General features: G+C 61.3%; 56 protein-coding genes, 1 tRNA gene and 5 pseudogenes (1 of these 62 cut by a window edge). 31 read left to right on the top strand and 31 right to left on the bottom strand.

What is annotated here, in order from left to right; translation table 11 throughout:
• Both MA07_RS28850 and MA07_RS10045 read right to left on the bottom strand, forming a co-directional pair.
• A partial coding sequence (locus MA07_RS28850; RefSeq protein WP_152568708.1) for a L,D-transpeptidase occupies positions 1-188 on the bottom strand: 188 nt, incomplete at its 3' end.
• A 123-nt stretch (positions 189-311) separates the two neighbouring features.
• Entirely contained in the window at positions 312-1586 is a 1275-nt protein-coding gene (locus MA07_RS10045; protein WP_036347154.1) for a phosphatase domain-containing protein, read from the bottom strand.
• A gap of 601 nt (positions 1587-2187) precedes the next feature.
• Here MA07_RS10045 and MA07_RS30105 point away from each other — a divergent pair.
• Complete coding sequence (locus MA07_RS30105) at positions 2188-2475, top strand: DUF3303 family protein (RefSeq protein WP_160195418.1); 288 nt, start codon at positions 2188-2190, stop codon at positions 2473-2475.
• Positions 2476-2940: 465 nt separating this feature from the next.
• On the opposite strand, the gene MA07_RS10055 is transcribed toward MA07_RS30105, so the two are convergent.
• The 4 genes and pseudogenes from MA07_RS10055 to MA07_RS10070 all read right to left on the bottom strand — a co-directional run bounded on the left by MA07_RS10055 (position 2941) and on the right by MA07_RS10070 (position 6843).
• Positions 2941-3951: a zinc-binding alcohol dehydrogenase family protein gene (locus MA07_RS10055; RefSeq protein WP_036350112.1), complete on the bottom strand. Its 1011-nt coding sequence runs from the start codon at positions 3949-3951 to the stop codon at positions 2941-2943.
• Between the two features lie 309 nt (positions 3952-4260).
• Positions 4261-5277 (bottom strand): trypsin-like peptidase domain-containing protein, encoded by a 1017-nt coding sequence (locus MA07_RS10060; RefSeq protein ID WP_036350113.1) that lies wholly within the window; start codon positions 5275-5277, stop codon positions 4261-4263.
• An 83-nt stretch (positions 5278-5360) separates the two neighbouring features.
• Positions 5361-5552, bottom strand: a pseudogene (locus MA07_RS29585) (LuxR C-terminal-related transcriptional regulator); the annotation flags it as partial.
• A gap of 367 nt (positions 5553-5919) precedes the next feature.
• Complete coding sequence (locus tag MA07_RS10070) at positions 5920-6843, bottom strand: S1C family serine protease (protein ID WP_036350114.1); 924 nt, start codon at positions 6841-6843, stop codon at positions 5920-5922.
• A gap of 156 nt (positions 6844-6999) precedes the next feature.
• On the opposite strand from MA07_RS10070, the gene MA07_RS10075 reads away from it, so the two are divergent.
• The gene (locus MA07_RS10075) at positions 7000-7488 is read left to right on the top strand and encodes an IS110 family transposase (RefSeq protein WP_036350115.1); all 489 of its coding nucleotides are present in this window, start codon (positions 7000-7002) and stop codon (positions 7486-7488) included.
• A 444-nt stretch (positions 7489-7932) separates the two neighbouring features.
• Here the strand turns inward: MA07_RS10075 and MA07_RS30820 are convergent, their stop codons facing one another.
• Positions 7933-8061 (bottom strand): NAD(P)(+) transhydrogenase (Re/Si-specific) subunit beta, encoded by a 129-nt coding sequence (locus tag MA07_RS30820; RefSeq protein WP_160195419.1) that lies wholly within the window; start codon positions 8059-8061, stop codon positions 7933-7935.
• A 455-nt stretch (positions 8062-8516) separates the two neighbouring features.
• Here MA07_RS30820 and MA07_RS10080 point away from each other — a divergent pair, with 455 nt between their 5' ends.
• The 6 genes from MA07_RS10080 (at position 8517) to MA07_RS10105 (ending at position 15879) form a co-directional block, all read left to right on the top strand.
• Positions 8517-9722, top strand: coding sequence for a sugar ABC transporter substrate-binding protein (locus MA07_RS10080; protein ID WP_244445217.1), 1206 nt, complete (start codon positions 8517-8519; stop codon positions 9720-9722).
• Between the two features lie 69 nt (positions 9723-9791).
• Positions 9792-10715, top strand: coding sequence for a sugar ABC transporter permease (locus tag MA07_RS10085; protein WP_036350117.1), 924 nt, complete (start codon positions 9792-9794; stop codon positions 10713-10715).
• A gap of 9 nt (positions 10716-10724) precedes the next feature.
• The gene (locus tag MA07_RS10090) at positions 10725-11546 is read left to right on the top strand and encodes a carbohydrate ABC transporter permease (RefSeq protein ID WP_036350118.1); all 822 of its coding nucleotides are present in this window, start codon (positions 10725-10727) and stop codon (positions 11544-11546) included.
• A gap of 14 nt (positions 11547-11560) precedes the next feature.
• Positions 11561-12694 (top strand): sn-glycerol-3-phosphate ABC transporter ATP-binding protein UgpC, encoded by a 1134-nt coding sequence (gene ugpC, locus MA07_RS10095; RefSeq protein ID WP_036350119.1) that lies wholly within the window; start codon positions 11561-11563, stop codon positions 12692-12694.
• 24 nt (positions 12695-12718) lie between these two features.
• Positions 12719-14401 (top strand): GMC family oxidoreductase N-terminal domain-containing protein, encoded by a 1683-nt coding sequence (locus tag MA07_RS10100; RefSeq protein WP_052003024.1) that lies wholly within the window; start codon positions 12719-12721, stop codon positions 14399-14401.
• On the top strand, positions 14398-15879 hold the full coding sequence (locus tag MA07_RS10105; RefSeq protein WP_036350120.1) for a mannitol dehydrogenase family protein: 1482 nt from the start codon (positions 14398-14400) through the stop codon (positions 15877-15879). Before MA07_RS10100 ends, MA07_RS10105 begins: the two co-directional genes overlap by 4 nt.
• A 2-nt stretch (positions 15880-15881) precedes the next feature.
• Here the strand turns inward: MA07_RS10105 and MA07_RS10110 are convergent, their stop codons facing one another.
• The 5 genes and pseudogenes from MA07_RS10110 to MA07_RS10130 form a co-directional block, all read right to left on the bottom strand.
• Complete coding sequence (locus MA07_RS10110) at positions 15882-16919, bottom strand: NAD(P)-dependent alcohol dehydrogenase (RefSeq protein ID WP_036350121.1); 1038 nt, start codon at positions 16917-16919, stop codon at positions 15882-15884.
• A 178-nt stretch (positions 16920-17097) separates the two neighbouring features.
• Positions 17098-17517: pseudogene (locus MA07_RS10115) on the bottom strand (DDE-type integrase/transposase/recombinase); the annotation flags it as partial.
• Positions 17518-18605: 1088 nt separating this feature from the next.
• Positions 18606-19661, bottom strand: coding sequence for an HWE histidine kinase domain-containing protein (locus MA07_RS10120; RefSeq protein ID WP_052003025.1), 1056 nt, complete (start codon positions 19659-19661; stop codon positions 18606-18608).
• A 129-nt stretch (positions 19662-19790) separates the two neighbouring features.
• Positions 19791-20624 carry a hypothetical protein gene (locus tag MA07_RS10125; protein ID WP_052003026.1) on the bottom strand — a complete coding sequence of 278 codons (834 nt, stop codon included), beginning with the start codon at positions 20622-20624 and terminating at the stop codon, positions 19791-19793.
• Positions 20621-21076 (bottom strand): ABA4-like family protein, encoded by a 456-nt coding sequence (locus MA07_RS10130; RefSeq protein ID WP_036350122.1) that lies wholly within the window; start codon positions 21074-21076, stop codon positions 20621-20623. Before MA07_RS10130 ends, MA07_RS10125 begins: the two co-directional genes overlap by 4 nt.
• Before the next feature lie 260 nt (positions 21077-21336).
• Between MA07_RS10130 and MA07_RS10135 the strand changes: the two genes are divergently transcribed.
• The 3 genes and pseudogenes from MA07_RS10135 to MA07_RS31180 all read left to right on the top strand — a co-directional run bounded on the left by MA07_RS10135 (position 21337) and on the right by MA07_RS31180 (position 22760).
• Complete coding sequence (locus MA07_RS10135; RefSeq protein ID WP_081928899.1) at positions 21337-21984, top strand: TetR/AcrR family transcriptional regulator; 648 nt, start codon at positions 21337-21339, stop codon at positions 21982-21984.
• 14 nt (positions 21985-21998) lie between these two features.
• A pseudogene (locus MA07_RS30115) lies at positions 21999-22234 on the top strand (IS5/IS1182 family transposase); the annotation flags it as partial.
• A 400-nt stretch (positions 22235-22634) separates the two neighbouring features.
• Positions 22635-22760: a hypothetical protein gene (locus MA07_RS31180; protein WP_280114234.1), complete on the top strand. Its 126-nt coding sequence runs from the start codon at positions 22635-22637 to the stop codon at positions 22758-22760.
• A gap of 30 nt (positions 22761-22790) precedes the next feature.
• Here MA07_RS31180 and MA07_RS10150 read toward each other — a convergent pair whose 3' ends face one another.
• Both MA07_RS10150 and MA07_RS10155 read right to left on the bottom strand, forming a co-directional pair.
• On the bottom strand, positions 22791-23039 hold the full coding sequence (locus tag MA07_RS10150; RefSeq protein ID WP_036350126.1) for a hypothetical protein: 249 nt from the start codon (positions 23037-23039) through the stop codon (positions 22791-22793).
• A gap of 208 nt (positions 23040-23247) precedes the next feature.
• Positions 23248-24441, bottom strand: coding sequence for a S8 family serine peptidase (locus tag MA07_RS10155; RefSeq protein WP_052003028.1), 1194 nt, complete (start codon positions 24439-24441; stop codon positions 23248-23250).
• Positions 24442-24834: 393 nt separating this feature from the next.
• Here MA07_RS10155 and MA07_RS29590 point away from each other — a divergent pair, with 393 nt between their 5' ends.
• Entirely contained in the window at positions 24835-25212 is a 378-nt protein-coding gene (locus MA07_RS29590) for a hypothetical protein (protein WP_036350128.1), read from the top strand.
• A 101-nt stretch (positions 25213-25313) separates the two neighbouring features.
• On the opposite strand, the gene MA07_RS27710 is transcribed toward MA07_RS29590, so the two are convergent.
• Positions 25314-25637, bottom strand: a complete 324-nt coding sequence (locus tag MA07_RS27710) for a hypothetical protein (RefSeq protein WP_152568814.1) — start codon at positions 25635-25637, stop codon at positions 25314-25316.
• 930 nt (positions 25638-26567) lie between these two features.
• Between MA07_RS27710 and MA07_RS10170 the strand changes: the two genes are divergently transcribed.
• Positions 26568-27704 (top strand): mandelate racemase/muconate lactonizing enzyme family protein, encoded by a 1137-nt coding sequence (locus MA07_RS10170; RefSeq protein WP_052003031.1) that lies wholly within the window; start codon positions 26568-26570, stop codon positions 27702-27704.
• A gap of 201 nt (positions 27705-27905) precedes the next feature.
• Here the strand turns inward: MA07_RS10170 and MA07_RS10175 are convergent, their stop codons facing one another.
• The 5 genes from MA07_RS10175 to MA07_RS10190 form a co-directional block, all read right to left on the bottom strand.
• A complete protein-coding gene (locus MA07_RS10175; protein WP_036350130.1) occupies positions 27906-28166 on the bottom strand; it encodes a hypothetical protein in 261 nt (86 codons plus the stop codon).
• Between the two features lie 503 nt (positions 28167-28669).
• The gene (locus MA07_RS28855) at positions 28670-28819 is read right to left on the bottom strand and encodes a DUF1127 domain-containing protein (RefSeq protein WP_081928900.1); all 150 of its coding nucleotides are present in this window, start codon (positions 28817-28819) and stop codon (positions 28670-28672) included.
• Between the two features lie 246 nt (positions 28820-29065).
• On the bottom strand, positions 29066-29347 hold the full coding sequence (locus tag MA07_RS10180) for a hypothetical protein (protein WP_036350132.1): 282 nt from the start codon (positions 29345-29347) through the stop codon (positions 29066-29068).
• Between the two features lie 274 nt (positions 29348-29621).
• The gene (locus tag MA07_RS10185) at positions 29622-29957 is read right to left on the bottom strand and encodes a hypothetical protein (RefSeq protein ID WP_152568815.1); all 336 of its coding nucleotides are present in this window, start codon (positions 29955-29957) and stop codon (positions 29622-29624) included.
• A gap of 12 nt (positions 29958-29969) precedes the next feature.
• Positions 29970-30284 (bottom strand): hypothetical protein, encoded by a 315-nt coding sequence (locus tag MA07_RS10190; RefSeq protein WP_244445218.1) that lies wholly within the window; start codon positions 30282-30284, stop codon positions 29970-29972.
• A 570-nt stretch (positions 30285-30854) separates the two neighbouring features.
• On the opposite strand from MA07_RS10190, the gene MA07_RS10195 reads away from it, so the two are divergent.
• From MA07_RS10195 to minD, 4 genes are all read left to right on the top strand, one after another.
• Positions 30855-31103, top strand: coding sequence for a hypothetical protein (locus tag MA07_RS10195; RefSeq protein ID WP_036350139.1), 249 nt, complete (start codon positions 30855-30857; stop codon positions 31101-31103).
• A gap of 2 nt (positions 31104-31105) precedes the next feature.
• A complete protein-coding gene (locus tag MA07_RS10200; protein WP_036350141.1) occupies positions 31106-31384 on the top strand; it encodes a hypothetical protein in 279 nt (92 codons plus the stop codon).
• A 179-nt stretch (positions 31385-31563) separates the two neighbouring features.
• Positions 31564-31932, top strand: a complete 369-nt coding sequence (locus MA07_RS10205; protein WP_244445219.1) for a hypothetical protein — start codon at positions 31564-31566, stop codon at positions 31930-31932.
• A 1052-nt stretch (positions 31933-32984) separates the two neighbouring features.
• Positions 32985-33848, top strand: coding sequence for a septum site-determining protein MinD (minD, locus tag MA07_RS10210; protein WP_052003032.1), 864 nt, complete (start codon positions 32985-32987; stop codon positions 33846-33848).
• Between the two features lie 814 nt (positions 33849-34662).
• Here minD and MA07_RS10220 read toward each other — a convergent pair.
• The 3 genes from MA07_RS10220 to MA07_RS10230 form a co-directional block, all read right to left on the bottom strand.
• Positions 34663-35127, bottom strand: a complete 465-nt coding sequence (locus MA07_RS10220; RefSeq protein ID WP_036350154.1) for a hypothetical protein — start codon at positions 35125-35127, stop codon at positions 34663-34665.
• 389 nt (positions 35128-35516) lie between these two features.
• On the bottom strand, positions 35517-36128 hold the full coding sequence (locus MA07_RS10225; protein ID WP_036350157.1) for a LysE family translocator: 612 nt from the start codon (positions 36126-36128) through the stop codon (positions 35517-35519).
• Between the two features lie 142 nt (positions 36129-36270).
• Positions 36271-37080, bottom strand: coding sequence for an AraC family transcriptional regulator (locus MA07_RS10230; protein ID WP_036350159.1), 810 nt, complete (start codon positions 37078-37080; stop codon positions 36271-36273).
• A gap of 536 nt (positions 37081-37616) precedes the next feature.
• On the opposite strand from MA07_RS10230, the gene MA07_RS10235 reads away from it, so the two are divergent.
• From MA07_RS10235 to MA07_RS10280, 10 genes and pseudogenes are all read left to right on the top strand, one after another.
• Entirely contained in the window at positions 37617-38207 is a 591-nt protein-coding gene (locus MA07_RS10235; RefSeq protein ID WP_036350161.1) for a cupin domain-containing protein, read from the top strand.
• A 169-nt stretch (positions 38208-38376) separates the two neighbouring features.
• Positions 38377-39226 (top strand): annotated as a pseudogene (locus MA07_RS28860) (adenylate/guanylate cyclase domain-containing protein); the annotation flags it as partial.
• A gap of 46 nt (positions 39227-39272) precedes the next feature.
• Entirely contained in the window at positions 39273-39473 is a 201-nt protein-coding gene (locus MA07_RS10245) for a hypothetical protein (protein ID WP_052003035.1), read from the top strand.
• Positions 39474-40294: 821 nt separating this feature from the next.
• Complete coding sequence (locus MA07_RS10250; protein WP_036350163.1) at positions 40295-40756, top strand: Hsp20 family protein; 462 nt, start codon at positions 40295-40297, stop codon at positions 40754-40756.
• Positions 40757-40846: 90 nt separating this feature from the next.
• The gene (locus MA07_RS10255; protein ID WP_036350165.1) at positions 40847-41362 is read left to right on the top strand and encodes an Hsp20/alpha crystallin family protein; all 516 of its coding nucleotides are present in this window, start codon (positions 40847-40849) and stop codon (positions 41360-41362) included.
• A gap of 74 nt (positions 41363-41436) precedes the next feature.
• Positions 41437-41745 carry a hypothetical protein gene (locus MA07_RS31320; protein ID WP_052003036.1) on the top strand — a complete coding sequence of 103 codons (309 nt, stop codon included), beginning with the start codon at positions 41437-41439 and terminating at the stop codon, positions 41743-41745.
• Between the two features lie 14 nt (positions 41746-41759).
• Complete coding sequence (locus MA07_RS10265; protein WP_052003037.1) at positions 41760-42098, top strand: hypothetical protein; 339 nt, start codon at positions 41760-41762, stop codon at positions 42096-42098.
• 212 nt (positions 42099-42310) lie between these two features.
• Positions 42311-42664, top strand: coding sequence for a hypothetical protein (locus MA07_RS10270; RefSeq protein WP_052003038.1), 354 nt, complete (start codon positions 42311-42313; stop codon positions 42662-42664).
• 230 nt (positions 42665-42894) lie between these two features.
• Positions 42895-43167, top strand: coding sequence for a hypothetical protein (locus MA07_RS10275; protein WP_036350167.1), 273 nt, complete (start codon positions 42895-42897; stop codon positions 43165-43167).
• Positions 43168-43310: 143 nt separating this feature from the next.
• Positions 43311-43380, top strand: a tRNA-Lys gene (locus tag MA07_RS10280).
• Positions 43381-43662: 282 nt separating this feature from the next.
• Here the strand turns inward: MA07_RS10280 and MA07_RS10285 are convergent.
• The 3 genes from MA07_RS10285 to MA07_RS10295 form a co-directional block, all read right to left on the bottom strand.
• A complete protein-coding gene (locus MA07_RS10285; RefSeq protein WP_052003039.1) occupies positions 43663-44787 on the bottom strand; it encodes an NAD(P)-binding domain-containing protein in 1125 nt (374 codons plus the stop codon).
• Between the two features lie 41 nt (positions 44788-44828).
• Positions 44829-45800 carry a zinc-binding dehydrogenase gene (locus MA07_RS10290; protein ID WP_036350470.1) on the bottom strand — a complete coding sequence of 324 codons (972 nt, stop codon included), beginning with the start codon at positions 45798-45800 and terminating at the stop codon, positions 44829-44831.
• A 187-nt stretch (positions 45801-45987) separates the two neighbouring features.
• Positions 45988-46902: a LysR family transcriptional regulator gene (locus MA07_RS10295; RefSeq protein WP_036350169.1), complete on the bottom strand. Its 915-nt coding sequence runs from the start codon at positions 46900-46902 to the stop codon at positions 45988-45990.
• Positions 46903-47022: 120 nt separating this feature from the next.
• On the opposite strand from MA07_RS10295, the pseudogene MA07_RS10300 reads away from it, so the two are divergent.
• Both MA07_RS10300 and MA07_RS10305 read left to right on the top strand, forming a co-directional pair.
• Positions 47023-48134: pseudogene (locus tag MA07_RS10300) on the top strand (FAD-dependent oxidoreductase).
• A 90-nt stretch (positions 48135-48224) separates the two neighbouring features.
• Complete coding sequence (locus tag MA07_RS10305) at positions 48225-48839, top strand: DUF938 domain-containing protein (RefSeq protein ID WP_036350171.1); 615 nt, start codon at positions 48225-48227, stop codon at positions 48837-48839.
• Positions 48840-48920: 81 nt separating this feature from the next.
• On the opposite strand, the gene MA07_RS10310 is transcribed toward MA07_RS10305, so the two are convergent.
• From MA07_RS10310 to MA07_RS10320, 3 genes are read right to left on the bottom strand one after another with little or no spacing between them, the layout of a single operon-like run.
• Positions 48921-50081 (bottom strand): M20 aminoacylase family protein, encoded by a 1161-nt coding sequence (locus MA07_RS10310; RefSeq protein ID WP_036350173.1) that lies wholly within the window; start codon positions 50079-50081, stop codon positions 48921-48923.
• Between the two features lie 10 nt (positions 50082-50091).
• Positions 50092-51327 (bottom strand): Zn-dependent hydrolase, encoded by a 1236-nt coding sequence (locus MA07_RS10315; RefSeq protein WP_036350175.1) that lies wholly within the window; start codon positions 51325-51327, stop codon positions 50092-50094.
• Entirely contained in the window at positions 51324-52532 is a 1209-nt protein-coding gene (locus MA07_RS10320) for a diaminopropionate ammonia-lyase (RefSeq protein WP_036350177.1), read from the bottom strand. Before MA07_RS10320 ends, MA07_RS10315 begins: the two co-directional genes overlap by 4 nt.
• A gap of 109 nt (positions 52533-52641) precedes the next feature.
• Here MA07_RS10320 and MA07_RS10325 point away from each other — a divergent pair, with 109 nt between their 5' ends.
• The gene (locus tag MA07_RS10325; protein WP_036350471.1) at positions 52642-53127 is read left to right on the top strand and encodes an Lrp/AsnC family transcriptional regulator; all 486 of its coding nucleotides are present in this window, start codon (positions 52642-52644) and stop codon (positions 53125-53127) included.
• A 303-nt stretch (positions 53128-53430) separates the two neighbouring features.
• Here the strand turns inward: MA07_RS10325 and MA07_RS10330 are convergent, their stop codons facing one another.
• Both MA07_RS10330 and MA07_RS10335 read right to left on the bottom strand, forming a co-directional pair.
• Complete coding sequence (locus MA07_RS10330; protein ID WP_152568816.1) at positions 53431-54336, bottom strand: hypothetical protein; 906 nt, start codon at positions 54334-54336, stop codon at positions 53431-53433.
• A 127-nt stretch (positions 54337-54463) separates the two neighbouring features.
• Entirely contained in the window at positions 54464-54694 is a 231-nt protein-coding gene (locus MA07_RS10335) for a hypothetical protein (RefSeq protein ID WP_036350179.1), read from the bottom strand.
• A 489-nt stretch (positions 54695-55183) separates the two neighbouring features.
• Between MA07_RS10335 and MA07_RS10340 the strand changes: the two genes are divergently transcribed.
• Positions 55184-55555, top strand: partial view of a phosphotransferase gene (locus MA07_RS10340; protein WP_036350473.1) — the 5' portion only. The gene runs 687 nt beyond the window's last position; the window shows 372 of its 1059 coding nt (coding positions 1-372); the start codon lies at positions 55184-55186; its stop codon lies beyond the right edge, outside the window.

Below are 55555 nucleotides of genomic sequence, written 5' to 3' on the forward strand. Positions count from 1 at the left end.
GCGCCGACTGGCGTGGAGTAATCGGCCGTGCCCGTTGACACCGGCCAGGAATAGCGCTGCTGCCCATCAACAGACACGGTCATGTGCTGGGTTGTCTTATCGACCACGATCGACACCTCAGCACCCGCAGGACCAGCAAGGACGATGCCGCCGAGCAGTGCAATCATGGATGAGATGGCTCTACGCATCGATCAGCCTCCAGTGTTGCTCCGGTCCGCGTTAGAGCACTGCACAAGGATGACTGCTGAGAACGGCTAAGGTTCCAATCACCTGAAGGTTGGCATCATGAGCCAGCGGACACTCCCATCCCATCAGGGTTCCTTGGACTTCTCCCGCGCCGCCTCAATGATTACATTGGGCGGCATCGGCTCGGACCCGCTCCCAACTAGATCCTGCAAGTCACCCTGCGCGACGGCCTCTGCCGTCCTCGTCGGTGTGGACCTCTGAACGCTGTAGGTCTGCGACTCAGGCTCAGCCGGATCGGTAGCCGTTCTCTCGTTCCGGACTTCAGAGACAGTCTCCGGGGAAACAAGACCAAGGTGCACCGCGTGCTCCGCAATTGCCACACTGTCGGCTGCCAGCACCAGACCGCTGCCTGCGCCGGCCACCACCTTGGCGAGGTCCTCAATCTCGCTGATCCTCGTGAGATCTCGGGAGACATTCCGGATGTACACCGCCAGCACCCGCCCGGGATGCTCCTCCACAATCTGACGGTAAATCTCGGGATCGTGCTGACCGCTGTCGCCGATGAGAACGAAGGGTAGGTCACTGTAGAGCGCCAGCATGTTGTGGATCAGCTCGCGCTTGTGGTCCTCGGCCCTGCGCGGCAGAGGGCTTCTCCAGGAGACACCCCATTCCCGCAGGAACAGGATTGGGCCAACCGGAATACCATGCCGATCGAAGAACTCTTCCAGCACCTCGTAGATGCCCCAGGGGGCTCGTGAGACATAGAGCATGGGGTTCTGCTGGTTGCCGGAGGCGCCGGCGTGCAGGGCCCGGTACAAGGCCCCGACGCCGGGGAAAGCCACCCGGCTCTGCGCGTCCTCGACGAACAGGCGCCAGAGCATCCGGAGCTTGTTGGCGACACCGGTGTGCATGACCGTGTCATCGATGTCGCTGATGACCACATACTGGCAACTGGCGGGTGGGATGAAGATCTGAGCCTGCGCCTGAACCGCCTGAGGCTGCAGCAGTGTCAGATCCATGGTGTGCCACGAACGGGTCGGCGGGGGCGGCAGGGCAGAGGAGAGATGGACCCGGAAATAGCCGTCCTTGTCGGTGGTGACGGTTTCCTCCGCTCCATAGAACTGGGCGGTCACCATGGCATCGGGAATTGCGCGGCGGGCAATGCGCCGACCGATGTCGCGTAAGTTAGTCAGGAGGGCTCCTCGTCCGAGCTCTGAGTTCGGGCTTGATTGCCGGAACACCCGACCAATCAGGAACACCTCGGAGCGGGATCCGTATCCGCGGTAGGGCTGGATGACCACGCCTCGGTCGCCTTGCGCCTCCTGGACGGGCCGAGCCGCGATGCCCAGCATCCGGATCAATGCGCCCAGCCATTTCCTCACTGCGCCGGTGAGGCTCATCGCGTTCACCCTGTATCCCTTCTGGTCTCCCAATGAGGTGGGTCGTGGAAAAGATCCTTGGAGTCCTACTCAGTTGAGCCATGATAGACTTGCACCCGCTGCGGCAGGCCAGACTTATCCTGCTAGATAGCCAAAGAACCTGTGACTTTTAATCAGAGGGTCCTGGGTTCGAGGCCCAGCGCGCTCACCAACAATATCAAAGGGTTACCGGCATCTGCCCTTTGAGCCGTTTTCTTCCAGGTAGCCAATAGGTAGCCAGACGTCAGGAAGCAGCGCCCAGCTCGGATCTGAACCAAGTTAAGCCCAAGAGCGTGAACAACGAGGTGAGTCGGTGACGGCTGCGCTTCGTCTGGTTCCCAGCATCTCAACAGTGCTGTCACAGAATGGCCTGTGATCAGGCAAGAAGGTCTGTTCTCCCGCGGTGAGCAGACCTTCAGCGGGTATGACCAAACTTCCTAAATTGACCCGTTCCAGACCATCGCTGAGGGGGCTCTCCCACAAAGAGCGGATTTTTCCATGCGCCTCAGAATGGCGTAAGATGGTCTGGATCGGCGGCCCTCAGTCCGCCAAGAGGCGGAGCCGCCATGACAGGGAGGCTTCCATGTTGTTTGTCGTCATTGGCAAGCCAAAGGCCGCAAGCAGCGGCAAGGAACGGATCGCCCGTCGCGTGAGCTGGGAGTACCCTGCGGGCATGCGGATGATCGCCGAGTACTGGCCTATGTCCACCGAGATCGCCGTCATCGCTGTGGCCGAAGCGGATAACGTCGCTTCAATCATGTCGGCTATCCTGGATTGGGATGACGTCTTTGACCTGACCGTCACGCCGGCGATGACTGCGGAGCAGGGCCTCGAACTGGCCAGGCAGATGCAGGCCAGCTCCTCCGCCTGAGGCTCTCGCGAGGGCCTGCTGCGAATACCATCTGGGTGGGTGTCCGGCTCACGGATGCGCATAGGCCCTGTGGCCTCGCTCCAACAGGGTGGATGCGCCGGGCGCTCGTCCCCGAACCCGCTCTGGGTCCAGGCTTACCTGGCGGCCTGCCACGCGCATGCGGGGCGACTCATTGCCGCCCGCAGCGCTGCTGCCGGACTTCACGCCTCACGCCCCGACTTTTCCTCCACCCGGTTCACGGCCAAAGAGCCATTCAGGCGTCCAGAGGATGCGGGCGCCTGGTCCGGGGCATGCGGCTGACGGGGTTGCCTGAGTAGGCATTGGTGTCTGGATGCGAGACCTCCTTAGCGTGAGCGGACCTCTACTTAGTTGTCTCTAAGGGCTGCCGTCGATCCAAGGCAGACACCACGCTTGCCGAAGGGTAGGCGGACGATTCTACACTTCTGCCCTCCTTCAGCGGCCAGGCTAAAGCTCGACCAGCGCCTTTATGACCCCGGCCTCAGGTGTCGACCACATCGGGACGAGACTCGGAGCCTCATCGAGGTCGCCGCGGTGGCTGGCAAGCGCCGTGACGGGCACTCTTCCACTGCGCATGGCATCGAGCACCGCCTCGAAATCGTGCCGCGTGGCATTGCGGCTGCCCAGCAGCGACGTCTCGCGCTTGTGGAACTCCGGATCGTTGAAGGTGATGTCAGCGCGCACGATCGACAGGAGGACATAGGTGCCACCATGTCCAACATAGGAGAAGCCCTTCATCATCGTCCTGGAGCTCCCGGTCGCATCGAGAACGATGTCGAAGAAATCACCATCTGTGACCTTCTTCAGGCGATCATCGATATCCGGCGTGACCTCGAAGGCATGATCGACACTGATCTCATCCTTGCAGAAGGCAAGCCGCCGCGTGTTCATGTCGAGGACGGACACCTCGGCACCTCGCGCCTTCGCGAAAATGGCAGCCGCGATCCCGATCGGCCCTGCGCCCACCACGACAACACGGCTCGTTGATGCGGCGCCCGATCGTTGCACCCCATGAGCACCGATCGACAGGAACTCGACCATCGCTGCCTCGTCAAGCCCTAGACCTGCTGCAGGCACGACATTGCCTTCCGGCACGGCGATATACTCGCAAGCTCCTCCGTCACGATGTACGCCCAACACCTGTAGGTGCTGGCAGCAGTTGGTCTTACCTTGCACACAGGCGCGGCAGGTTCCGCAGGAGAGATAGGGTTCAATGCAGACGATATCGCCAACACGGAATGAACTGCCGGATGGCGCCTCAGCGATCTCGCCTGCGAGTTCTTGGCCAATCACCCGTGGGTATTCGAGGTAAGGCTGATTGCCGTGGAAGATGTGATAGTCTGTCCCACAGATCCCGACGCGCCGGATACGCACGAGGACCTCACCTGGACCAACCTTAGGTATATCTCGCTGAATGATGGTCAGCTTGCCGGGTTCGTCACATCGAAGTGCTTTCATTGGCATTCGCTCCCGATCCTGCGCCTGCTTACGTTGTGCGAGCGTAGTGAAATAAGTTAGAAACGAAAAGTTGATGCATCTGCATTTCTCCAGAGTTTCTGGCGGGGAACGGCAGGCGAACTTTGAAAAGCCTGCAACGGCCTCAACTCACTGTGCTCGGGGCAGCCGAATGCCTGCAATACCGCCGCGAGCTGACCTTCCCACGAGAAGAGTGAAAGGTCGAGTTTGACCCGTTACAGACCTTCGTTGTCGGTCTGCAATATCCAGCCTCCTTAGGCAGAGCTGGGCTTTGATACCGCAACTCCGCTATCAGCGCCTGTTCAGCGTTTTGCGCTCTATGGGAGTGAGCGACACAGTGCGCATCTCACCCTTCTTCAAGACCACGAGTCCGACAACGCGTCCGATCCGATCACCATTGAGCAGCCGCACGAGATCGTCGATGCCCCCGACGGGCTCGCCATTGAGTGAGAGGATGACATCGCTTGGCTCAAGGTCCGCCTGGCATGCGGGGCTGTTGGGTTCGACAGCCGCGATCACTACCCCTGAGTTGACGGGCAAACCTGCCGCATAAGCCACACGCCGCGGCAGCGGCACGGTCTGACCCGCAACGCCGATCGAGGCTCGCCGGACGCGTCCGTGACGGATCAGTTCCGTCACGACAAAGCTTGCCGTATTGCTCGCGACCGCAAAGCAGATGCCTTGCGCCCCCATGATGACGGCCGTGTTGATGCCGATGACCTCCCCGGAGGTTCCGACGAGCGGTCCGCCGGAGTTGCCGGGGTTCAGGGCCGCGTCCGTCTGGATCACATCGTCAATCAGCCGCCCCGATTTTGCACGCAGGCTTCGCCCGAGGGCCGAAACCACTCCGGCGGTGACCGTTGACTCGAAGCCGAGCGGGTTGCCGATCGCGATGGCGATCTGTCCGCGCTTCAACAGCTTGGAGTCGCCAAGGGTTGCGAATGGCAGCTTGTCGCTATCGGACCGCAATAGGGCAAGGTCCGTGTCAGGGTCATCGCCGATCACTCGCGCGTGGATTGGGCGCCCATCAGGGTCTGTCAATTTCGCTTCCCGCGCTCCTTGCATGACATGGCTGTTGGTGAGCAGGAGACCGTCCGGCGAGATGATGACGCCGGAGCCCATTCCGGCCATACGGCCCGAGACTTGAGGCTCCACCCTGACCACGGCAGGGCCGATGCGATCCACAACGCTCGTGACTGCCTGCGAATATGCGTCGAGCAGAACCTCATCAGGAGCAGGCGAGAGCCGCTTCTGCCCCGAGGATGGGTTGTCGTCATGAAGAAGATAGGTTGGGGTGCGATCGAGCATGGGAAGCTCCGACAGGTATATCGTTCCACCTGATGTGGTGATAGTGATGTCAAAAGCCAAGAAAGCGGAGTTCCATCCGAGGCTCACAACATGATGAGCCCGAGGCGCACGGCCTGCGCGACTGCATCCGTTCTGCCCGTGGCATCGAGCTTTGCCGCAATGGAAGCCACATGAAACTTGGCGGTGTGGAACGAAATCCCGAGCCTTCGAGCAATCAGCTTGTTGGAGGCGCCTTCCGCCAGTAACCGCAGGACCTCAAGCTCCCGCGCCGTGAGCATGTGATCCCCCAAGGAAGGAGAGGGTTTGTCCGGGATGGAATGTGCTGTGCCGTCCGGCCATTGGACATTACACCGCACGATCGCAAAGCCATGGGCGACGGCATCGATGGCCAGCAGCAGATCCGAGAGGGCGGAGTTACGGGGCAGCACTCCACTAGGTCCGGCCTTCAGGACATCAAGCGCACGCGAGGGCTCTTCGAGAACGATAATGGGCACTCCTTCGCAAACAGGCAGGTGATCGGCAATCACCACATCGGGCTCCCTCGTGTCCAGAGCAACCCTGTCCGGCGCGCTGGCCAACATCGTGCTGACGTGGTCGAACAGGTCTGGATCGTTGATCTGGAGTGCGACGCGTTGCACGGCTTCACTCTTGAGGGTTGGACCGTTCCGCGATCTCAACGGTAAAGGATATCTGCTTCCCCGCCCGCAGCATTCCAAGTGTGATGGTCTGACCGACGCTCTCAGGTCCAAGGAGCGTGTAAACGCGACGGACCGAATGCAGGGGATTGGCATCCCATTGGATGAGAATATCGCCTTGCTTGATCCCGGCTCTCTGCCCTGGGCCGTTCGGATCCACACTGATGACGATGAGCCCCTTGGACTCCGCAAGCCCCGCCGCGTCGGCAATGGTTTGATCGATCCGCACAGGCTGGAGGCCGAGGCCCAAATAGCCACGGGGGATCCGGCCATGGGCGAGCAATTGCTGTGCCACGCGTTCGATCGTCTCGGACGGGATGACGAGCACGCGTCCTCTAGGACCAAGCACTATCATTCCGATGATCTTTCCATTGCTGTTGAGAGCAGCTCCCCCTTCCGACCGGGCATCGAGCTTCAAATCCAGATGGAGCCTCCGGTCGATATGGCCGGCGCGCAGGCTCTTCCAGGGGCCGCCTGCAAGAGCAATGATGCCGAGGGCGGCGCACACCTCCTCAGATTGGCGGCCGACCGCAAGCACAAGATGTCCGATGCGGAGCCCGGATGTGTCTGCGAACGGAACATCGGCGATGGGCTGCTCCTCCGTCCGCAAGAGGGCAATGTCCGTGCTCGGATCCCGGCCGACGAGACTTGCCGGCACTTGGCTCCCATCAGCTCGCGTGATCAGAATGTCTTCATCCGCTTCCAAGGCCTCCTCTGCGGTGAGGACAAGTCCCGGACGCCAGATAAAGCCGCTTGACGATCTGCGCTTAGGGCCATGGATCGCCACGAGCCTTGGCGCAATCCTGTCGCAAAGGTCGGCGACGCGATCTGAGATGGCCTCGAAGGAGATGTTGGGTGACGAGATGGACATGATGCGCCTCGCTGAGGATCGCGGCCCATTCTGCTGGAAAACGCCTTTGCTCGGTACTGACCAGTCGGCTAGGCTGGTAATGGGATGGTCCGGCCGTGCTCCTGCCCCGCTTGTTCGTAAGCTGTGGGGCTCCGAGCCACGCAAGGAGCACGTCCCATGACACAGTCTTCTTTCTCTTCTGCGATTGCCACCCTGGGCATCGATCTGGGCAAGAACAGCTTCCACCTTGTCGGCCAGGATGAGCGTGGCGCCATCGTGCTGCGCCTTAAGCTCTCCCGCACCCAGCTCACGCAGCGGCTGGCCAACATCCCACCCTGCCTGATTGGCATGGAAGCTTGTGCCGGCGCCTGGCCCGGGCTGGTGCCCAGGCAGGAATCGACCGGCGACCGCACCATCCGGGGCAGGATCTCCAAACGCGGCAACACGTACCTGCGCACGCTGTTCGTGCAGGCGGCCCACATTGTCCTGGTGCGCCGGCCGCATGGGGCGAGGCTCGGCCTGTGGCCCTGGATCGAGACCGCAGGCCGGCGGCTGCATCGCAACATGCTGGTGATTGCGCTCGCCAACAAACTTGCTCGTATCGCCTGGGCGGTGCTGGCGCAGGGACATGCCTACCAGCCGAGGAGCGCCTCCCATGCCATGTGAGGTGAGGGCGCTTCAGGCTCCTTCTGCAACCGATCAGCCCTGATGAGACAACGATGAAGTCGATGATCTAATCAGCGGCTGTCCTGCCGAGGTCTGCGAGATGACGAAGGAGATGGACGAACGGTCTGCCCGGCGCAACCACAAGACTGGGTGCCATTTTGGCCCACAGAGGTCTTTCGCCGAGCGAGTCCTGGATGCGCGCGGATTCCCATGATAGCCCGGAGCAATAGCTCCACCCTGAGGCCGAATACATTGGTGCAGCTCTCACGTTCGTCAGTCTGCCAACATCATCTTGCGACGCACGGCCGGACCATACATTTGGCGCCAGGCGGAAGTAGACCGAACGTCTCGGTCTACGGGGTAACCAGACCTTCACGAAGGGCAGGGGAGCTTCGTCTTTTGATCAGTAGCAGTCATCAAAGAGCGGATGGTGCATTGCGGGGATCAGATATTCTTGAGGATCTGGTCGACCACCTTCTTGGCGTCCCCGAAGAGCATCATGGTGTTGTCGCGGAACGTGAACGAGAAGCAGTGTCGGCGGATTACTCGACAGAACCTCCACGAGGGTTCCACTTGCTAGCAGCCTCATGCTCCACCGCATTGCTCACCCAAAGCAACTCTCAAACGGGTTTCAAGCCATAGCCGAAATACGCCAAGTTCCAAAAGGTACCTTGCTAATATGCGATCTTTTCCGAAGGTGCGCTTACTTAGAGTGACTATTTATATTGACAAGTCCCTCTCGAAGAAACTCTCAGAGTCTAACGGTCATAACAGCATGATACTGGTCGGTCGTGCGCTAAATAGCTTATTCTACAATATTCAGTGTTTTATATTCAATTGACGAACAAGAAGCGTCGTGAGAGCATCGGTTCATATAACAACAAAAATAGGCGGAAAATCTGCGTCGGGAGGAAGTTATGCACTTAAGAAAAATTGTGTTGTTGTCTTCAGCGGGTTGGATTGCAGGCACAAGCCTGGCATTTTCTCAGGGCCAGACGTTGACAATCGCAACGGTCAACAATGCTGACATGATTATCATGCAGCGCTTAGCGCCCAAGTGGGAGCAGGCCACAGGCAACAAGTTGAACTGGGTGGTGCTCGAGGAGAACGTTCTTCGCCAGCGTGCGACCACCGACATTGCCACTAAGGGTGGGCAGTTCGACATCATCACGATCGGCTCCTACGAGGCCCCGATCTGGGGCAAGCAGAACTGGCTACTGCCCGTCGACGATCTCGGTGCCGATTACGACTACGCCGATATCATACCGTCCGTAAGGAACGGTCTTTCGTTCAACGGCAAGCTCTATGCGGTGCCGTTCTATGCAGAGAGTTCGTTCACCTTCTACAGGAAGGATCTGTTCGATCAGGCCGGCATCAAGATGCCGGACAAGCCGACTTACGATCAGATCGCCGAATATGCCGCGAAACTGACGGACAAGTCCAAGGAGCAGTACGGCTTCTGCCAGCGCGGCAAGCCCGGCTGGGGCGAGAACATGGCCTTCATCGGCCCCATGGTGAATGCGTTCGGCGGCCGCTGGTTCAACGAGAAATGGGAGCCCCAGCTCACCACCGAACCCTGGAAGAACGCGGTCAACTACTACGTCAAGAATATGAGGGAATACGGCCCTCCGGGAGCAACCGCGAACGGCCACAACGAGAACCGCGCCCTGTTCGCCACTGGACACTGCGCCATGTGGGTAGATGCCACGTCGGCTGCGGGCTACATCTACAACCCGAAGGAAAGCCAAGTTGCGGACAAGACCGCCTTCACGGCAGCGCCGATGCAGGTGACGAGCAATGGATCGGGCTGGTTCTGGGCGTGGTCCCTGGGCATACCGGCCTCCACGAAAAAAGCTGACGCGGCCAAGTCGTTCGTGAAATGGGCGACCTCGAAGGAATACGTCACCCTGGTGGGCAACGAGGCCGGCTGGGTGGCGGCTCCTCCCGGAACGCGCAAGTCCACCTACGACAATCCCGAGTACCAGAAGGCAGCACCTTTCGCGAAAGTGGTCTACGATTCGATCGTCAATGCCGACCTAACCAAGCCGACCAAGGATCCGGTTCCCTACATCGGCATCCAGTATGTGGCTATCCCCGAATTCCAGGGTATCGGTACGGCCGTTGGTCAGCAGATTGCGGCGGCATTGGCCGGGCAGTCGACCGTAGAGCAGGCGTTGGAGACCGCACAACGCTCCACCGAGCGGACGATGAAGCAGGCGGGGTATCCAAAATAAGCTAGCTGTCACGCAGCCGGCAGGCCTTCTGCGCCTGCCGGTCGTTCTCTCCAGCAGCGAGCGTTCGAGATGGCGAGCACCACGACAGCTGCCCAAGTCCCTGGCACATCGACTACCGTCGGCGGGCGCAGCCAGCGCAACGTCAAAACCCTGCCATTGGTCGCGCCATCGGTGGTCATCCTGTTCCTGTGGATGATCGTGCCTTTGGCTATGACGCTCTGGTTCTCGTTTCAGTACTACAACCTACTCGACCCATCGGTCGGCGGCTTTGCCGGATTCGAGAACTACACCTTTCTGCTGACCGATCCGTCCCTCTGGACGGCCATGATGAATACGATCTTCCTGGTCTTCTGGGTGCTCGTGATCACCGTGGGGCTTGGCACTTTGCTGGCCGTCCTGTTCGATCAGGACTTTTATGGGCGCAGCATTGCGCGCCTGCTCGCCATCGCTCCATTTTTCGTGATGCCGACCGTGAGCGCGCTGGTGTGGAAGAACATGCTGATGCACCCGGTCAACGGGCTCTTCGCATTCTTCTCACGTTCCCTTGGACTGCCAGCCATCGACTTTTTCGGCAGCTTCCCGCTCACCTCCGTCATCATCATCGTGGCGTGGCAGTGGCTGCCCTTCGCGCTGCTCATCCTGCTTACTGCCATCCAGTCCCTCGATAGCGAGCAGAAGGAGGCGGCGCGCATGGACGGGGCAGGGCCGTTCTCGATGTTCTTCTTCATCATTCTGCCGCATCTGGGCCGCGCCATCAGCGTCGTCATCATGATCGAGACCATCTTCCTGCTGTCGGTCTTTGCCGAGATCTACGTCACCACCTCGGGCGGCCCTGGTCTTGCGTCGACCAACCTGGCTTTCCTGATCTACCTGCGGGCTTTGCGCGAATACGATGTCGGCGGCGCATCCGCAGCCGGTGTCATCGCAGTGATCTTGGCCAATATCGTTGCGATCTTCCTTGTTCGCTCGATTGCCAAGAACATCGCTGATTGAGGAGCGGCTATGCATCCTAAGACCCGCGGAAAACTTGTTCTTACAGTGGTTGGCTGGCTCGCCGCAGGGCTGATCTTCTTCCCGATCTTCTGGATGGTGCTGACCAGTTTCAAGACCGAGGTCGAAGCGGTGGCAACCCCGCCCAAGCTCTTCTTCACTCCAACGCTTGAGAATTACATCACCGTTCGCGAGCGGGCGGATTACGTCCATTTTGCACTAAACAGCATGATTATTTCGGTTGGTGCCACGCTGCTGGCGACCCTCATCGCCGTGCCGGCAGCCTATGCCATGGCGTTCTTTCCGGGCAAGCGTACGAAGGACCTGCTGCTCTGGATGCTCTCGACCAAGATGATGCCGGCTGTCGGCGTCCTGATCCCGATCTACCTTCTGTTTCGCGATACCGGTGCCATTGATACGCGCTGGGGCCTCATTGTGGTCTACACGCTCATGAACCTGCCGATCGTAGTTTGGATGCTCTACACCTTCTTCAAGGAAGTGCCGAAGGACATCCTTGAGGCCGGCCGCATGGACGGAGCCAAACCGAAGCAGGAGGTCTGGATGCTCCTCCTGCCCCTGTCGCTGCCCGGCATCGCCTCGACGGCATTGCTGTCCATCATCCTGTGCTGGAACGAGGCGTTCTGGAGCCTTAACCTGACAACCTCCGAGGCGGCGCCGCTGACAACCTTCATCGCCTCGTTCTCCGCGCCTGAAGGATTGTTCTGGGCTAAACTCTCGGCTGCTTCGACCATCGCGATCGCGCCTATTCTGGTGTTCGGCTGGATGAGCCAGCGTCAACTGGTGCGAGGCCTGACGTTTGGCGCCGTTAAATAAACGGGAAGGGTGCTATGTCGACGATCGTGCTCAAGAGCATTCAGAAGAACTATGGCGCGGTGCAAGTGATCAAGGGGGTCGATCTGTCCATCGACGACCGGGAATTCTGCGTCTTCGTAGGCCCCTCGGGATGCGGAAAGTCGACCTTGCTGCGGATGATCGCCGGGCTTGAGGAGATTACCGCAGGCGATCTAATAATCGACGGGCAGCGGATTAACGATGTTCCGCCTTCCGAGCGTGGGCTGGCCATGGTGTTCCAGTCCTACGCGCTGTATCCGCATATGTCGGTAGCAGACAATATGGGATTTTCCCTCCGGCTCGCCGGCGTGTCGAAGGAAGAGCGCCGTGCCAAGGTGGCTGAGGCCGCCCGCATCCTTCATTTGGACAAGCTGCTCGACCGCAAGCCCAAAGAACTGTCAGGCGGCCAGCGGCAGCGTGTGGCGATCGGCCGGGCGATCGTGCGCAAGCCCAGGGTGTTCCTGTTCGACGAGCCGCTGTCCAACCTTGATGCATCCCTGCGGGTGCAAATGCGCATTGAACTCGCCCGGCTGCATGATGAGCTGGCCGCCACCATGATCTACGTTACTCATGACCAAATCGAGGCCATGACGATGGCGGACAAGATCGTGGTGCTGCAGAGCGGCATCGTCGAGCAGGCAGGCACGCCTTTGGAGCTCTATCATCATCCCAGAAACCTGTTCGTGGCAGGCTTCATCGGTAGCCCGAGGATGAATTTTCTTCCGGCCAAAGTTACGGCGGCTAGTGACGGTGCCACGACAATCGCGCTTGCGAACGGAGCCAATCTTTCAATTCCAGTCCGAGCCGGCCGCCAGAGGGCTGGAGATGCGGTGACCCTTGGAGTTCGGCCTGAGCACATGCGGCTGGCGGGGGAGGGTGAACTCGTGGGTGAAGTGATGGTGGTGGAACGTCTTGGCGGCGAAACCTTCCTCTATACCCAGCTCACGGATGGCACGATGCTGATCGTGCAAGCCGATGGCGAGATCCCTACAAGTGTGCATGAGCGCATCACGATCAAGCTCGATCCGGCAGCCTGCCACCTGTTCGATAGTGGGGGCTTGGCAATCGAGCGCATGGAACGCCATCCTCTCGCCAATCTGCGCCGCTTGCCGACCCGCAAGGCGAGCTGAAGCCTTCATTCCGGGAGGCGATCCATGATGCCCAAGCGTTTCGACTACATCGTCGTGGGCGGCGGAAGCGCAGGATGCGTGGTGGCGAGCCGCCTCGTGGCCGAGCATGGCGCCCGTGTGCTGCTTGTCGAGGCTGGCCCGTCGCGAACCAGCCGCATCCTGGCCATGCCTGCGGGATACATGAAGTTCCTTGCCCGCGAAACTTATCTGACGATGCACCGGGTCATTCCACAGCCTCAGCTCGGCGGCCGTGCTCCCATTGTGCCCCAAGCGAAGGTGCTGGGCGGAGGGAGCGCGGTCAATGCCATGGTCTATATCCGGGGCCAGGCTGCGGATTACGATGGATGGGATGAGGCCCTCGGCGGTGCCGGCTGGAGTTACAAGGATCTCCTGCCTTACTTCATCAGACAGGAGGGCAACGATCACCTCGGCGACCCCTATCATGGCGTCAGCGGCCCCTTGAAGGTCTCGCACCTTGGTCAGCATTCCGCGATGAGCCGCGCCTTCGTGCAGGCGATGCAGGCGAGGGGTGTCCCGTACACGGCGGACTTCAACGGCGCCCAGCAGAACGGCGTCGGCTTCATGCAGCACACAATCAACTGGGCGAAGCGGCGACGGTGCAGCGCGGTCGACGCCTTTCTGGGAACTGTGCTGTCTAATCCGAAGCTAACCATTGAGACGGATACGACAGTCACCCGCATACACCTGGAGAACGGCAGGGCAACAGGGGTGGAGTTGCAGGGGCGAGCAGGCGTTCGAACAGCTTTCGCCGATGCGGAAGTGATCCTGGCCGCTGGCACCTATATGTCTCCGAAGCTTCTGATGCTCTCAGGGATAGGTCCATCGGACGAGCTGTCCCGGCATAGGATCGGCATTGAGGTCGATCTGCCGGGTGTCGGGCAGAATCTGCAGGACCATCACGAAGTTCCTATCGTTGCGGCAACCTCCGGAGCCTTTGGCTATTTCGGCCAGGATCGCGGTATGGCGATGATAAGGAATGGCTTGCAGTACATGCTGTTCAAATCAGGTGCAGTAACCACAACAGGCGTAGAAGCCTGCGCCTTCATCGATCCCGATGGCGGCGAGCGGCCGACAATCCAGCTCTACTGCGTGCCGACTGTCTATCTCGACCGCGACGTCTCGGGAGTTGAGCCGAGCCATGGACTGACCTTGAACCCGTGCCTGCTGCGCCCGAAGGCACGCGGGTCGGTGCGGCTTGCATCGGCGGATCCCAACACCTTGCCGCAGGTCGACCCGCAATTCTTCGGCAATCCGGACGATCTTCGCCTGACCATCGCGGGTCTGCGCTATGCGCGCGAGATCCTGGCGACAAGCCCGGTCCACGAGATGGTGCAGACGGAAATTTTCCCCAGACCCGAGATCGCTTCCGATGAGGAGCTGGCTGCTCACTGCCGCAAAACCGTGAAGACGAATTACCATCCGGTCGGCACCTGCCGCATAGGCCGTGCGGACGATCCCCATGCTGTCGTAACATCGGACCTTGCAGTCCGCGGGATTATGGGACTACGGGTCGTCGATGCATCCATCATGCCCACCATTCCCAGCGGAAACACGAATGCACCGGTGCTGGCGATTGCAGACAAGGCCGTTGATATCATCATGGGAAATACGCGCATGGTCGACGCACCACGAGATGCCTTGACGATCGGCGTTTCCTCCCAACTCCATCAGGTTCACCTGCCATGACCCAGAAGTTGAATCTTGCCGCTCTCGCGAACCTGCCCTCGGCCATTGCCCGCCCGACCTATGCTCGCGAAGCGCTCCGTCCCGGCATCCTACATATCGGGGTTGGCAACTTTCACCGGGCGCATCAGGCGGTGTATCTGGACGATCTGTTCAACGCCGGCAAAGATCATGACTGGGCCTTGATCGGCGCAGGCATCCGCTCCGGCGACAGAGCGATGCGTCAGGCCCTTGAGCCTCAGGATTGGCTCACCACGGTTGTCGAACTCGAACCCGGCGTCGACATTGCCCGGGCGACCGGCTCCATGGTGGGGTTTGTGCCCATCGGCGAGGACGGGCGCGCCATCGTCGAGGCGCTCGAGAATCCCGGTTTGAGGATCGTGTCCCTGACCGTCACGGAAGGCGGCTATTGCATCGACCCGGCTACAGGCTCCTTCAATCCTGAGCACCCGGATATTGTTTACGACGCTGCCCACATGGCTGCTCCTAAAGGTGTCTTCGGTGTTCTCCTGGCTGCTCTCAAGCGCCGCCGCGACGCGGGCCTTGCTCCCTTCACGGTGATGCCTTGCGACAACATCCCCCATAACGGCCAAGTGGCACAGGATGCCGTAGCCGGTCTTGCCGAACTCGTGGACCCCGCGCTGGCGGCTTTCGTGCGCGAGAGGGTGGCTTTTCCCAACAGCATGGTCGATCGCATCACGCCTGCGACCACGGACCGGGAGCGCGCCATTCTCTCCGAGCGCTTCGGTATTCAGGACAACTGGCCCGTCTTCTGCGAGCCGTTCCGCCAGTGGGTTCTGGAGGACAATTTCCCAGCAGGCCGGCCGGCTCTGGAGGAGGTAGGCGTCACTTTCACGCCTCATGTGGCGGCGTTCGAGCTGATGAAGCTGCGCATCCTCAACGGCGGCCATGCGGCCATCGCCTATCCGGCCGGGCTTCTCGGGATCCACTTCGTGCATGACGCCATGACGGAGCCGCTGGTGCGGGGCTTCCTGGACAAGCTGGAAACCGAGGAGATCATCCCTCATGTGCCGCCGGTTCCCGGTGTCGATCTTCAGGATTATTACGGGCTCATCGCCAGCCGCTTCGCCAATCCGGGTATAGGAGACACGATCCCGCGTCTCGCCCAGGACGGCTCCAACCGCCAACCAAAATTTATATTACCCTCGACCCGCGATCGTCTGAAGGCAGGGGCCGATGTGACGGGACTTGCTCTTGAATCGGCCCTGTGGTGCCGATACTGCGCCGGCACCACGGACGCGGGCGAGTCCTTCACCCTCGACGATCCGAATGCGAGCCGCCTGACACTGGCCGCCTTGGCTGCCAAGGATGATCCGGCGGCCTTCCTGGCGCTTCGCGACATCTTCGGCGACATCGCGGATTCCTCGCTTTTCCGCTCCCGCTTCGAGATGGCACTGACGAGCCTCTGGCGTGACGGTACCCGCGCGACCCTGCAGCGATATCTGAACGCGGGTGGCTGAACCTATCCAGGCAACTCGATCTGTACCTTGATCGAAGCCGGCGGCATCGCTTTCGCGAAATCGAAGGCTTCGACGCTGTCCTTGAAGGCAAAGCAGTCGGTGATGAGTGGCTTCACGTCAATCTTGCCGGAGGCGATCATCGCCACCGCCCGCGGATACACATGGGCGTAGCGGAAGATGTTCTCGACCCTGGCCTCCTTCACCTGCGCCTTGCTTACATCGAAGGCGAACGGTTCCAGAGGGATGCCGACCAGCGCTACCTTCCCGCCAGGGCAGACGAGATCGAAGATCTCGGCCATGGCCGGCGGATAGCCCGAACACTCGAAGACCACGTCCGCTCCCCAGCCATCGCTCTCGCGGCTGACAACATCGGCGAGCCTTTGGCTCCTCACATTGACCGGGAGCACCGCGCCAAGGGTCCTCGCCAATTCAAGCTTCGGCTCATGAATGTCGCTGACGATCACCCGGGAGCAACCGGCCGCAAGGGCTGCCAGGATCGTCACCATGCCGATCGGGCCGGCGCCGATGACCACGGCCAAGTCTCCAGGCTGCACCTGAACCTTGGTGGCGGCGTGCACGCCCACAGCCAGAGGCTCGACCATGGCGCCTTCGGCATAGCTGACATGATCTGGCAGCTTGAAGGTAAAGTCGGCCGGATGAACCACGGTTGGCCGGAGCACGCCATGCACCGGCGGGGTGGCCCAAAACCGCACGGCCGGATCGAGGTTGTACTTGCCAAGGCGCGTTGCGCGGCTCGCCGGATCGGGAATGCCGGGTTCCATGCAGACCCGATCTCCCGGTTTCAACTCGGTCACTGCAGAGCCGACCTCCACCACTTGGCCCGCAGCCTCATGCCCCAGGATCATCGGCTCCTTCACCACGAAGGGACCGATGGCGCCATGAGTGTAGTAATGCACGTCGCTGCCGCAGACCCCGACCGTTCGAGGGGCAATGCGAACATCCCGCGGTCCCAGCGTTTCCTCGACCGGGAAGTCACGCAGATTGAGCTCGTCCTTACGTTCAAGCACTAGCGCTTCCATCTTTGATCTCCCTGTGAGTTCCGTTCGTTCGCGGAGGATCAGGTTCGCCCCCGACAACTGTCCTATGTTTTAGCACCCCACTATGCCGGCTACTGGTCTCCGTCAGGATGCAGCGACAATGGTTCTGTCGCAATTTCTGGCAATAGACACAAGAGGTGCCAGAGTGAACGGTAAGCACTTATGCGGTGAGGCGATCGAACTGTTCCGCAAGCGAAAGACCCAAAATGCAGGCATACTTCGCCTGTCCCTCCCGCATCATATGGATCATCTCGACACCGCCAATGATCGCACGAGCACTATTCACTGACTTGAACCCGAGCATTGGGCGAACCCGCCTCTTGACGGCACGGTGATCCTGTTCAATTCGATTGTTCAAGTAGCGACTTTGCCGGATACGGATCGGCTTCAACTCCCGTCGTGATCGGTCCTGCAGCCGGTTCGTCGCGTCACAGGACAGGATTGCCTCGCGGTTGGTTTGGCTGCCGTCGATCACAATCCGCTCGGGACGACCTTGGCGTTTGAGTGCCATGTGCAGAAACCGTTTGGCAACGGTCAGATTACGCCGTTCGCTGAACCAGAATTCCATTGTGTCACCATTGAATCGTAAGCCCACGATTGCCGACCGTGGCCCTGATCCAGGTTGTAATCCGGCGGAACGCCTGCTTTTGTCGTATACCGTTGCAAAAATCCGCGACTGCCGTTTTCGGTGGTCAGCATACAGGATGCTGGGCTTCGCGTGGTACGCTGACGCTAGAGCATCGGACGAGAAGTTGAACTCGGTGAGTTCTGTACCCCGCGATAGCGGGTCCATTTCGGAATCGGTCAAGGGTGCGTCCACGTAACAGTCCGATGCTCTAGTAAAAGACTTACGAAGCAAGGCCTGAGAGTTCTTCAATAGTATCGGCACATGTGAGACCTTAAGGGTTGTTCTTCGTCTCGGGCCAGAACGGATCTTCAAGAAGGCAGGGATCGAACCTGCCGCGGCCTAGATCAAGTGGAAGCTTCTGGGGCCTGCTGCTCCTTGTCCTGGCCCCTCAACTGCTCGGCGGGGTGACTGCATCAAGCGGGTTGGGCCTGCTGGCAGTCACCGAGTTCTCGCTAACGACTTCTTGGTAGTCGCGCGTCGAGCAGCCGCTGCCATAGCCAGCGGGGTCGCCAAAGTCGCGCCCAGACAGATCAGACGTGGGCTCAAGATTCGGGGCATCATCCTCGCTTTGCGCAGGCTCTTTCCTCCCTCGGCAGAGGAGGGATCAGGGTTTGAACCGTCTGGGTCCAGTGTAGGAGGTCTCCGGGGTATGGATCTTCACGTTACAGAGTTATCTGCTACCCGTGACCGCGGTTCTGCTTGCGGTTGTCTACGCCCTCATTCGCTTGGCCTTGGCCCTGTGTTTTGGGAACGCCACCGCCACCGTCACCATGATGTGGATGGTGGCCGGCATCCTTGCTGTGGCCTTTCGGTACAGCATCGTCGCTTCGGTCTGGCATGTGTCCCTTCTGTTTCTCGCTGCGGTTGTTATGGTTCCGAGTGGTCATGGTTCACCTTTTTGCTCAGTGGGCCACCATCCGATGTGCCGTCATTGGCGCACTGACAGATCTCCATCGCCCCACAAGCTCCTCGTAGGGACCTAGGGTTAGACTGAACCAACCTGAATCCAAGGCTAACGTTCCCCCTTTTCCGACAAGTCGTCAGGGACCTGCCGCCCGACTGGTGATTGGACCAAGGACGATACGAGCTTCACAGAATATTCCGCTCGGGGCGAACTCAATCCTGACCTCGCCACCAAGGTCGTCCGCCAGGCTCCGCTCGATCAGGCGGGTGCCAAACCCGCGCTGCGATGGCGGATCCACACGCGGGCCGCCAAGCTCCTGCCAACACACGTGAAGGACAGGTGCTCCATTGGCTCGGCTAATGGTCCAGGTGAGGCTGATCTCCCCAGCTGCATCAGATAGAGCACCGTACTTCACCGCATTGGTGGCCAGCTCCTGGAATGCCATTGCCAGCGCAAGGGCTGCCTGGGGCGGAAGCCGGACGGTAGGCCCGCTGAGATGCAAGCGGTCCTCGTGATGGCTGCTGTAGGGCTCGAGCGCCTGACCGGCGATCTCACGCAACTCCGCGCCCTCCCAATTCTGGCGTGTGAGCACATCATGGACACGTGAGAGAGCTATAAGACGGCTTTCGAGCGATACCTTCGCCTGCTGTGGCGATGCGGCATTGCGCAACGTCTGAGCTGCAATCGACTGAACCGTCGCTAATGTATTCTTTACACGATGGTTCAGTTCGTGGATCAGAAGCTGTTGATGCTCCTCAGCTCGCCTTCGTGCTGTTACATCGCGTTGTACGGAAATCCAGTGGGCCACTCCACCATCAGGATTACAGAGGGGCGTGATCAGCCATTCGACGATGTAGGCTGTTCCATCTTTGCGATAGTTGACGGTCTCCCCCTGGAAGGTGCCGTGCTGGGCCAACTCGGATCGCATCCGGTCGAGCACAGAACGCTCAGTGAGGGGACCTTGCAGAAAGCGTGGCGTTTTCCCGATCACCTCCCCGGGCGTGTAGCCGGTCATCTGAGCGAAGGCCGAGTTGACGTATTCGATGCAGGGACCGGGAGGATCCAGATCAGCAGACGTGATGACCACGGCTTCGCCAACCGCCTCAATGGCTGCCAACAGCAGGGATGAGTTGCCAGCAATGGGGGCCGCTGAATGCCTTTGCAATCCTGGGCTCTCGTCCTGCGGGTCCACATGTGCACCTTTTCGCCAGCTTTGCTGGCAACAACAAAGGCAGCACCGAGGTTCCGGATGGGAAAACCTGATCCGAAGATCGTGCCCGCATGCACTGACTGCCCGATGAGTTGCGGCAAGCCGGCTAGTTCAAAATAGTGGAATCCGGCGCAGGGCGAGCCAGAACACCAGACCTGTGCCGGCCAAGTAAGCCGAGGCTGCCACAACCACTACACTCATCGCCTGCCGCAACCCGAGCACGCGCCCGGCAATCCATCCCACCACAGGCAGCATATGAAGGGCGTGCATGCCGAGGAAATGAGCGGCACGCAGATCGCCTCCGGTGCGCGACCAGCCAAAGACCGGCACGCCGCCCGCATCAGAGCGCACTCCGCCGATCCAGTGGCCATCACCGGCGGAGAGCACCGCGCCAGCACCGGCGCCGAGCACAAAAGTCAGCATCAGTCCAAGCACCACAGATAACCAAAAGGCCGTGCTCCAGTGGACCGGTCGACAACGCCACAACAGGAGGGCTATGGCGGGGCTCACAGCCGTCAGCGTTACGGCCCCAATGCCCATGAGGGTGTACATCGCGGCATGGAAAGGATCGCCCACGTTGTAGTGGGAGGCGAGCCCGCGTGCCGCCTGAAGGGTGACGTAGACGATCTCGAAGCTCGCCATTGCAATCGCCACCGCCACAAGCACCGCCACCACGCGCCCCCGCCGAACCCGTTCGGGCAGGGCCGCCACGAACCAGGCCAGCGTGAGCAGATAGATGCCGACTGACGCCTGGAATTTGAGTGGTTTGATCCAGATCGGGATGTCGTTGAGCGTGCGTGAGTCGACGGCCAAGGCGAAGGCCGTCGGCAGCATCAAAGCAAGGATCGCAAGACCAGCGCGAGTGAGGCGAGGCTCGAAGTGGGAGGACGCACCGGCCAGATGCGGCAGGCGTCCCAAAGTGGAGGCAGAGACGAGGGTCATCATGCGGTGGCTCCTTGCGTGCGGGCGAGCGGACGGCGCAAGCGGGCGGTGCGGAGCGCCAGGAAGACGAGGAGTCCGATGGGACCGAACAGGAAGGTGAGAGCGAGAGCCGGCAGGATCAGCCAGTGGGGCAGGCCGACCCGCTGAGCCTCCCGCACCTCCCAGGCGCCGACGAAGAGGTCGAAGGCAAGGTAGTGGAGCCAGCCCGCCAGCAGCAAACCGCGATGGTTGAAGAGCGTACTCACCTGATCGAGTGAACTAAACCCGCCCGACGACTCACCCCAGTAACGGGTGATGAGCCCCGCATAGGCCAAGCCGGTCACAGTTGGAACAATGAAGGTTGCAACCGCTTGCGCGAAGCTCGGCCGCAGAGGCGCGAAGACCAGGGCCAGCCAGCCTGCCATTGCGACGAGGCTAGCCAGCGAGAACAGACGATCGAGCAGGGGATCCGACATCAGGCGGCTCCTTTCTTGACATTGTCAAGATGCAGGATCGCAGACATTTTGACGATGTCAAGATAGGTCCTGTAGGATCGGTGTTGTGGCGCTGCGTCCAGGGCTGAATTGCTGAATTGAGGCTGCCGAGTGCGTTCCGGTATCCGGATTTGATTGGCCACCGGGATCTATCATTGCTGCAAGCTGCACACCCATGTGTGCGGTGGCCAACAGGCGATTGCGTCAAGACGAGAGTACGGATGAAAGCGGGACGGGATAGGATGCCAGAGAGAGTAAAGCCCTCAGCCTATCACCATGGTGATTTGCGGCGGGCCCTGCTTGCCGCGGCCGAGATGGTGCTGGCCGAGCGCGGGGTTGAGGGGTTCACGCTGCGGGAGTGCGCCCGCCGGGCCGGTGTTTCGCACGCGGCGCCGGCGCATCACTTCGGGGATGTGACAGGGCTCCTTACAGCCCTGGCGGCGCTCGGATTTGAGACGCTGACGGGGGCGATGCGGGAGGCCCGGGCTGGGGTTGAGGATCCCACCGAGAGGCTGCGGTCGATCGGGCGGGGCTATGTGACTTTCGCACGGGACTATCCGGAGCGCTTTCGGCTCACCTTCGATTGGCACCGGCTGAACCATGAGGACCCGGCTCTGCGTGCTGCGGGCGGGGCAGCCTTCGCGGAACTCGAGATGGCGATCCGGCACGTTGCCGGCCTAGCCGATGAACCGCTCGAGGGAGAACTCCTGGCTGATCTCGTCCATGCCTGGTCGCTGGTGCATGGTTTCTCGCACCTGCTCCTCGCTGGACAGCTCGACCACGCCGGCACAGGGGAGCGGGTGATCAACGAGTTGCTCGAGGGCGTCATCGGGCGCATTCGTGTTTCAGCACGTTCGGAAACCCGAGGACGATCGAAGGGGGAGAAGTAGGTACGGAATTGTTTGTGCTGGAGGCGGTGCAGCGCCGGCTGGATCTGAACCCCGGGGCCATGCGCCAGCGGCGGGAGGTGGTTGAGCACCCGTTCGGCATGATCAAGCGGCGCGTGGGCGCCACCCACTTCCTGATGAAGCGGCTCCCGGAGGTCAGGGGGGAGATGGCCCTGCATGTGCTGGCCTACAACTCACCCGGGTGCTGAACATCCTGGGCATCCAGCCGCTGATGGCCCTCCTCAGGGCATAGGTGCAGGGCTGTGCTCGTGTCATCAAGCCTGTGGCACGCCGGATCCTCGCTTCAGAGACGATGGAAGCCTCCTTCCATCAACGATAAGCCAATCCGCGCTCGCCGATGATGGTGAAGGGCTTCGAGCGGGGACAGCCGTGATCTGTCTTCTGCCAAAGCGTTTTGACACGACCAAGACCCGAGTCTGACGAAAGCTGAACGTCCGTTTGGGACAACAACATCGGACGTTGCTATCAGTGAGCGAACTTCACTACTTGACCCAGAGTCGGCTCTCGACGGTCGAGATCATTTGCCTTGTACGCACGATTTCTTGGACGGCTCTCGCGTCAGCGCTTTGCTGGTGCCGATTGCCAAGACGCTGTAGCAGCGCCTGGAGGCAATCGCCTGCTATGCCAGCCAGGTGCCTGTGATCTTCCGCTTCACCAAGGACTTCCGCGGCGCCGTTACGGGCTTTGCCCAGGATGTCGGCGGAGAACTCGGCCCAGCCGCGCGTTTCTGGCCCATCTTGGGACTCGGCCTGCCCTAGACGGGCCACTCGTCCCAAATAAAGGTATCATCAGCTTTGCTGCTCCAGTCGAAGGCTGGCCAGCAGATCAACATAGGGCTGGCGCTCCTTCTGATGCACCAAACGGATCTTGTTCTTGATGTAGTTCTTCACCGCTTCATCGGATAAGGCGGCGCCTAACTTGTTGAGTTCGGCGTCATGTTGGTAGTCGATATCGCCAATTCTATGCAAAACTTCCCTGATGACATCATATAGCTCGGAAGAATAAAGGCTGTATGCATTAAAAGAAGCCTTGGGCATAACATCTCCTCCCATATACATTCGTTCTCTTTGGGTTGTCTCCCGCAATTACTTAACTGTGCTATGCGCGATTCGCGGCAAAAATGAGCCGGCTGAGAAACGATCTGGCGCACGCTGGTGAGCGATCGCGGTCAAGCCAGGCGTGGTTCTACTACCCCGAGGTGAGGGCGTAACGCCCGCTCATGTGTCTACGATAGGCCTGTCGCGATCAGGGCATTCTCAAGCTTGGCCCCTCCGGCGGCAGAGCGACCGGTTGGGTTTGTGTTGCAGCCACCGGCGACAGGCTCGAAGGTGGCGCGCACAGGCCGGCCATGTGGATCAGGCCGTATCCATAGGTCGGATCCCACCCGGGTTTGCCGAGATCGCGGGTGTGCTGCTCCAAGTGAGCCTGAACCGCTTTAGGGTTTAATTGCGGGTTGGAGGCAAGCAGCAGACCTGCGGCTGCTGACACGAAGGGAACCGCATAGGACGTTCCTGTCCTGAGGGCACCACTGCCCTGGGCCGAGGCCGTCCAGACATTCACCCCAGGCCCTGCAAGGTCGATGTAGGCACCCTGTGTGGCACGGCGATAGACGGTCAGGTCCTGATCCACCGCCGTGACCGCAATGACCCCGGGATAGGCGGCCGGATACGCCGGCTCCGCGCCGGCACCGTTGTTGCCCGCAGCGGCAATGACCACAATGCCTCCAGCTTGGGCTGCCTCAATGGCGTTCTGGAGCACCGCGTTGGCGGGGCCTGACAGGCTCAAGTTGATCACCCGCACGCCGCGCTCGGCCAAGGCTTCGATGGCCGCCACTAAGGACGTCACGTCTGTCCGGTCGGCGGTGCCGCCGTCGCGGTAGAAGGCATCCACGGCAACGAGCTTCGCCTCCGGCAGCAGGCCCGGCGTTGAACTCCCCGAACGCCCTACCAGGAGAGCGGCAATCGCGGTGCCATGCTCCGGCAAGGAGGGGTCGGCATGGGGCGCAGGGCGGGCCGCGACCTCGATAGCCTGATCCTTGAGCGCATCGTGGTCGAGGTTGATGCCGGTGTCGATCACACCGATGAGCGGTGTCGGGCCGCATTGCGTGGCGCGGGCTGCCGACCAACTCACCAGAGCAGTTGCCTGGCACTCGGCGCTGGTGCATGTTCCCAGGTGCTCATCGAGATAGTAGAAGTGATCGAAATCGGTCGTGGCACCTGCATCGACCAACTGGATGGCTTGCCTGGCCTGGATCGGGGAGGTGCCTTGGGGCGCGCGCAGGCGGACGATCTGTGCGGTCATGCGGCCTGCGGTCTGGGTCTCGATCTGAAAACCTTGCGCGGTGAGGCGGGCCAGAGCGTCACGCGACAGGCCTGAGGCCACGATGGAGTCTGCGGCCTGACGGGGCTTGGGCCGTGTGTCGACCGCTTCGATCATCATGGGGGCACCGGCTTGCACCACCGCCGTCGGGCTTGCGGTCGGTGCTATCGCTGACGCTGGAGAGGCCGCCTGGGCTTGGCCTGATGCTTGCGGACGCGAGGCAGGAACTGCGCCTTGGCCTGTTGAGGATGAAGGGGGATTCACCGATCTCGGAGAGGCCACAGGGGCATGGCTCGCCGGTTGTGGAGCGGATGTGGGGATGGCGCTCTGCCGCGTCGTTGGCGGGCTGGTAGAAGCCACGGCTGGAACGGCCTTCGCCTTAGGTGGGACCTGTACTGGGGCTAGTGCCGGAGACAGGGACCGCGCTAGGCCTGATGTTGCTCGATTGGCAGGGATCGTGCCCTTGCCCTTTGGTGTTGGGGTGCTGCCTACCACAGCCTTAGCGCCGGCCCGTTGGCTGTTGCTGGCCTTGCTGGCTTTCGCGGAGTTCCCGGTGCGGCTGCCAGCGGTCGCCTTGCCGCTGGCCTTCGCGGCGGCGGTGGCGCCCTGCACTCCGGCCTTTCCCTTCTTACCGGCTGGACTGACCCAGCCGTTGACTACGCTGCTAGTGTCGCTGCTCCTTTTGCCGCTGGTACCACCCGCGTTAGTGGTCTTGCCGCTAACCCCACGGCTGCTGCCTCCGGCCTTGGGGCCGCCCTGACCGGGGCCAAAGCCGCCTGCGACTCCCCCGCCAGAACTGCTGCCGTGGCCGCGACCGCTGTTGTTGCCAACGCTGCCTCCGAGCCCTCCCGCGGCCCCGATGCCACCTCCGACGCTGCCACCGCCACCTGAGCTGTTGCCGCGGCTGCCTCCGTTGCCAAGACCACTGCCGCCGCTGTTGCCATGGCCCAGCCCGCCGCCAAGGGCTCCGCCGCCTAGGCCACCTAGGCCACCTAGGCCGCTATCATTCGAGTTCCCCCTGCTCCCGCCATTCCCATTTCCGCCACCGCTTCCTGCGGCACCTCCGGCCGAACCGCCAGCATTGCCGCCCCCGGCGCTTCCACCAGCATTGCCATTTCCGCCGCCATTGCCAGAAGCTCCAGCCCCGCCGCCGCGTCCGCCTCCATCAGAGTTCCCGGCGCCCCCGCCAGCCGAGCCACCGCTATTCCCGCCTCCTGCGTTGCCACCGCCGGCACCGTTGCCGTTACCACCTCCATTGCCTTTGTCACCGCCGTTCCCGCCGCCATTCCCGTTTCCATTGCCACCACCATTGCCATTGCCGCTCTTGGCGAGGGCTGACGCGTCCACAATTGGCCAACCGGCCCCGTGGCTCAGGTCAAGTTGAACCCGAAGAGGGAGAGCAGCAGCGGTGCCTGCTGCGACAATGAGAAGGTGGCGCCACCAACGTGCCATGACTGTTTCTCGCGACGGCACTCCAGACCTGAGTGTTCGTCCATTGAGGCCAGGCATGAGACCAGCAGCCGGCCGACCGTACGCTGCACATAGCGCTGAAACACGCTGGCCTTACCATATCCAAGATGAACGGGAGCTATCCAATCACTTCTTGTGTCAGGTGTTAAACTTGACAATGACAAAGGGGTGCAGACGGAGCGCGAAGTCCTGAGTCAACGGCTACTTGTGGCACTACTGAGACATTTTCCCAAGGGCAGCAATCCTCGCGGAACCAGACGTTCCAACGACGCTGGGAACTTCTTTGGGTGACCCAAAGCAGATCGAGCCGGGATGATCGGCTCTGTGAGGTTGTGAGAGCGACGCGATGTGATGGCGAAACCGGTCAGGCCGGGAACAGGGACACCCCATTGAAGGTCAGAGGCGTCAGAGCCTGCTAAGCAGATTGGGACCCTGTTCGCCGACCCCATCAGGGCCAGCAGCCGCAATCTGGCTGCATCAACAGGCCGGACAGAAGACTGCACCCGACCAACGCGTCACAGCATCAAATCAGCTCTTGCAATGTGGGAGCCATCCACAGAAGACCTTCCGAACCCGAAAGTCTCGCAAGAATACACCGAGCCAAGCCTCTGCGAGGGAATCCCTATGGTAGGTTGGTGCACCAGAGTACCGTCGCAACGCAACCAAGTTGTAGCCAAGCGCCCTAACATGGGACAACATAGTAGCATCCTAATCCTCTATTATTCGAACTGACTTCGCTGGTGGAGACCGCGTTTAATCGTTCAGGAACGAAACGAATGAAGATTGAGACCGTAACCGCTCACGCCTGCCGTCTGCCACCAAGTGCGCCATGGGAGGACGCGACCAACAAGGTTCAAAGCTTGGAGCTAGTCTTTGTTGAGCTCACAACAGACAGCGGTCTTGTGGGCACCGGGATCAGCTACACCGTCGATATCGGTGGCACAGCGATCAAAGCCCTCATTGAGGACTACCTGGCCGGTCTCGTAGTCGGCATGGACCCGCACGATTACGAGCGCATCTGGAACAAACTCCATCGACAGTCGCGCCGCCTTGGGCTTGGTGTGAACTCCATGGCGATTGCGGCCATTGACATCGCCGTGTGGGATGTCATCGGTAAGGTCTACAAGCAGCCGCTCTACAAGCTTTTGGGAGGCGCACGAGACCAGATCCCGGCTTATATCAGCGAGATCAATCTGAGCGCCGCCGATACGATTCAGGACCTCACCAGACGGGTCGACGACTATATCGCCCGTGGCTACCAGACGATCAAAATCAAGATCGGAAAGGATGACTTGGCCGAGGACATCGAACGTATCATCAAGGTGAAAGAGCGACTTGGCACCAGCGGCAAGCTGCTGGTCGACCTCAATCAGAAGTGGGGTGCATCCGAGGCTATAGCCAAGGCATCGAAACTCGACAGCCTGGATCTAGGATGGATCGAGGAGCCAATCGCCTACCAAGATATTCAGGGACACGCCGCTTTGAAGAAGGTTATCCGCACTCCCATTGCACTGGGTGAGAGCCTCTACAGCAAGCAGCAATTCCTTGAGTATTTGCGTGCAGACGCGGTCGACGTGGTGCAGGCCGACGTAGCATTCGTCGGCGGCATCACCGAATGGCATAAGGTCGCTCATCTCGCCCACGCCTTTGGTCGGCTGGTCGCGCCGCATTTCATGATGGAACTGTCGCTGCAACTCCTCTGCGGCGTCCAGAACAGCTTCATGCTGGAGGATGTGGTTGGAGGCAGCTTGACGGAATTAGGTCTCCTAGAAGAGCCAATCACGGTCAGGGACGGCATCGGAATCCCATCCAGCAGATCAGGGCATGGTATTGTGCCCAACTGGTCAGCAATCAAAGCCGCCGAGCTAAGGTCTGAGACGGTCAGGGGTGCCTTCTCCGGTGGGAGCAAGTAGAACAACTGTTATCGCCCAAGCAGCGGGACTCGAAGCGCTACCTTTGCGCTTATGGATAAAACTATGGGGACATAAGCCATCGTTGCTGAAAGAAGATCCTTAGAAGGTGTGATTTACGACAATTTGCGCAGCACGATCATCTCACTAACGCATCCACCTAGATCGATGATTTTCGAGAACGTCGCTTCTCCAGCTCAGAATTCAGCCAACCACACTTAGCCGATAATATTCTTCACGTTCTCGATCCATCGATGCTTTGACGGTGCAGACCCGCTGGCTGCGCTCATCTCGAACCTCGATGACAACATCGCGGGTATCGCCCCTTCCCAGACGGATTGTTCCGATCTCGGCCGCCGAGCGGGTGGCCGCTTGCACCGCAGCGTCTAGGCTGTCGAACTCGGCGCCGTCGTCATCGCGCACGCTCTGTGCGCCATCATGAATGTCGAAGTAGTAGCGGGCCACGGCGATCTCCTCTGGGCCAGCACAACTGCATCACACGTGGTCCGTACCAAGCGGTAAGCGCCCCGGCTGAGGTGCTGTCAGGATAACCTCAACCAGCGCGCACAGCGGAGAGGAAGCTCTCCATAAACTCCGAGGCCATCAACCAACGGCGCCGGAGTCTCTGTTCGGGCGGATACGCCATCCGCCCAGTGCACAGATCCTGTCTCGATCAAAGTAAGCAAGCAGTAGACGTCGAAATGCACCGCGTACGGCAAATACATCTCAAAGACGTTCTTGGCCCTTTGACGACCACCAAGGATCAGAAGGTGCGCCAATCATTCAACAGGCGTGACACTGGCCAAATCCGTACGATCCCAACTGTCACGGCGTCATGAGGCTGTCATCGAGCCGCTTTAGGCGAGCCCTGTGGCCGCTTGGCTCGAGGGCCAAGGACAGGCACGGATGCACTGCCGTCCTTGGCTCTCACCCAATCTCATCCGTCGCAGCGGCACTCGGTTCGGGCTTCAGTGGCTCTGGCGTACCACCTGCGGGATGTCGCGTCTGGCAATACCGATGTCCGACAACTCACGATCAGACAGGGCATTTAACTGGCGTGCGGTTTCACGAGCACGTAACCAGCGTTGCAGACCTGAAAGAACAACTGATAAAAACATAACGCAACCTCAATAATGTGCCGGCCCAAGCGCACAGGCGCCGCGCACTGGCTGTGAGAAAAAAGGCCACCTTTGAGGGTGGTCGAGTTTTGGGAGGAAGCCCGCCACAGAAAGGCCGCGGCGGAGGAGGGGGCATCTACAGCGCACCTGGCTCACGACAAACCTGAAAGTGGTCGGCCCTGGCATGCGGAAAGAGCATGGAACGGATCGGACGCGTTTACCTCTCGTTTACGGTCGCCAAGCAGCTCATGCAGGAACCTTCCCGACGATCCACGCCGCCGCCACTGGGCTGAAGCCGATCTCAATCAACTCCTCCTCGAGATCCTCAACGGGATCAGGCTCCAATGTAATCAAGTTGTCTTCTGCTTCCGGCTCCCGCCTGCCCTCGTCCTGCTCCGCATCTTCAAGGGGCGTTACCGTGACGCGTACGACCGGGTCTTCGTCGCCATCATCCTCACTCTCGTAGACCTTGAGTGTGACCCAGCGCTCCTCAACCTCATCCTCGTAGACCGTTTTCCACTCGCCCATGCTCCCCTCCTGGATCATGTACCGGGTAAGGCCCGGCAATGATGCTGTCGCACTTTAGCGCTTTAACGCCATCACATTGTCGTGCTTCAGCGCCATACTGACATTGTATGCTGACAGGGCACCCCCCATGTCCTCAATGCGGAGGCACATCCCGCAACCCCTTGACCACCTCTGTAGACTTCAGCCCCATTCAGACCAATCCCGACGGGGCTTTTTCCTGCCCAGTGGCCGCACGACTTCGACCAGATCGCGTGGTGTTCCTATGCGAGGGTGCCTAACGCGACGCGGAGCTGTCGAGGGGAATGCTCTGCACTGCGCGACCTGCCGCATCTACAATCTCAAGCCTCCAACCCTGCCATTCGTCCGAGTTCGATGCATCCTGAGAGCGAAGCTCCTCTACAGCTTCCATGGCGGAGATCACGGCTGCCTGGAGACTGGATGCCTCGACGCCCTCCTGATCCCAGATCACGGTCTCGCCATCGGTGAGGTTGAAGTAATAGCGCAGCAGCGCTGAAGGGTCCGGCGCCGATGCTGTTGAAGAACAAACCGGCAGCCCAACGTCCATGAGCCCTTCGGTTGGCGCCGGCTTGCTGGTGGGAATGCTGCTCACAGTTTGGACGCCTTACTGAATTGCCGGGGATGAAGGACTGTTGAGTTCCACCCAGCCCGTGCAGGTCGGGAGGTCAGGGACGAGGTACACGCGGTTTCCTTCAACCTTCTCAACCCGGCAGGGATAGGCTCTCTTGTCTCCTGGGGGGCGGTACAGGACCAGGCTCCCGGCCGAGACACCATCCTGCGAAGTGAGCGCTTGGTCCACTTCCAAGTTGGTTTTGCCCTGCGCGACCTTGAATTCACCAGGGGAGGTGCCTTGTTTGGCGGCTCGCACGCGTTCAAGCGTGGCGATCGCCAGGCGAGCGCGAGCGCGATAGCGGTCCATGACAAGCTTCAGTGGACCGCGCTCTGCTCCCCGGTGCCAGGAGACACCTCCGGCTTTCGCAAGCTCGGCCGCAACAGCCTCCACCTCATCTTCCGTCATGCCAGCCCCCCACAACACTGGCCAGAAGCTAGGGCTTCTGCCCTAGACAGCAATGAGCGGGGGACAACGGGCACGATGGAACATCGTTCCTGTCTCAGAGATAGTTCCAGAAGGACATGGCCCTGACGCGAAGGTCTCGCTCCTGGCATCAGTTGGAGCTTGGAAAGCCAAACGCCTCGGCTGAGGAGATCGGGTTCAAGGACCCTCAGCCGAGGCGCATGCGGTTCTCTGGAGCTGACACCGCAGGACAAACTAAATCCGCCAACCGTGGCTATTTCATGAATCGATCCAGAGGCTTCTCTGTCTATATGCAGCCGCCACAGGTGAACCTCACGATGTCGAAAGATGAGGTTCAATTCGGGCAGCCTTGCCTCGCAACCACTGTGCTGAGTAGAGCTTCTGTTGGGAGGCACGGTCTGCTATCCATCCTGCTGTCCTGCTGCGATCGTTGACCTCTCCAGAAGGTTCAGAATGGCCTACACACTCTCCCGGCTTGCTCCAGGCAGCTATGACGTGCTGCTCCATGGGGTGATTATCGCCAGCTTGGTCCAAAGCGGTAGAACGGATGATGCTACCTGGACGGCAGAACTCCTGCTCGACTTGCCTCCTGAAAAAAGGCCTGCGCCGTTCACCGAGCTCGAGCATACATTTGGAAGTCTTGAAGAAGCGCAGAGATGGCTCGGAGATGCTGACATCCGTGGGGCGGGTGGAGAGGAGTAGGCATGGCAGAGGTCATCCAGTTCCCGCAGCGGACAGAGACACAGACACTCAAGTTTGATGAGAAGCATGCCTTCGGAGAGATCGGCGGGTTGATGCTTTCCCTCGTACAAGAGCAGGATAAAGCAGATGCGCCCTACACGCTCGTGCTGTTCGGCGGGAACGACGTGTTCTTCCCGCTGGGGTCGTTTGAGCCCACACTGGAAGGCTTGGAACTCGCCACCATCACTGGCGAAATCACATTGCGTGCACTCGCCGTCGGTCATGACAATTGGTCGAGATAGTCTCTCGGCATAGACGGCAGCGCACAAGGACAAGTCGTCGAGCAAGGTGAACTCGCTCCTAATTCAGCCACGACCCCGAGCTTTACTCCGCCTGGAAGGGCAGAAGTCAGAAAGGCTGACACACAATGGCAGACAATCCGGGCAAACAGACTCCTCCTGCCAAGCCCAGGCGAGACGATTTGGACAAGGCCCGTGAGGCCTACCTCCTCGAACACACACCTGGTCTGAAGGAGCACGATGCAGCACAGCACAGAGCCTTCCTCCAGATTGAGGAGGATGCTCTGGCCCGCCATCCAGATCCAACGCCGGACAACATCGCCGCGGCGGAAGCTGCTGAGGCTGCCCTCCCGTCCAGAAAGAGGACGGAAATTCAACTGCGACGAAGCTTTGAGTCCTTGGCTGTACATCTTCCCAAGGACGCCAGGCGCAAGCGCAAGAGCTTCGTCCAGCGTGGTCAGCGAGCGTGGAACAGAGCCAACCCGACACCGCTGACATCGGAGCTGGAGCGAACTCTGACAGTAGCCTTCATGAAGGCTCATGGGCACTGACTGCTCATAGGACCATCAGGAGGCAGCGCATAAGCCCGAGACGTCTAGCACTGGTTAAGGGGACGTGTACACCCAACACCGCTTTACCACACCCCATCTTCCACTGACGCCAGCGTCGCCTCCGCTGAACCCAGTGGAGCGGGTCTGTCTCGACCAGCGAGCGCTACCTCCTGCATCGCAGGCTCAACGACTATGAAGCGGTGTTGGAGGCGGTCTGCCGAGTCCAGAGCCGACATCTCGACGGTACAGGTTCTCTCGCACTATCGATGGCGTAGCGTACCTAACTGCGTCAGGGCCTCCTGGGCGGGTATCAGCTGTTCCGAGCTCCTGAAGCTTCAGAGGTCTGTCCAGTGTGGCCTTCACTAATCAGCTCTCGCTAAAGCTGTATTTTTCGCCGCCGTCACTGAAATTTCTATCACCCGATAGGGTCATACTGGCTGTGATATCGGACAGCTGGTTGAGGCTGCGGGTCAGCTCGTGAAGTACCCAGCGTCTGGCCCGGCGTGCTGAGGACCGTTTCATCACCACCTCTCCGCCTCTGGAGCGTCTACCGACGCGGTCGGCTCAATGGATCAATCGTAACGAGGGTTCCGGTAATCGGATCAAGAATGGTCATGGGCAGTTCTCTCTCGTTCAGGCACAGGGCCAACGCCGTGCCTGCGGTTTCGATCAAGCGCGATTGGAGTTGTGGTTACGAGACAGTTACTGCACGGGGCGCTCACGTCCCCATAGCAGATCGAGGCGGTTCATCCGCGCTCCGACTGCTTTGGAGGAGAGGCTGATCCGAATCCCAGCGGAACAGCCAGAGCATGTTCATGGGATCATGGTTAACGGATCGCTAACAAGCCTCTTGAAGGCTGTATTGTGCCCTTACTTTGATCGGTTAACCGTTTGGTAACCACATCAGGCGCCGAATGAGGGTGCTTACGAGGGGTATGGCCGTAACATTCTGCATTGCCTTTCCGCCTCATTGCGTATTGCCGCCTCTCGAACTCGCTTGTGCCTGCGTGGGTGCCGTGCCTCCTCACGGTTTCTCTGGAGAACTGCCAGCGATGAAGAAGCCAAGGCCAAAGCATAGCAAGTCGAAGACAAAGGTCAGGCAGGGCAGGGTGCTTGTGGTGACCTCCGGCAAAGGCGGCGTCGGCAAGACGACCTCGACAGCGGCACTAGGGGCAGCACTTACGCAGAGTGGCCAGAAGGTGGTTGTCGTCGATTTTGATGTTGGCTTGCGCAATCTCGACCTAGTCATGGGCGCTGAGCGCCGTGTGGTGTTTGACCTGATCAACGTCATCAAAGGCGAGGCTAAACTTTCACAAGCGCTCATCCGCGACAAGCGTCTCGACACGCTGGCTCTCCTGCCGGCCTCGCAGAGCCGGGACAAGGATAGCCTGACCGAGGATGGGGTGGCGCGGGTCATCGCAGAGCTGCGGGCGCAGTTTGACTGGGTGATCTGCGACAGTCCGGCCGGGATTGAGACGGGAGCAACCCTCGCGATGCGGCATGCGGATGTAGCTGTCGTTGTGGTGAACCCGGAGGTCTCCTCAATTCGCGATGCTGATCGGATTATCGGTATGCTCGACGCCAAAACGGTAAGGGCTGAGAATGGGCAATGCATCGATAAGCAGTTGCTCCTCACCCGCTATGATCCCGTTCGCGCCCGGCGCGGCGAGATCATGACGGTGGAGAACGTGCTCGAGATCCTGTCCATTCCGCTGCTAGGCATCATCCCAGAGAGCGGAGAGGTGCTTCGCAGCTCAAACGTCGGAGCGCCAGTGACCTTGGGTAGTCCCGCCAGTGCACCGGCTCAGGCCTACCTTGAAGCCGCCCGACGGCTGAAAGGAGAGGATCCCGTTATCGTCACCTCGAGCGATAAGCCTCGCCTGCTCCAAAGGCTGTTCACCCGACGAGCTGCCTAGACCTGCTCTGCCGCTCCACAAGAGCGAGATCTGATGCTGTCCGGGAGAAGCAGCGATGAGGAGGATTTCTGAACTCGCGAAGAGATTAAGGCAAACACTCTCGGGCTTGATCTTGACCCCTTACAAGCAAGCTCTTAGGTCATCATCTTTCAAATCCATAATCAGCATATACGATGAAGCGTAACTCAAAGCCATTCTCGGTTGAGATCAAGAAGTCCCGCGTCCAAGGTCAGCGTAGCTAATTCCCGCCAAGGCATTTATTTGCGACAAACCCTGTTGAGGCCACAAGAGTCTCCCCGAAGGAGGAGCCTTGAGTAGTGCCTGAGCCATCTGCCGCCCCACGCATTCTGCCGAGCATCGTCGAGCCTCTATGGAGCAGGTCAGAGCCGGTTGAGCCTGTCCCTCGCAAGCGTCCTTCAGGGGAGGCCAATCAAGGGCGGATGGAGTTCAATCTGACTGCCGCAGCCTCCGAGGACGTGAAAGACGCACACGCAGGATCGCCAGCCAGTGCCAATAACTTGCCTCAAGCTGACAACGCTCCTGTTGATGCAGAAGACGCGCTGCCTGTCCATGACGCTCAGCCCGCACAAGGTAACAGCATAAAGGCCAAGTCTCGGAAGCCATGGAAGAAGAGCTCTGGAACTGCTGAACAGGAGATAGCATCCGAGCTACTTCCCGAGGCAGAGAAGCCTGCACCATCAGTGGAGTTGAAGGTGGCCCAGCGCAGGATAACGAAGCGTCTGGCCGCCGCGGCTCAACTCCCGCGCCATGAACGCTGGAAGGGGCGGCTTCATCCCGCTGCCTGGTAAGTTCATTACCCTGTCGGATTTTCAGACTCACCTCGCAACGCCGCAACGACATCAGCCGGTGGGACGCCGCGATGCCACAGGATATAGACGGTGCGATAGCGCGGTGGCGCAAGGCCAACTGCCTGGCACGCCGCAACGGCCTGATCATGCGCCCTGCGAATGCTGCCAAACGGCGCCTTGTCGCCCTGCTTCCAAGCCGGGGAGCGACAGCTCAGGATAGCACGCCAGATGATGACGTGTTTCAGGTGCGGAAACCTGCGGCCTTTGGGTGTGGTCTTCGGCCTGGAAGCCGGGCTCAGCACATTCTTCGCGCGTTCTCGGGCAAGCACGAAGCGACGCTGGGGAGCGCGGTGGTGGAGGTCGTGGCCGTCATCATCCGGATTTGCACCACGCTGTTCGGCATCGCGCAGGGCCGCCCTCAAGCGTGCGATCCGCCAAGCTGGAATGGTTTCGAAGGGCGCAGCGTTCATCTCTTTCCGCCAGCAGATCGTTGCTCTCGTACCATACAGGGGCGGAACTGGCCCCATCCCGAGTTTCCCCTCAACTGCTGCCGGGCTTATCCTGCGTCGCGCAGGCAGCGTAATCATCGCCGGACGGGTTCGGTGAACAGGAGGTTGGGAAGGGGGTACGGACACTAATGCAGGATCTGGTCGAGCCGGGAGGCGGGACACCCCACAAGTGCCCGAGCATCTTGGAATGCGAGGTCTTGGTCGGACTCCCTTCGCGAAGGGCATTATGGCCAGCGGTCATGCGTACCTTCTCCGGATTTCTGCATTGGTGGTGTGAGCGGACCTTCATTTCGTCCGCCCAACATTGCATTTTAACCCGGTGCTGACGTTTACCAAGTACGAAGCACGCCCTAGCGCTCGGCCAGAGCAAGCCTTGCTCCAAGCGCCAGGAAGGCGGCTGCAAAGACGCGGCGCATCCAGACCAGCACCCGCGGGCGGGACGTCACATGCCGACGAACGGAAGCGGCAAACACACCGTAGAGGACGAACACGAAAAAGGTCATGATCATAAAGACGAGGCTGAGTTCCAGCATCTGTCCCAGAGGGTGAATCTCGGCCGCACCCACAAACTGCGGTAGAAATGCGAAGAAGAAGATTGAGAGCTTCGGATTCAGTGCATTGACAAGGATCGCAGACCAGATGACCTGCCCGTTCGAGCGCGGCACATCCTCTGCCTCGATCTGTAGTGCGCCGTGCTCCTGGAAGGTCTTCCAGGCCATATAAAGCAAGTAGGCCACGCCCGCGTACTTGACGATTTGGAAGGCCAATGCGCTGGCGTGCAGGAGTGCGGCAAGTCCAGTAATGGCGGCTAGCATATGCGGTACGATCCCGAGCGTGCAGCCGAAGGCCGCCACGACGGCGGCGCGCACGCCGCGAGAGAGCCCAGCGGCGAGCGTGACGAGCACGCCCGTGCCGGGTGAGGCCACGACGATCAGGGAGGTGAGGAGGAATTCGGTGCTCATGGGTGATGGATCTCCAGGATAGTCGCGTTGGGCCAAATCCTGGCCGGCGGCGCTTGGGCGCGAGGGATGTCCCAGGCCCATTCATGCCGTGCTTTCCTGAGAGACGTCTTGAACGAAATTGCAGGCTCAAACCCGGATCAGGTCAGCTAGCCACTGCGGAAAGGGCACCGGGCGGGAAGCCGAAGCGGCGTACGAAATGCCGTGTCATATGGCTCTGATCAGCGAAGCCGCTGGCAGCTGCGGCCTCTGAGAGGGTGGCACCGCCAGTAATGAGGTGGCGCGCGAGGTCGATGCGCCGCTGGATGAGGTAGGCGTGGGGTGTGAGGCCGAAGGCCCGCGAGAAGCCTCTCACCACCTGAAATCGACTGAGGCCGCTGGCGCACGCCAGTTCGGTCAGGGTCACGGGAGCGGTCGGATCGTCATCGAGGAGTTCCCTCGCGCGTCGGATCGCGGCAGGCACGGCTGGTAAGGGCTCCGAGGGGTGCTCGCGCACAAGGCCATACACCAGCAGGGCGAGCGCTTCGTCGCGGCGCAGGCCCGCTTGTGCTGCCTGCGGAGCAGTCAGCGCGCTGTAGAGAGCGCGAAAGGCGTTTGTGAGAGCGTCGCTCCGCAGAACAGGACGGACAAACTCGCAGGTTCGCGTCTTGCCCTCACTCACGTCGCAGACTGATTCAGTGACGACAGCCGGGTCGAGGTAGAGCATCCGCCACGCGCGCCCGTCAGCCCCAAGGGGTACGCCGTCATGGACCTCGCCTGGGTTGACGGTGATAAGGTCGCCGCACCCGGCCTCGACGACACCGCGTCCGCTCAGGGAGCGCTGTGCCCCTCGCTCGATGAGTCCGAACCCGAACTGCTCGTGAGAATGGCGTGGGAAGGCACGAGCCGTCTCTGCCTCGACGGCGAGCACACCCGCCATATTGCAGGCTACGACCTGGAACCGTGCTCGAGTCATTAGTTGCTTCTGTAACGCCCCGTCTGCCGCTGCATGAGAGACCTGAGTGTGCGCCAATTACTGACCAAGGCCAAGCCTGAACCCGCGGGTTTTAGGGTGCAATCGAGCGTCTGAGAGGTAACCGACCGCCCGATCAAACAGATGTTTCCTGACCATCGCCTTCTGGCACCAGGCGGAAGTAGGCCGAACGTCTCGACTCATGGGGTAAGCAGACCTGTACACTACCGCGCCTATGAGCCGCCCGTGACCCTAAGCCGACTGTAGATGTTCCAATCCTTGGGAACGCAGTCGGAGTGTCGAGGTTGCGCAGGGCCAAGTCTGTCGAGCGGTCAGATTGTAGCCGACCCACTAGGTTCCCGATGAGATCTAGAGCCTGGAGGCCTGATCCAGTTTCTGCTGGATCTCCGCGCCTGGAGGGCGCACTCTAGGGCCATGCCGTCGTGGTTGCACGGCGGTTGAGCATGCATTGGGCAAATGGGTTCCGGATGGAGCCACGCGCTCGCGCCACGGCTCCTCCGGCCTAGGAGGGTTGTGAGATGAAACGGAAGCTTTTTGCAGCATTGACCTCGGGCTTGCTGATCCTGTCTCCACTAGCGACGGCACAGCAAGGCTTCTTCGTGAAACCCTTAGTTGAGAAGAAGGTGACGCAGCTGCCACCTGGGGAGCTGTTCTGGCACATCAACACCTTTGACGCGAAAGAACAGGCGCAGGCGGAGGCAGGTCCCCTCGGGCTGGTGGCCGAGTACGACGGCAAGGTCTGGCTCTTCACGCTAGGTCTCGCGGGTGAGGGCACTAAGGGCGGCACAAAGGTTGCTGAGATCGGACCACTCCCCCGGATTGCGGCTCAGGAGTATCTGCTGCGGGTGAACGAGGCCGGCGGTCCGAAGGGCAGTGCCACAGCAGCGCACACACACCCCGGCTCGGAGGCGTTCTATGTACTCAAGGGTGAGCTGACCCAGAAGACGCCGCATGGCGTGGCCCGGCTCACGGCCGGCCAGAGCATGGTCGGCCACGGGGTAGACACTCCAATGGTGGTGTCGAACAGTGGTTCCGAGGACCTGCGTGAGTTCGCGCTGTTCGTCGTCGACGCCAACAAACCGTTCTCGTCGCCAGCCAAGTTCGACTGACCTGAGCGGTCACCTCGTCACCACTCAGGTGTTCGGACACGTAAGACTAAGGTACTGCTGTAAAAGCGCCGGTCATCCCGCTTCGAACGAAGGGGTGTGCGGGTGCACCGCGTCCATGGCATCATCGTTGCGGCAAGATATGCTCTGCATCGGATGGCGAGGGACCGCCATGGCCAACACTGGAGCCGAACGAAGGCTGACGACCATCATGGCCGCTGACGTGGTCGGCTACTCGCGCCTCGTCGAAGCCGACGAGGCGCGACGCTGGCGGCGTTGTGGGGATTGCGCCAGATGGTGGTGGAGCCGCTTATGGCCGAGCGTCGGGGACGGATTGTCAAATTGATGGGTGACGGCCTCATCGCGGAGTTCAGCTCCATCGTCAGGGCGGTGGCCTGTGCGGCTGAGATCCAGGCGCAGTTGGCCCAGAATCAACACCAGGTTCCACCGGACCGCCGGATCGTTCTGCGCATTGGCATCAATCTAGGCGACGTGGTCGTCGAGGGTGACGACCTCCTGGGCGACGGCGTCAACATCGCAGCCCGCTTGGAGCAGGCGTGCCCGCCGGGCGGCCTGCTGATCTCCGGAGCCGCCTACGACCAGCTCCTCGGTAAGCTCGACATCCGTTTCGAGCATGCGGGCGAGCTATGCCTCAAGAACATCGCGCGTCCTGTGCGGGCGTACCGGATGGGCTGGCAGTGGCCGTCCTGCCGTTCGACAACATGAGCGGCGACCCGGAGTAGGCCCACTTCAGCGACGGCATCACCGAAGACATCATCACCGAACTATCGCGCTTCCGCGAGTTGACGGTGATCGCCCGCAACTCGTCGTTCTCGTTCCGCGGCAGGAGCGTGGACGTGCGCGAAGTCGGCCGCGCACTGGGCGTTGGCTATGTTGTCGAGGGCAGCGTGCGCCGGGCGGGCAATCGGCTGCGCATCACGGCGCAGCTCGTCGAGGCGGCCACGGGAGCGCATCTGTGGGCCGAACGCTACGACCGGGCCGTTGAGGACATCTTCGACATCTAGATGGTAGACCTGTCTCAAGTCACTAAGTTGACGATGCCTTCAGATGAGCGCGCTCAAGATGATGAGCGGCGAGGCCAAGAGCGCAGACATCTACGCCGCCTTCAAGCCAGCGCTTGAGAGGGTGGCCAAGCAACTACGGCGAGCCAAGCGCGCGTTGCGCGAGGATAAGGCCGAGCGTCTCGACAAGCATGTGGCTTGGATTAGATCGATGCGGCGTCATTCCGCCGACCGTCTCCTTGCTTGATCCACTCCTGCCGGGCCTGTGAAGATCGATCACGGCGGTGCCTGCCGAGCGGCTGCCGAGTAGATCCGGCGTCAACTCCGGCCTCTGGCCAAGTCCCAGCACGGGAGGGGAGCAGACTCCCCCTGTGCCCTCCTGTCCCGGCTGGAGAAGCTGCCGCGCGGATCAGGCGATCAGCTGGCCTGACTGGCTCGCCTCGGTCGACCCGCCGTGGAGTGTGGTATCCTTCTCGCGTTCAAATCAGATCGGAGTTCGAAAGCATCCTCGGAGTCCAAGACGCCTAGCACGTTTGTCCCTGATGAGCCATTGAACCCAACCCACCCGCTCCGGGGAGATCCGGCCAACCGCCGCTCTGAAAGTCCGGCGGGCCGGTCGGAGGGCCCGAGCACATCCAAAATTCAACACGACCTGTTCCGAAGCCAGGATGAGCCGGAGCTCTACTGCGCCGTCCTGGAGGACCGGCCTGCGCCGCCTTTCTCGCGTCCGAGCCGTGGCATGCCGCCGGTCAAATGGACGAGGCCACTCCTGCGCCCCTGGGCTTTGATCGGGAGGCGGCCAGGATTGGGATTTATCTCAACGGGTTCTATCTGTTCGTGGCGTTCAGCCCGATTTTGGGACTGAGATCGGACAGTGTGGATTGCTCAGCATTGTGGCCCGTTTGCAAAGCCAGGACTCAATCCGTGGAAGGCATGCGAAGCCCTCTTGAAAACCGGGAAAACCTTTCCTACCATCAACGATGCCAAGGCTCTTGAGGAGCTTGGCGGATCGGGCGCCGGTGGTGTCCGGCGCTCTTGTGGTTACGTTGCTCTCGGGAGGATGTAGCTATGAGAACGGTTTTTGATTTTTCTCCTCTGTATCGCTCCACAGTCGGCTTTGACCGGCTGTTCGACCTGATTGATCAAACCAATCGCCTGGAACAGGCCCCCAGCTGGCCGCCTTACAATGTCGAGAAGGTCGGCGATGATCAGTACCGCATTACCATGGCGGTGGCGGGGTTCTCGCCTGACGAGATCGAGATCACCCAGAAAGAGAACGTGCTGCTTGTGGCAGGCCACAAGCATCCGGAGCAGGAGAACGGACAGTTCCTGCATCGCGGCATCGCCACGCGTGCCTTCAAGCAGAGCTTCAGCCTCGCTGACTACGTCAAGGTCCGAGAGGCCAAGCTCGAAAACGGTCTGCTGACAGTCGATCTGGTGCGTGAAGTGCCGGAGGCGATGAAGCCGCGTCGCATCGAGATTGCGACCGGGGGTGGTCCCAAGACCATCGAGCACGACAAGGCAGCTTAAAGGCTTGATCACAGGTGAGGTCGACGCTGGTCAAGGGCTGGCGCCGGTCTCACCCGCTTGGCTGAACTGAACAGACAGGAGGATGACACCATGAACATGCGCGATCTCATTCCCTGGGGTCGCAACCAGCAGACGACCCCGAGCCGCTACCGCGAGGAGGCTGATCCCTTCATGACCCTGCATCGCGAGATGAACCGGCTCTTCGACGATGTTTTTCGCGGCTTCGACATGGCGCCGCTCGGCAGCATGAGCCGGATGGCAGGTTGGCCGCATGTGGAAGTCGTCGACAACGACACAGATGTTCGAATCTCGGCGGAGTTGCCGGGCCTCGAGGACAAGGATGTGGAAGTCCTGATGGGCGACGGCGTCCTCACCATTCGCGGCGAGAAGAGATCCGAAATTGAGGACAAGGAGCGCGCGTTCAGCGAGCGGCACTATGGCCGCTTCGAGCGCCGCATCCCGCTCGCCTGGGAGGTCGAGAAGGACAAGATCGACGCCAGCTTCAAGAATGGCGTTCTCACCGTGACCCTACCCAAGGCAGCCGAGAGTCGCCCGGAGGTGAAGCGCATCGCGATCAACTGCAGAGGCGAGGGAACCAAGCATTAGCCGCATGAAAGTCGGGCCCAGGAGGCTGGTTGGCTGCCCGGGCCCAATCCTTTGCTCAATGAAGGAAGGATACCATGGATCACGTGACCATTGACCTGCAGCCTACCCATGATCCATCAGCGCCGCCCTCTCCCCTGCACGCCCACAGGGGAGGTGGGACGCCCGAAGCAGAAGCCCTTTCGTTCAGCGACCCTCAGGAGGTTCTGACGCATCCTGCCTTGGGCACCGGCGACAAGCGGGCAATCCTTGCCTCGTGGGCCTCGGATGCCTGTGCGGTGGAGAACCTGCCGAACTGGCGCAGGCTGCCTGAGACCGGTGCAATCGTGCCGCTGGACGACATTCTCGACGCCTTGCAGGCGCTCGATGGCGGCGCGCTCCATTAAGAGGAGAGGGTGCCGTGACCACATTGAACCCCCGCGACTGGCCCCGCCTGCCGGACTGGCTCGATCCGCATGAGCACCGCCGCAGCCCGCGCGAGATCAACCGGGAAGCGCTCGAGCGCTGCTGCACGGCACTGGCGTTCTGCCTGTGCTTTGCTTCCCTCGCGCCACCGCACCTGATGCCGTTCGCGTTCGCCGGTCTGCTATTCCTGGCCGGGATCGCCTCGCTCAGCCTGGCGGTCCTGCGCAGGGATCAGCCGCTGGCGTCGCACCTGACCGCCTGGGACGAGGCGGCGCTGTTGTTCACGGCGAGCCTTGGGCTGCGCCTCTGGCTTGGGCCGTTCCCGGCCACCTGAGATCTCTAAAGCAACCATCATCGACCTGCACTTGGAGGAGTGCAATGGAGCAGCAGACGATTGGAACGAGACACAGCCGACTACCACCGGCGTTCCTGACCCGTAAACATCATCGGCCTAAGCGAGCAGGGGAGGTCCGTCCCAAGCATCCATTTGACCAATCGCATCCAGCCACTGGCGAGTGGGCAGCGAGCGCGAACCCTCCTGGCGTCGTGCTCTGGGCGCCCTGGCTGCGTGAGCGCGCCAGCCGCCGTGAGGCTCCGTTCCTATCGGATCTCGACCAGGCGTTCGTCAGCCCAGCGTCTGTCTTCAACTCGCCTCATGACGTCGTGCGCCATCCACGGCTGACGATAGACTGCAAGCGCGAGATCCTCATGCGCTGGACGTGGGACGAGTATCTCGTCGACCTTGCCGACGCCGAGGGGATGCCGGAAAGCGAGCCCTCGCGTCTGGATGAGGTCAAGGCGGCCCTGCGGCTGGTCAACAGCGAGCGCAGCCCGGATCCGGCGGCGCCTGCCGCTTTCATCGTCCTGTATCCCTGGGATCAGAATGCCCTGGCAGCCTAGCCAGAGTGAGCGTCGCTGAAGGCTATGAGGCTATGTGAGCTACGGCGGATGAGATTGCGGTCAGGAACGGGGCGCAGTTGGAAATCGGCCTTCGGTGTGGCGCCAGTCAGGAGGCCTTGAGGCAACTTGCCCATTGGAAATAGCCTTAGATTGATGATGGCAGGGCATTCGACAATGGAGAGGCTGATGAGTGTAGGGGCAGATCGAGTTCGGAGACTGGGGAACAGCCTATGAGAAACCCCGATTTCCGGATTGGCTGCGAGTTCACGACTCTGGCCGGCCGCTGGCGCTGCACAGATATCGGCACTCGAACCGTCGTGGCGATCAGGACCGACCTGATTGAAACCAGAACCATCATCGACGGGCACCCAGTCAGACGGTACCTCACGCGGGAAGAGGCTGAACTCGAAGGATGGTTCAACGGCCCACCCTATGTGCTCCCCGAGGTCGTTTTCGATGAGGACGGAATAGTGGAATGCGAACCTCTTCGATCCGGAGACTAATGCCTGATGAGGTGCGCTTCCCAATTAGAATGGTGCAAACTGTGTCCATCACGTCGGTTGAGCGCAAGACCGGAAGCTGAAATTCCGGTGAGCGTGGAACGCCAGGCTGCAATGGCCGGAGCAGGGGCGCTCCTGTCTGCCGCGAGCGAGTGCAGTGAAGCCTTCTGACTTTTAATCAGAGGGTCCTGGGTTCGAGTCCCAGCGCGCTCACCACCTCAAGCCCTTGTACCGGCAAGGGTTTTATAGATTTCTCGCGTCCGCAGCCCTGCACTGATTTTCTCCAGGGTAACACCACGGGTAACGGCAGACAAAACTCGCGCGATCCGCGCGAACACCGAGGCAGTTTGGGCTAGTAGCTAGAGGTCCGCAATTTCGCGATGAGCGGACCTTTATTCATCCATGCTAAAAGGCGGTTCCTGACCCAATTCAGACCTTCCCGCGTGCGCGAAATGGCTGACGGCCTCGCGGGGCGGGCGGATTCCTGGTGGTCTACCCTCACCCGAGTTCAAGGAACGCCATGAGTTCCTCCGCAGCGGCTCGGCCGGCCCGGTTGGCCCCAATGGTGGAGGCGGACGGACCGTACCCCACCAGATGCACCCTCGGGTCCTTCGCGACCTGCGTCGCCAACCGTCCGGTCATGACGATGCCTCCTCCAGGCTCGCGCAGCATGAGTGGTGCCAGGTGATCGAGGGAACTGCGGAATCCGGTGCACCAGAGGATCACTTCGGCGCGGAGCGCGGTCCCATCTGACCAGAGAACCCCGTCCTCCGTGATCTCGCTGAACATGGGGCGCCGGGTCAGCACCCCGCGTGCCCGCATCGCCGCAATGGCGGGATTGACGGGGATCCCGGTCACCGAGACAACGGACGCGGGCGGCAAGCCGCGGCGCACCCGGTCCTCCACAATCGCCACTGCGGCGCGCCCGACCTTCTCGTCGAAAGGACTGTCCCGGAACTCGGGCTCACTTCGGGTCACCCAGGTCGTCGTGGTGACGCGAGACACCTCGTCGAGCAACTGGATCGCCGAGATGCCAGCCCCCACGACAATGACATGCCGGCCCGAGAATTCCTGGGCGGTGCGGTAATCCTTCGTGTGCAGTTGCCTGCCCTTGAATCGCTCGGCTCCGGGAATGTCGGGAACGTAGGGGCTCTCCCAGGTTCCCGTGGCGTTGATGAGCCCGCGTGCGGAGACCTGGATCCGGTCTGTCTCGACTCTGAAGTGATCGTGCCTGTCGCAGACGACCTTCACCGCCACCGGGCGATAGACCGGCAGTTCGAACTGCTTCTCGTAGGCCGCGAAATACTCCGGGACGGCGACGCTCGCCCGCACCTCAGGGCTGCCTGTGCCGATCACCTCGGAAAAGGACATCCCCGGCAGGTCGTGGATGCGGTTGACGGTGCTCAGGGTCAGCGAGGGCCAGCGGTCCTGCCAGGCGCCCCCCGGTCCTGGAGACTGGTCGAGCACCACAAAATCCTTGTGCGGCATCAATCCCAGCCGCTTCAGATGGTAGGCCGCCGAGAGCCCAGCCTGACCGGCCCCGATGACAACGATCTGGACCTTGAGCGCGATGCCCGGGGCTGCCGCATTTGGTGGCGAAGAAAGTGTTGAGGGGCTGTCCATCGGCACGCAGGCTCGGCTCCTGGTTGCTTCTGCAAGCCTGATCACCGCCCGCGTAGGACAACTTTGCCCTTGCGACCGGGTTCAGTGCTGGCGCGCACGGCGTCGGCGATCCGATCAAGCGGGAAGGCGGCGTCGACCGGGAGCGTAAGCTTGCCACTGGCAGCCTCGGCGACGACTTCCTCGAGCAGACGGCCGATCACGTCGGGTGCGAGGCGCGGCTTGGCACCCCAGAAACCCCGAATGGTGATCTGTTGAAAGATCGCGACAGACGGCTCGATGCGGATTGGCTGGCCGCTCAGGGCGCCAAAGATGACGATCTCGCCGCCGTCAGCCACCAGGCGAGCAAGTTGCGCGGGGCCGTCCCCGCCTACGGAGTCGAGCCCGGCGCGGATCGATCCACCACCGACAAGATCGCGAGCGCGCGCTTCCCAGCCGGGCTGCTCGGTTGACACGACGTTGGTGATGCCGGCGGCGGCAAGTTCGGCGACAGCCGCGTTGCGCCGAACAAGGCTGAGCACGTTGACGTCCTTTTCCGCGCCAAAGCGCGACAGAAGGCGACCGACCGCGCCATTGGCACTGTTCTGCACGAGCCAGTCGCCGCGCTGAAGGCCAAGGCTGGCCAGCACCATCTTGGCGCTGAGTGGCATGGCGATGAGCTGACAAGCTGTCTCATCATCAATGCCATCGGGCACGGGGCGTGCGTACCTTGCATCGACCAAGTAATAGTCGGCCCAGGTCTGCTGGGCGCCGCCGATCACGCGCTGCCCGACTTGGAGGTTCTCGACCCCGGCACCGAGTTCCTCCACCACGCCGAGCGCCTCTGTACCGCCGATCGCCGGCAGCGGGGGCTTGATGCCATAGGTGCCAGCCACAGTCATCAGGTCATGGTTGTGGATGGGGGACAGGATCATCCGGAGCAGCACCTGCCCCGGCCCGGGCACAGGCCGCTCACGCTTGGCAAGGGTCAACACCTCGGCCGGATCGCCGAACCGTTCGAAGACAATGCTGTGCATGAGCATTCCCTTTGTCGAAATAGGTTCTTCAATTAGGTTGGGTGGTCCTGAGGGCAAGATTTGGCACGAGGCTGAAGAAACGCTTCGGTCTGCTCATGAGGCGGCGAGCAGACCTTCATTCCATCTGTTGTTCGTTACACTTTGACCCTTTCTGGACGTAAGCTTCCGCGCCGTCATGCGAGGGTCACTAGCTCCAGTCGGCCGATGGGTCAGCTTTAACCTCTAGTTCCTGTGCAAGGGAGAGAAAGCCAGCGATGTAGGCAATCCCTTCCTCGCCGCGGCGGACGCCGAGATTGATGCTCTTGTTGATCCCGCCCTTCCCAAGCCTTACGGCGCGGATGGGAAGCTGCGCTCCCTCCTCGCGTACAAGCCAGTCTGGCAGGACCGAAACACCCCGTCGGGCAGCAACAAGTTGCAACATCAGATCGGTTGTTTCGGCCGTCCGGTGCTGCCGCGGGCGACACTGCCCCGGCACGAGAAACTGCGTGTAAATGTCGAGCCGCTCGACGCCGACCGGGACGGTAATCAACACCTCGTCGAGGAGATCCGGTGGCGTGGCCCAATCGCGCCGGGCCAGAGGGTGCGCCTCATGCACCACCAGCACGAGCTCGTAATCGATGACAGGCGTGAACAGGAGCTCAGGCAGGTCGACCGGGTCCGGGGTGATCAGCAGGTCGATCTCGTGGCCCAGCAGCGCGGCAACGCCGTCGAAGCGGAAGGCCGTGCGGACATCCAGGTCCACGTCCGGCCATGCGGCGAGATATCGTGGAGTCAGGCGCATCAGCCAGCGCTGGCACGGGTGGCACTCCATCCCGGCGCGCAGGGCGCCGCGCCGCCCTTGGGCAAAGTCAGTGAGAACCCGCTCGGCGTGTTCCATCTGGGGCAGGACGCGCTGGGCAAGGCCGAGCAGATACTCCCCGGCTTGCGTGAAGCGCAGGCCACGCCCCTGCTTCAACCAGAGTTTGACCCCATAGCGTTCCTCGACCTTGCGGATCATATGCGATAGGGCCGACTGGCTGACATTGAGCCGCTCGGCAGCCGCAGTCACGCTGCCTGAACGGTCCACTTCCCTGAGAATGGCAAGGTGTTGGTAGTCCAGCATCCATGACTTCTACTCATCGATGTATGAGATCTTACCATTTTTGCTCATGGAAGGAACTCGGTATGCGGGAGGGCAGGGCGCTTTGGTGCTCAGGACCTAAGCCAGCAAGAGGAAGCCTTTATGAAGTCTACCGATGCCACGGTTGCGATCATCGGAGCCGGCCTTTCCGGTCTCTACGCTGCCCATCAGCTTCACGCCGCAGGTGTTACGGTTCAGATCCTGGAGGCTCGCGACCGCGTCGGCGGGCGTATTCTGTCGGTCGATGAGAAAGGTCGTCCGAGCGAGGACGGGTTCGACCTCGGCGCCTCCTGGATCTGGCCGAAGATGCAGCCAGCGATAGGCGCCCTAGTCGACGAACTCGGGCTGTCCAGTTTCACCCAGTTCAGTGAAGGTGATGTCGTCTTCGAGCGCTTTTCGCGCGAGGGTCCGCTCCGCCATGCAGGGCCAAGGCAGAACCCACAGTCAATCCGGCTGGTTGGCGGTACGTCCGCCATCGTCCGCGCGCTCATGGCCAACCTGCCTGAGGATTGCATCCGGTGCGAGGCGCATGTCACCCGGATGGTGCTCGCAGAGGACGGGGTGCGGCTGATCATTAGCCTCCCCGGTGGCAGGGAAGAGGAAATCCACGCTAGCCAAGTCATCACGGCGGTGCCGCCGCGTCTCCTCGAAGCGACAGTGCAATTCACGCCTGCATTGGAGCCATCGACGGCCGATCGCTGGCGTAGCACGCCGACCTGGATGGCCCCCATGCGAAGTTTTTCGCCCTCTACGATCGCCCGTTCTGGCGCGAGGCCGGGTTGTCGGGAACGGCGCAGAGCGTGGTTGGGCCCTTGATGGAAATCCACGATGCGACAACCTCATCCGGGCAACCGGGGTTATTCGGCTTCCTTGGTATGGGACCGGATCAGCGTTCGGCGGTTGGCGAGGCCGTGGTCACCCAGGCCTGCATCGAGCAGTTGGCCCGAATTTTCGGACCTCAGGCGCTCCAACCGCGAGCCACGCTCTACAAGGACTGATCAAAGGACCCGCTGACCGCAACATCGGCAGACAGAGGATTCGGCGGTCACCCCTCAGCAGAGGGTTCCGCCTGGGTCACGGGAGCGTGGCAACGGCGCCTCACCTTGGCCGGCAGCGAAACTAGCACAACGGAACCGGGTTTTCTGGCCGGGGCGGTGGAGGCCGCGAGACGAGCGGTGACAGACACGCTCGAACGGATCGGGTCTTCCGGCTGACCGAATGCCGGAGTGGCGCTGTTCGATCCACGGGCGGCTTCCCTCCACGGCATGACAATACGGGCACCGCAAAATGAGGTATACGCCTTCATGACAACGACATCGTCTTCCCAGGATGCACGGGTTGCACCTTCAGTGGCCCGCAACCGCGATCCGATCTTGGCCGTATTGCGCAGAGTTCTGCCGCCGACTGGCACGGTTCTCGAGATCGCCAGCGGCACGGGCGAGCACGCCGTGTACTTCGCGGCTGCGCTGCCGCACCTCACATGGCAGCCATCGGATCAGGATGAGCAGGCCCTGAGAAGCATCACTGCTCATCGGGCCATCTCCGGCCTGCCGAACCTTCTCGCGCCGCTTCGCCTCAATGCCGCTTCTCCCGAATGGCCTGTCGAGCAGGTGGACGCCGTTGTGGCCATCAACATGGTCCACATCAGCCCCTGGCAGGCGACACAAGGGTTGATGGCCGGGGCAGGACGGGCGCTCTCGCCCGGTGGCGTGCTCTACCTCTACGGAGCGTACAAGGAGAACGGTATCCACACGGCACCAAGCAATGAAGCCTTCGACGCCGATCTCAGACGCCGGAATCCCGATTGGGGTATCCGGGACCTCGAGGAGGTGGCGGAGCTCGCCGGAAGGTACGGGCTGACGCTTGTCGAGCGGATCTCGATGCCCGCCAACAATCTCAGCCTTGTCTTCCGACGCTAGAAGGCTGCGAAGTCCGCTAATCCGGAAGGGCAGCTCTTTAGGCGGCTATTCCTCCCTTACGATATTCTTGATCCGTGGCGATCAGGCCGATGGCAACCGCTGTCGGATGATGGCGGCATGGAAGCGTGCCCCATAGAGCAGCTCGTCATCGTTGAAATCGTAGGACGGGTTGTGCAGGGGCGCCGAATCCTTGCCGTTGCCGACGAACACGAAGCAGCCAGGCACGTGCTCCAGGAAGCGGGCAAAGTCCTCCGAGCCCGTCATCGGCTCATGGGCGGTCGAGACGTGCTCCGGCTCGAACACGGTCCGGGCGGCCGCGAAGGCCTCGTCCACTAGGGCGGCATCATTGAGGAGCGGCACAAACTCGCGCATGTAGGTCACCTCGGCGGCAACGTTGTAGGTCAGCGCCGTGCCCTCGGCGATGATGCGCATCTGCTTCTCGATCTCGGCACTGACCTCTGGCTGGAAGCTGCGAGCGTCGCCAAGGATGCGGGCCAGCCCGGGCAAGGCGTTGCGCGTGCCGTCGGTAATCAGTTCGGTCACCGACACAACACCGATGTCGGTGGGGCTCAGGCGACGGGACACAATGGTCTGGAGGTTCATGACGGTCGCGCAAGCGGCGACCAGCACCTCGTTGCCCCAGTGTGGGCGGGCGGCATGCCCGCCGACGCCTTTCAAGACAATCTCGAAGTTGTCCTCTGCCGACATGATCGGCCCCGCGCGGGTCTGGAAGTGCCCGACGGGCAGTCCCGGCATGTTGTGCAGGCCGTAAATCTCCTCGAACGGGAAGCGTTCCATCAGCCCATCAGCCAGCATGGCGAGTGCGCCCTTGCCCCATTCCTCCGCAGGCTGGAAGACAAAGCGCACGGTGCCGTCGAAGCCACTTTCCTCGGCGAGGAGCTTCGCAGCCCCGAGCAGCATGGCGGTGTGGCCGTCATGGCCGCAAGCGTGCATCGTGCCGGGATTTTGCGAGCGGTAGTCCAGTGTGCCCTGTTCGGTGATGCGCAGGGCATCCATGTCGGCCCGGAGTGCAATCGCCCGGTTGCCGCTGCCGCGTTTGAGAGTGCCGACGACGCCCGTGCCACCTATGGCTTCGGCTACTTCGTCGAGGCCGAACTCCCGCAGTTTGGCGGCCACAAAGGCGCTCGTGCGCCTCTCCTCGAAGCCGAACTCGGGATGCGCATGCAGGTCACGCCGCCAGCCGGTCATCTCTTGAGCGAGGGCGTCCAGATCCACGGCCATATGTTCCTCCTTATTGAGCTGCGAGGCGGGTGACGACGTCGAGCAGGATATTGGCGCCTGCAACGAGGTCGGCATCCGGCGTGTGCTCGCGTGGATTGTGGCTGATGCCGCCGATGCTCGGCACGAAGATCATGGCTGAGGAGGCGATGCGGGCGATCATCTGGGCATCGTGACCTGCGCCTGACGTCATGCGTTTCGAGGCCAGCCCGCGCTTGCGTGAGGCCTCCTCCACCAACTCCACGATCCCCCGGTCGAAGGTCACCGGCTCGAACCGCGCCAGCCGCTCGACCGAGATCGTCACCTCCTCGGCAGCCGCCAGTTCCGTCAGGTAGGCGGCAAGGGCTGCTTCCTCCGCCTGGAGGCGCCCTTCGTCCGGATCGCGCAGGTCGACCGTGAAAGTGGCGCGGGAGGGAATGACGTTGATCGCGTTCGGCTCAAAGCTCATGCAGCCCACTGTGGCAACGGTGGGGGAGTTCGCGTTGCCGGCCCGGTCGCGCAGGAAGGTGACCACGCGGGCTGCGGCATGACCGGCATCCCGGCGCATCGACATCGGCGTCGTGCCGGCGTGGTTGGCCTCGCCCCCGATGGTGATGCGCTGCCAGGAGATGCCCTGAAGGTTCTCGACCGCACCGATGGGCACGCCCTCCCGTTCCAGCATGGGGCCCTGCTCGATATGCAGCTCGACATAGGCATGCAGCTTCAGGAAGCCCGGCTCCTCGGAGCCGGCATAGCCGATGCGCTCCAGTTCCGCGCCGAGAACGGTGCCATCGGTGCCGACCGTCGCCAGCGCCTCCTCGACCGCGAGCCCGCCGGCATAGACGAGCGAACCCATCATGTCGGGGGCATAACGCACGCCCTCCTCGTTGGTGAAGGCGGCGACGGCGATGGGCCGTGCGGGAATGTATCCTGAAGCCCTCAGGGTCTCGATCACCTCCAGCCCGGACAGCACGCCGTAGCAGCCGTCATAGATGCCCGCATCGATGACGGTGTCGATGTGCGAGCCGAGCAGGACAGGCGCCGCATCCGCATTCGCGTCATCCTTCCAGATCCCGAAGATGTTGCCGATGCGGTCGACCGCGACCTCTAGGCCCGCGCTGCGGATCCAGGCAATGACGGCGTCGCGTCCCGCCTTGTCGCTGTCGGAACCGGCGAGCCGGATCAGCCTGCCGTCGCCGTCGCGACCGATCTGCCCGAGTTCCCGGAGCCGACCGAGCAGGCGCTGCGCGTTGATGGAAAGCATTGTCATGCGTCTGCCCTTCTGGTGTTGTTTGTGACGGTGTCAGGACGCATCCCGACCAGTTCTTCGTAGCGTTCCGGATCGGTTGCGCCTTCGGTGTTGATGACGAAGACCCGGGACGCTTCGTTGAGGTTGAGGGCTGCTCGGATCTCAGGATCCGCCGTCGCGCGGATGAGACCGGCAAGGCCGACCCCGCCGCTCTCACCCGCCACGATGGCCGGGTCGCTCCCATGTGGCCGGGCCAGGCGGTTCATCACCGCGACCGCATCCTCCTCGTCAACAGTCATGAACCCGTCAGCGACACGGGACAGCACGCGCCAGGCCACCAGCGATGGCTCGTAGCATTCGAGCATCGCCATGACCGTTGGCTCGCCATGCTCGATCTTGACCGGATGCCCCACCCGTGCGGTCTGCAAAAGGCAGGCGGCGCGGGCGGGATCGACCACGACGAAGGTCGGCCGCCGATCCCCAAGGGCGAGAGCGAGATGCCCTGCCACGGCGGCCGCGACGCCGCCGACGCCGGCCTGGACGAATACATGGGTTGGCAGAGAAGGAAGCTGGCGCAGGGCCTCGCGTACCATTGCGGTGTAGCCCTGCATCACCAGCCCGGGGATGCGCTCGTAACCCGGCCAGGAGGTGTCAGAGACGACGTTCCAGCCCTTCTCGGCAGCGACGCGTGCGGCCTCGGCGACCGAGGCGTCATACGTGCCCTCAACCCGGATCATCTGGGCCCCGAAGCGGGCGATGGCCGCCACCCGCTCATCGCTGACGCCGGAGTGCACGAAGATGGCAGACCTGGCTCCGACGAGTTGGGCGCCCTGAGCCACCGAGCGTCCATGATTGCCGTCCGTGGCACACGCGACCGTCATGCCAGCAGTGACGGCACGGACCTCGGGTGCGTGCAGTTCAGCGACATCGATTGCGCGTCCGAGCTGGTGGCTGGCTTCCTCCAGCACAAGCCGGATGACCGCATAGGAGCCACCTAGCGCCTTGAAGCTGCCGAGGCCCAGCCGGAGTCCCTCATCCTTGATGTGGACCGTATCCACGCCAAGTTCGGCGGCCAGGGCCGGCAGGGTGTGAAGGGGCGTCGGGGCATGGTTGTCCCGATAGGAGAGAAAACGTTCGACCTCTTCAGCGGCCGGTACGCCGAGCGTCTCGGCATCAATCGGCTCAAGGGGCCTGCGGTAGTCGGGGTGCTGATTGGGTAGGAACATCGCCATCCTTCATCGCTGAGACGGCGAGAAGATATTGCACCTGCCACGAGAAAGGCGCTCTATTTAGGCCCGTTGTATGCAAGAAATTTTCGTGTGAGTAGCCTCTGTGGTGTCCAAGTCTTCGGCTTCAATCACCCTCGACAGCTTCGATCTCGCGATCCTGAACATCCTCCAGCGGGACAATACAACCCCGCAGCGGGTGATCGGCGAAACCGTCAGTCTGTCTGCTCCTGCCGTGCAGCGCCGCATCCGGCGGATGGAGGAGGCCGGGGTCATCCAAGCCAATGTCTCGATCATTGATCCGGCTCAGGTTGGGCAGGCCATCACCATCTTCGTCGAGGTCGAGGTGATCAGTGAGACGGCAGAGCTGATCGATGCCGCCAAGCGGGAGTTCGCTTCGGTTCCGGAGGTGCAGCAGTGCTACTATGTCACCGGAGAGGCGGACTTCGTGCTGGTGGTCATAGTGCCGACGATGGCAGCCTATGAGGCTCTGACGCGGCGCCTGTTCTTCGGGAACAACAACGTGAAGCGGTTCCGCACCTTCGTCGCCATGGACCGCGTCAAGGTCGGTTTGACGGTTCCTCTGCCGGAGTGACTGAACGGTCCAATTGCTGCCAACAGATGGGCGTGAGGGAACGACTGCTTATGGCACATCTGAGACCTGAGGCCTTGGGCAGGTTAGAGGCTTAAAGCGGACATCCGAAAGAGCAGGAAATTTCCTTTGCTCCTTCTTTCCCTCAGAGGCCTTCGGTGGTGTCGATCCACTTACCAAGTAGATCAGCAGCCTCGGTCCTGACTTGAAGGAGCTCCCCATAACACAGAGGGCTATCTTGTGAGCTCCCGTATGATTGCGGTCAGCTCAAGGCCCGCTCGTCGGGTTGAGCCACTGTCGTAGTGCTCATCCCCCACACGCGCGCAGTTGTGCTGCAGTACCCCTTGCGTAAGGCCGCGATGTTCTCCGCCAGAATAGGTCATCGTGGTCCTTACAGCGCGGCGGAATGCATGCGGAGCTCAGCCGGACACCGATTGTCGCTTCAACGGTGTCAGTGATTGCAGCACCCACAGCCGAGTAGGTGAGGGGCTCTCCGGTGATTGCCACCCACAACGAGCCGGACATGTCCTCTAACAGGGCGTGCGGAAGCGACTGCGTGGCTTTGGCTCGGGCGATTTCACAGTCAGAGGTGGCAGCCTGGCGCGCAAGCAGAATAGGGCGGTAGGCGGCAAGATATCGCTCCACCAGTGGGTTGAGATACTCCGGCACCTGCCTCTCGTCCACTCGGCCGCCCTTCGTGTCCTCTGCCTCAAGGATGATCCACCAGCTGCCGTCAAGCTGGCGGAAGCTGGTTCCCAGCGTCAGTTCGCCAAAGTTCTTGTGGCGAATGGGGCGGACCGCGAGTAGGGCCATCATGAGTCCGTTGCGAGCCAGACACGCGCGTTTCTTCGGGCTGAGGTGAGAGGCGTTCTCAGCCTCCTGGAACAGCGCTTCCCCAGCCTGCAACAGTTCATTGGTCGTGACGTTCTCGCGTCGGCCCTTCGGGCGTGCGTCAGCCCGCAGATCCGCCTCGATCGCACGCAGCCAGACTAGGTCTCTCTCGGGCGCCAGGATCTCGGCCATCCGCCTCAGCTTGAACATGGACTGGGACCGAGTGACGCTGCCCCAGTATGGTTCGACGAGCGCAATAAACCGTTCCACGGCCTCCGGGATAACCTGAGCACCAGCTGATGCACCCAGATCAAGCTGTCCTGCCTGCATCAAGGTCCAAAGGAAATAGCCATAGCGCCGCGCGAGATCGTCTCGGGACACAGGCTTCATATGCGATGCTCGGCCACCAAGGCGGAGCCGCTGCGTCGGGCGGCACGCCTCAGCCCAGGCACGCTGGTCGTCGCTGGGCCAAGAGGAGAGGGGGAGTGAACGGATCATCTCAGTCACCTCACACCAGCTGAAGAGAGCGCGTGTTCTCGCGAACGAGTGCCGCAAAAATCTGATTAGCCTCAAGCGTCTCAAGATCAATGTAGTTGTTCATCGAGATCCTAGTGCCTTTGTGCCCAAGCACCTTCGCGACAAGCGGATAGTTGCCGGGAAACTTCTTGAGAAGCATCGCCGCCGCGACGTGCCGGAACTGGTGGGCCGTGATCCTCAGGCTGGTACGCTTCTCGACCATTTGCGGATTTGGCCACTCAGCAGGTGAGGGGCCTTGAACCGTGTGCTCTCCATTCCCGGAAGAAGCCGCCGTTCGTTCGAGCCGCGCAGCAGCACTGGCCGGTGCACCGTAATGTCAAGGGATTTGCTCCTTCTAACCGGGCGGGACCATTGTTCTGGCTCGCTGCACACGCCTGTATACGTCTGGGGAGACCCCGAAAAGCCGGGTTCCGAGGGTTACCGGCGCAACTGGCTGCGTTAGCGGCTCTCGGTTGCACGGCATGCCTTACCGATCAGGAGCAATCTCAGCCAAGCCACATTGGGACGGGAACGCCAGGCTTGAGACGCTACCGCCAAGAGAGCTGAGGAAGAGCGCTCATCGTTCGGCGGAAAACAGCTGACAAATTGCTGCGGATGGCTATTGTCCGCCTGAGACCTCCGCCATGCGGAGCCGTCCACATGTCCCAGAATCTGAATGACCACAGGCCGTTCTGGCGAGGTAAGCCCGATCATGTCGACGACATCGCAAGCGAGCATCAATGCAGTGCTTGAAACCGCTGTGCCCGTGGCTGCGGCCGAGGAAGTGAAGGCGATTGCGCTTCAGCATTTCGGCGTTCGCGGCGACCCGACCCGGCTGCCAGGCGAGCGGGATAGCAACTTCCACATCATGACCGAGGACGGCAATCACTTCCTCCTGAGGATCAGCAATCCTGTCGAAGACCGTCAGGTGACGGATTTTCAGACCAAACTCCTGCTGCACATCGAGCAGACCGACCCCTCGCTGCCTGTGCCGCGCGTTGCCAGATCCGTCGAAGGCACGTCCGAAATCATCCTCGCGCTTCCGGGGCAATCACCTAGCGTCGTGCGCCTCTATACGTTCCTC

Origin of the sequence: Microvirga sp. BSC39 (genome assembly GCF_000739015.1) — a bacterium.
Taxonomy (GTDB): domain Bacteria; phylum Pseudomonadota; class Alphaproteobacteria; order Rhizobiales; family Beijerinckiaceae; genus Microvirga.

Excerpts from the sequence above, each read along its gene's own strand:
- MA07_RS10310 (WP_036350173.1), bottom strand. The coding sequence starts at position 50,081 with ATGGCCGTGGATCTGGACGCCCTCGCTCAAGAGATGACCGGCTGGCGG.
- MA07_RS10200 (WP_036350141.1), top strand. The coding sequence starts at position 31,106 with ATGGCAGAGGTCATCCAGTTCCCGCAGCGGACAGAGACACAGACACTC.
- MA07_RS10335 (WP_036350179.1), bottom strand. The coding sequence starts at position 54,694 with ATGGTCGAGAAGCGTACCAGCCTGAGGATCACGGCCCACCAGTTCCGG.
- MA07_RS10245 (WP_052003035.1), top strand. The coding sequence starts at position 39,273 with ATGAGCGCGCTCAAGATGATGAGCGGCGAGGCCAAGAGCGCAGACATC.
- MA07_RS10070 (WP_036350114.1), bottom strand. The coding sequence starts at position 6,843 with ATGTCCATCTCGTCACCCAACATCTCCTTCGAGGCCATCTCAGATCGC.
- MA07_RS10225 (WP_036350157.1), bottom strand. The coding sequence starts at position 36,128 with ATGAGCACCGAATTCCTCCTCACCTCCCTGATCGTCGTGGCCTCACCC.
- MA07_RS10045 (WP_036347154.1), bottom strand. The coding sequence starts at position 1,586 with ATGAGCCTCACCGGCGCAGTGAGGAAATGGCTGGGCGCATTGATCCGG.
- MA07_RS10055 (WP_036350112.1), bottom strand. The coding sequence starts at position 3,951 with ATGAAAGCACTTCGATGTGACGAACCCGGCAAGCTGACCATCATTCAG.
- MA07_RS10130 (WP_036350122.1), bottom strand. The coding sequence starts at position 21,076 with ATGTCGGATCCCCTGCTCGATCGTCTGTTCTCGCTGGCTAGCCTCGTC.
- MA07_RS10250 (WP_036350163.1), top strand. The coding sequence starts at position 40,295 with ATGAGAACGGTTTTTGATTTTTCTCCTCTGTATCGCTCCACAGTCGGC.
- MA07_RS10285 (WP_052003039.1), bottom strand. The coding sequence starts at position 44,787 with ATGGACAGCCCCTCAACACTTTCTTCGCCACCAAATGCGGCAGCCCCG.
- MA07_RS10290 (WP_036350470.1), bottom strand. The coding sequence starts at position 45,800 with ATGCACAGCATTGTCTTCGAACGGTTCGGCGATCCGGCCGAGGTGTTG.
- MA07_RS10105 (WP_036350120.1), top strand. The coding sequence starts at position 14,398 with ATGACCCAGAAGTTGAATCTTGCCGCTCTCGCGAACCTGCCCTCGGCC.
- MA07_RS10080 (WP_244445217.1), top strand. The coding sequence starts at position 8,517 with ATGATTATCATGCAGCGCTTAGCGCCCAAGTGGGAGCAGGCCACAGGC.
- MA07_RS10315 (WP_036350175.1), bottom strand. The coding sequence starts at position 51,327 with ATGACAATGCTTTCCATCAACGCGCAGCGCCTGCTCGGTCGGCTCCGG.
- MA07_RS27710 (WP_152568814.1), bottom strand. The coding sequence starts at position 25,637 with ATGGCAATGGTGGTGGCAATGGAAACGGGAATGGCGGCGGGAACGGCG.
- MA07_RS10075 (WP_036350115.1), top strand. The coding sequence starts at position 7,000 with ATGACACAGTCTTCTTTCTCTTCTGCGATTGCCACCCTGGGCATCGAT.
- MA07_RS10110 (WP_036350121.1), bottom strand. The coding sequence starts at position 16,919 with ATGGAAGCGCTAGTGCTTGAACGTAAGGACGAGCTCAATCTGCGTGAC.
- MA07_RS10060 (WP_036350113.1), bottom strand. The coding sequence starts at position 5,277 with ATGCTCGATCGCACCCCAACCTATCTTCTTCATGACGACAACCCATCC.
- MA07_RS10255 (WP_036350165.1), top strand. The coding sequence starts at position 40,847 with ATGAACATGCGCGATCTCATTCCCTGGGGTCGCAACCAGCAGACGACC.
- MA07_RS10295 (WP_036350169.1), bottom strand. The coding sequence starts at position 46,902 with ATGCTGGACTACCAACACCTTGCCATTCTCAGGGAAGTGGACCGTTCA.
- MA07_RS10155 (WP_052003028.1), bottom strand. The coding sequence starts at position 24,441 with ATGATGATCGAAGCGGTCGACACACGGCCCAAGCCCCGTCAGGCCGCA.
- MA07_RS10235 (WP_036350161.1), top strand. The coding sequence starts at position 37,617 with ATGAAACGGAAGCTTTTTGCAGCATTGACCTCGGGCTTGCTGATCCTG.
- MA07_RS10085 (WP_036350117.1), top strand. The coding sequence starts at position 9,792 with ATGGCGAGCACCACGACAGCTGCCCAAGTCCCTGGCACATCGACTACC.
- MA07_RS10320 (WP_036350177.1), bottom strand. The coding sequence starts at position 52,532 with ATGTTCCTACCCAATCAGCACCCCGACTACCGCAGGCCCCTTGAGCCG.
- MA07_RS10150 (WP_036350126.1), bottom strand. The coding sequence starts at position 23,039 with ATGCCCAAGGCTTCTTTTAATGCATACAGCCTTTATTCTTCCGAGCTA.
- MA07_RS28855 (WP_081928900.1), bottom strand. The coding sequence starts at position 28,819 with ATGTTTTTATCAGTTGTTCTTTCAGGTCTGCAACGCTGGTTACGTGCT.
- MA07_RS10090 (WP_036350118.1), top strand. The coding sequence starts at position 10,725 with ATGCATCCTAAGACCCGCGGAAAACTTGTTCTTACAGTGGTTGGCTGG.
- minD (WP_052003032.1), top strand. The coding sequence starts at position 32,985 with ATGAAGAAGCCAAGGCCAAAGCATAGCAAGTCGAAGACAAAGGTCAGG.
- MA07_RS10305 (WP_036350171.1), top strand. The coding sequence starts at position 48,225 with ATGACAACGACATCGTCTTCCCAGGATGCACGGGTTGCACCTTCAGTG.
- MA07_RS10230 (WP_036350159.1), bottom strand. The coding sequence starts at position 37,080 with ATGACTCGAGCACGGTTCCAGGTCGTAGCCTGCAATATGGCGGGTGTG.
- MA07_RS10100 (WP_052003024.1), top strand. The coding sequence starts at position 12,719 with ATGATGCCCAAGCGTTTCGACTACATCGTCGTGGGCGGCGGAAGCGCA.
- MA07_RS10275 (WP_036350167.1), top strand. The coding sequence starts at position 42,895 with ATGAGAAACCCCGATTTCCGGATTGGCTGCGAGTTCACGACTCTGGCC.
- MA07_RS31320 (WP_052003036.1), top strand. The coding sequence starts at position 41,437 with ATGGATCACGTGACCATTGACCTGCAGCCTACCCATGATCCATCAGCG.
- MA07_RS10170 (WP_052003031.1), top strand. The coding sequence starts at position 26,568 with ATGAAGATTGAGACCGTAACCGCTCACGCCTGCCGTCTGCCACCAAGT.
- MA07_RS10220 (WP_036350154.1), bottom strand. The coding sequence starts at position 35,127 with ATGAACGCTGCGCCCTTCGAAACCATTCCAGCTTGGCGGATCGCACGC.
- MA07_RS10195 (WP_036350139.1), top strand. The coding sequence starts at position 30,855 with ATGGCCTACACACTCTCCCGGCTTGCTCCAGGCAGCTATGACGTGCTG.
- MA07_RS10190 (WP_244445218.1), bottom strand. The coding sequence starts at position 30,284 with ATGGACCGCTATCGCGCTCGCGCTCGCCTGGCGATCGCCACGCTTGAA.
- MA07_RS10180 (WP_036350132.1), bottom strand. The coding sequence starts at position 29,347 with ATGGGCGAGTGGAAAACGGTCTACGAGGATGAGGTTGAGGAGCGCTGG.
- MA07_RS10135 (WP_081928899.1), top strand. The coding sequence starts at position 21,337 with ATGCCAGAGAGAGTAAAGCCCTCAGCCTATCACCATGGTGATTTGCGG.
- ugpC (WP_036350119.1), top strand. The coding sequence starts at position 11,561 with ATGTCGACGATCGTGCTCAAGAGCATTCAGAAGAACTATGGCGCGGTG.
- MA07_RS10125 (WP_052003026.1), bottom strand. The coding sequence starts at position 20,624 with ATGATGACCCTCGTCTCTGCCTCCACTTTGGGACGCCTGCCGCATCTG.
- MA07_RS30105 (WP_160195418.1), top strand. The coding sequence starts at position 2,188 with ATGTTGTTTGTCGTCATTGGCAAGCCAAAGGCCGCAAGCAGCGGCAAG.